Here is a 57,671-nt window from a genome sequence, read left to right as displayed (position 1 = left end):
TTCCGATGAGGAAGGGGGTCGTGGGCTGCGGCTGGTGGCGGCGCTCGCGGACAAGTGGGGGGTGGGGGAGCGGAGCCCCGGCAAGGTGGTGTGGTGCGAGTTCGGGGCGTCGGTGGGGTCTACCGGGGTGGGCGGTGCGTGGGCTATTCCTGGAGCGGCGGCCCTCGACGGGGTCGCTTCCGGTGATGTGGAAGGAGCCTTGCCGTGGATGGCTGGTACGTGGACGATCGCTGCACCAACTGCGACGTCGCCCGACAGTTCGCGCCCGAGCTGATCATCGAGGAGGAAGGGACCTCGCGGATTCTGCGGCAGCCGGGCGATGACGCGGAGAACCGGCGCTTACACGCCGCCGTCTTCGCCTGCCACACCCGGTCGATCCGGCCCGCGTCCGGACAGCCGGATCCCTCGCTCGACCCGTTCCCGATGGCGCTGGACGACGGGGTGCTGGTGTGCGGGCACAACTCCACGCACACCGCCGGTGCCAACTCCTATCTGCTGCGGAGGCCGTCCGGCACGGTCATGATGATCGACACCCCGCGCTGGAGCCCCGGACTCGCCGAGCGGTACGTGTCGGCCACGGGGCCCGTCACCGACGTACTGCTCACCCACCGCGACCACGTCGCGCACGGGCGCCGCTACGCCGACCACTTCGGCGCCAGGCTGTGGATCCACGAGGGCGACCTCGACGCGGTTCCGGACGCGGACCAGGTGATCCGGGGGCTCGATCCGGTGGAGATCGGCGAGGGCGTCACCGCCCATCCGCTGCCCGGCCACACCCGGGGCAGCGTGCTCTACCTCGCGGACGACCGGTACTGCTTCAGCGGCGACAGCTTCTACTGGTCACGTACGACCGAGGACCTCGAAGTCGTGGAGAGCGTGACCTGGTACTCGATCGAGGAGCTGGCCGCCTCCCTGGCGAGGACGGCGGGCAAGTTGCGGTTCGAGTGGGTGCTGCCCGGTCACGGTGACCGGCGCCGGCTGGACGCCGACGAGATGTCCCGGCGGCTGGTCGCACTCGCGGAACGCTCGGCGGAGCTGCGCCCCCAGCCGATCGACTTCACGGCCCTGCGCTGGTGAAAGGCGGTTCTTCGGAGGGCTCACCCGGCGTCCACAGGCGTAGCTTCTCCGGGTTGCGGACCACCCAGATCCGGGTGGCGCGGCCACCGGAGGAGTCGAACGCCGCCACGGTCGCCGTGATGCCCGCGTGCTGGGCGATCAGGCCGGGCGCACCGGCCACCGTACGCTCCAGGAGCCGCAGCCCCGGAGCCTTGTCGGCGATCGCGATCATGTACTGGGCGATGAGCGCGCCGCCCTCGACCGGGCGCAGCACGGTGCCGACCAGGCCGCCGCCGTCGGCGGTCATCACGGCGCCTGGGTCGAGGAGGCCGGCGAGAGCCGTGATGTCCTTGGCCTCCCACGCCTCCTTGACCTGCCGCACCACCTCGGCCTGCGCCGCCGCCGTGCCCGCCGGAGCGCGCTCGGCGCGCACCCGTCGCCGGGCCGAACTCGCCAGCTCCCGGCAGGCCCCCGGGGTGCGGCCGACGATCCCGGCGATCTCGGGAAAGGAGTAGCGGAACACGTCGTGCAGCACGAAGGCGACCCGTTCGGCGGGCGTCATCGATTCCAGGACGACGAGGAAGGCCATGGTCACCGACTCGTCCAGGGTGATCAGGTCGGCGGGGTCGGCGGCGTCGGTGCCGCGCCCGCCGGCCCACTCCCCGCGATCGGGCAGCGGCTCGGGCAGCCAGGCGCCGATGTAGCGCTCGCGCCGGGCCCGCGCGGAGCCGAGCACGTCCAGGCAGATACGCCCGGTCACCGTCGTCAGCCAGGCACCGGGCGACACGACGGCCTCCCGTTGGCTCCGCGGCCGCGCGTACCAGCGGGCGTACGCCTCCTGCACGGCGTCCTCGGCCTCGGCCAGCGAACCGAGCAAGCGGTAGGCGATGTTGATCAGTTGGCGTCGCTCACCGGCGACTTCCGCCGCGCTCCACTGCGGTGCAACCCCGGCCATGACCACTCCCCCCGAGCCCGTCGCCGTTCTCGCCTTGCATTTCGCGGACCTGTGTCGTCGGGCTGGTGAGACCTTATCGATCCACTGCTTCCGGGCGGACAAGGGGACGGCATCGTGACCACGCGGACGACGACAACGACGGCGACCGGGACAACAGCGACGACAACGACGGCCGGGGCAGGGCGCGCCGCCGCATTCCTGCGGATATCGGTCGCCCTGCAGACCCTGACCATCTTCCTCCAGGCGGTCAGCGCCGGTGTGCTGCTGTCCTCGTCGCACGGCGAGCTGCTGCACGGCATCGGGGCGCGCGTGATGTACGGGGCGTCGATGCTGTACGTGCTCGCCGCGGTGCTGGCGTGGCGGCCGGGCGGCGGCTCGCCCCGCCCCATCGGGTACGCGTCCGGCTTCCTCGTCCTCGCCTCGGCGCAGGTCGTGCTCGGCATCGCGCACGTCCCGTCGGTCCATGTCCCGCTGGGCGTCCTGATGTTCGGCCTGAGCGTTCTGGCGCTGGCCCACCACAGCGCGGGAGCGGCACGCGGCCGGGGCCTGTCCGGCGGATCGGGGCCGGACAGGAGCTAGTACCCGTTCCGCAGCGATCAGCCCTCCGGCATTGCGGTCCATGACGTGCGAGTCCGCCGGCCGTGGCGGGCGCGGTCACGCCGCAGAGGCCATGATCGTGGCGAGACATGAGGGGTGGCCGGAGCGAGCACATGGAGGAACGATCGTGGGCACGAACGAGCGGAGGGACACGGCAGGGTTGCACTGCCTGGTCACCGGAGCGTCCGGGTACATCGGTGGGCGTCTCGTACCGGAACTGCTGCGAGCGGGCCACCGGGTGCGCTGTCTGGCCCGCTCCCCCCACAAACTCCGTGACCACCCCTGGGCGGGTGACGTCGAGACGGTACAGGGCGACGTGACGGACGCGGGCTCGGTCGCCGCGGCCATGCGCGGGATCGACGTCGCGTACTACCTGGTGCACGCCCTCGGTACCGGCTCGGCGTTCGAGGACACCGACCGCCGTGCTGCCCGGGTCTTCGCCGAACAGGCGCACTCCGCCGGCGTGCGACGGATCGTCTACCTGGGCGGGCTCACTCCACCGAACGTGCCCGAAAAGTCGCTCTCCCCGCATCTGCGCTCCCGGGCCGAGGTCGGACGGATCTTCCTCGACGCACCGGTGCCCGCCACCGTGCTGCGAGCAGCGGTCGTCATCGGCTCGGGGTCGGCCTCCTTCGAGATGCTGCGCTATCTGACCGAGCGGCTGCCGGTCATGGTCACCCCCAGCTGGGTGCACACCCGGACCCAGCCCATCGGGGTACGCGATGTCCTGCGCTATCTCGTCGGCTCGGCCACCATGCCCGACGACGTCGACCGGGCGTTCGACATCGGCGGGCCCGATGTCCTCACGTACCGGGAGATGATGTGCCGTTACGCCGTCGTCGCCGGACTGCGCAGGCGGCTCATCGTGCCCGTTCCGGTGCTCACGCCGAGGCTGTCCAGCCACTGGGTCGGCCTCGTCACCCCGGTGCCCGCCTCCCTGGCCCGCCCGCTGACGGAATCGCTGCGTCACGAGGTCGTCTGCCAGGAGCACGACATCGCCCGGTACGTGCCCGACCCTCCGGGCCTGCCGCTGCCGTTCGACGAGGCATTGGCCCTGGCACTGCGGCGGGTGCGTGAGGCCCGGGTCGCCACCCGCTGGTCGTCCGCCGCCGTACCGGGGATGCCCAGCGATCCGTTGCCCACGGACCCGGACTGGGCCGGAGGCAGCCTCTACCAGGACGAACGGCAGCTGTCGGTCGACGCGTCCCGAACGGCCCTGTGGAAGGTGATCGAGGGGATCGGCGGCGACAACGGCTGGTACTCCTTTCCGCTGGCCTGGGCGGTCAGGGGGTGGCTGGATCGTTTCGTCGGCGGCGTCGGACTCCGCCGCGGACGGCGCGACGCCGAGCACCTGCGGGTCGGGGACTCACTGGACTTCTGGCGGGTCGAGGAGATCGAGCCCGGACGGCTGCTGCGGCTGCGCGCGGAGATGCGGCTGCCGGGCCTGGCATGGCTGGAAATGTACGCCGAGACGGACTCCGAGGGCCGTACCCGCTACCGGCAACGAGCGTTGTTCCACCCCCGCGGTCTGCTGGGCCACGCCTACTGGTGGTCCGTTTCCCCTTTCCATTTCGTGGTCTTCGGTGGCATGGCCCGCAACATCACCCAAGCCGCCGCCAAGGGCATGAGCGCGCACGGAGCCTCGTCGCACGGCGAGCGCGCCCGAAGCTCCCGGCGATGAGCCGGCCGACAGGGCCTGGCGGCACTGGCGGCGGCGGTGACGGCGGGCGCCGAGGCTGATCCCGCGTATCCGGCAGGCCACTCACCGTCCACTTGGACTTACGCAACGCGGTTGTTGGACTGGAGCGCTCCGAGTCGTCGCAGGTCGTTGACGGTGTCCGGTCACGGGGACTACTCAGAGCACATGTCGCGAAGATTCACTTCGGCGGGCGCTGTCGCCGCCGCCTCAGCCGCCGTCCTGGCGCTGGTGGGGACCGTGCTCCCCGCCACCGCCGCCGCTTCTCCCGCACCCGCCGCAGTCGGGCCGGCCGTACCCGCGGGCGCCACCGTCATCGGATCCGCCCAGCTCTCGGTCGCCGTCGCCGACGACTTCCCGCGCGTCCTTGCGTACACCGACAAGGCCACCGGCAGTCAGCTGTTCGGCAGTACCCAGCCGGTCACCGCCGTGACCCTGAACGGCACCGCGCACCCGGTGAAGCTCAAGGGCGCCCCCGTGGTCACCGCCTCGGCCGCCCGCTACAAGCTGGTCTTCACCGACCTGCCCGGCATCGAGATCGACGCCTCGCTCTCCGTCTCCGGACGCGCCACCACCTTCAAGGTGACGGCCGTCCGGGACACCGAGGCGTTCCGCGTCGGCACCATCGACATCCCCGGCCACGACCTGGTCTCCGTCGGCTCCACCGACACCGGCGGGGCCACCGCCTTCACCCGGCTGGACAACGACTCGACGAAGACCGCCGATGTCTTCGCGAAGGTCACCGCGGACACCGCCGCCGACAAGGCGCCGGTGGGCGCTTCGTACGCGATCGTCAACACCGGTTCGCTGGCCGCGGCCGTGGAGTCCAACTCCTCCTACGACAAGCCGTCCGGTGCCACCGGCGGCGACGACGCCCGGTTCTGGCACCAGGCCCGCAAGGCCGACGACGGCAGCGTCCGGGTCGGCGTCTGGTCCGGGCAGTGGACCTACCGCGGGGACGGGGCGCCGAAGCCGGAGAGCGGGGACAACCTGCCCTGGGCGAAGGTCGTCGTCACCCCCGACGCCAACGGTGACAAGGCGGTCGACTGGCAGGACGGCGCCGTCGCGTTCCGCTCCATCGGCGTCGTGGCGCCCGGCAGCAAGGACACCCCGGACCGGGTCGTCACCCACATCCCGTTCAACTTCGCCAGCCAGGCCACCCACCCCTTCCTGCGCACCCTCGACGACGTCAAGCGGGTCTCCCTCGCCACCGACGGCCTCGGGCAGCTCGCGATCCTCAAGGGCTTCGCCTCCGAGGGCCACGACTCCGCCCACCCCGACTACGGCGGCAACTACAACAAGCGCGCCGGCGGGCTGAAGGACCTCAACGAGCTCCTGAAGGACGGGAAGAAGTGGGGTGCCACCTTCGGCGTCCACATCAACGACACCGAGGCGTACCCGGAGGCCAACGCCTTCGACGAGAAGCTCGTCGACAAGACCAGGCCGGGCTGGAACTGGCTCGGCCAGAGCTACTACATCGACCAGCGCCGCGACGTGAACAGCGGCGACCTGGCCAGGCGGATACAGCAGCTGCGCGACGAGACGGACCAGAACCTCAGCCTGCTCTACTTCGACGTCTACTACACGCACGGCTGGATCCCCGACAAGACCCTCCAGGAAGTGCAGCAGCAGGGCTGGAACGTCGCCACCGAGTGGGCCGACAAGTTCGAGCGCGGCTCGCTCTGGTCGCACTGGGCCAATGACCTCGACTACGGCGGAGCCACCAACAAGGGCCTCAACTCGAAGATCATCCGGTTCATCCGCAACGGCGAGAAGGACGTCTGGAACAACGACCCGGTCCTCGGCCAGACCGCCATCGAGGAGTTCGAGGGCTGGACCGGCGAGACCGACTGGAACGCCTTCACCGACAACATCTGGCAGCGCAACCTGCCCGCCAAATACCTCCAGCAGCAGAAGATCACCCGCTGGGACGGCAACGACATCACCCTCACCGGCGGTGTCCGGGGCACGGTCGAGGACGGCAAGAGGACGTTCTACGACCACGGCCGCAAGGTCCTCAGCGGCACCGACTACCTGCTGCCGTGGGACGGCGGGAAGAAGCTGTACCACTACAGCAAGTCCGGCGGTACGAGCAGCTGGGCGGTGCCGTCGAACGGCACGTACACCGTCTACGAGCTCACCGACAACGGCCGGGTCAAGACCGGCACGGTCAAGCCGGTCGACGGGAGGATCACGCTGACCGCCGAGGCGGGGCAGCCGTACGTCCTCTACCCGCAACAGGCCCCGAAGGCCGCCGACCCCAAGTGGGGCGAGGGCACCCCGGTCGACGACCCGGGCTTCAACGACGCGGGGCTGACCGCCTGGTCGAAGACCGGCACCGTCGCCCGGGAGACCGACGGCAAGGGTCTCAACAGCGCCCGGCTCTCCGGCAGCGGTACGGCCGCGCTCTCGCAGAGCATCGACGGCCTCGCCCCCGGCAAGCGCTACACCGCCTCCGCGCTCATCGAGGTCCAGCCCGGGAAGACCCGGCACACCACGCTCTCGATCGGCGGGAAGTCCGTGGCGGCGGACCGCTCCACCGTCAAGGACCAGGTCGCCGCGTCCGAGCGGCACGGCACGTACTTCCAGCGGGCCAAGGTGAACTTCACCGCCCCCGCGAACGGCAGCACCACCCTGCGCATCGAGGCGGCCGAGGGCAGCACCGCGAACGTCCGGGCCGATGACGTACGCATCGTCGCCAATGCCCCGACGACGAAGAAGAACACCGTCTCCTACGAGGACTTCGAGGCCGTGGACCAGGGCTGGGGCCCCTTCCTCAAGGGCGACGCGGGCGGCTCCACCGATCCCCGCACCGTCATCTCCCAGCTGCACGCCCCGTACACCCGGGCCGGCTGGAACGGGAAGCTGATCGACGATGTGATCGGCGGCAAGGAGTCCCTCAAGTCCCACGAGGAGAACGCCGGACTCGTCTACCGCACCGCCCCGTGGACCGTGCCGATGACCGACGGGCACCGCTACGAGGTCGAGTACGACTACCAGTCCAGCCACGCCGGTGCCTACGAGTGGGTCGACGGCTACGACCGGATCACCGCCGACGGCAAGCCCGACTCGGTCGAGACCCGCACCACCGCCATCGGACAGCAGCGCACCACCGGCCACTTCGCCGAGACCGTCACCGCGGGCTGCGGCGACACCTGGACCGGGCTGCGCAAGCGCGGTGACGCCCCCGACGGCGCCGACTTCGTGCTCGACTCGTTCACCGTGACCGACCTCGGCCCGGCCCCCGAATCCGAGCAGGCCGCCTGCGGCACCCTCGGCGTCGAGCCGGCCGCCGAGACCCTGGAGCCGGGCACCGCCAACACCGTCAAGGTCTCGTTCACCAACTACGAGGCGACGGCGGCGACCGGTGTCGCACTGAGCCTGTCCGTACCCGAGGGCTGGCAGGCGGAGCCCACCGGCGCCGTCGCCTTCGACTCGGTCGCGGCGGGCGCCGGGGTCACCGGCAGCTGGCGGGTCACCCCGCCGGTCGACGCCGAGTACCAGGTGTACGGCCTGAGTTCCGAGGCGGAGTACACGGTCGGCGGAGCGCAGCGCACGCTCGGCGCGCAGACCTCCGTACGGACCCTGCCGCCGCCGCCCACCACCGACAGCTGGGCCAGCGACCTGGACTGGACGGCCTCCGAGAACGGCTGGGGCCCGTTGGAGAAGGACCTCTCCAACGGTGAGACCGGCACCGGTGACGGCTCCCCGCTGACCATCGGCTCCACCGTCTACACCAAGGGCCTCGGCAGCCACGCACCGGCGAAGATCCGCTACTACCTGGGCGGGAAGTGCACCTCGTTCACCGCCGAGGTCGGCGTGGACGACGTGCAGAAGGCCGCCGGCAGCGTGCAGTTCTCCGTCACGGCCGACGGCACCGAGAAGGTGAAGTCGCCCGTGCTGAAGGCGGCCGACAGCGCCTGGTCGCTGACGGCTGACGTCACCGGGGCCAAGTACGTCGAACTGGTCGTCGGTGACGGCGGCGACGGCAACGGCAACGACCACGCGGACTGGGGCGACGCCCGCTTCCACTGCGGCGGCTGACGCGCTCCGGTGCGGGACTGGTGCGCCTGGTGGGCGCACCCGTCCCGCATCACGCACGCGGTCGCGGTCTTCCCGCTCCGTGACATCCGGTGGACATCGAGTGACCGGAGTGTGTCCAAGGTCTGGGAGCGGCCCCCGCTACGCGCGTATTCTCTTGCGGCATGGGGGAGTTGAGGGCGGACTGGCGGATCCGATTACGGCAGGGCGACGCGAACGGACCGGTCTGCGGTGCCGGTGTGCTGCTGACCCAGGACCGGGCACTCACCTGCGCGCACGTCGTGGGCGAGCCGGACGCCCGGATCTGGGTGGAATTCGCCGAGAACCCCGCCATCGCCCCGGTCGGGGCCCGCGTCGCCGAGGGCGGCTGGCTGCCCGGTCTCGGCGCGACCCGCGAGGACATCGCCGTACTCGCCCTGGACAGCCCGCGCCCGCACGCCACCCCCGCGACGCTCGAACGGCGCCTGGAGCGCGGCGGCGAGGTGTGGATCGGCGGGTACGCGCGGTCCTTCGCCGACGGGATGTGGCTGACCGGGCGGATCAGCGGAGTGCACGGCGCCTGGATCCAGCTCGACGCCGGACGCAACGAACAAGTGGTGAAACCCGGATTCAGCGGCGCCGCCGTGCAGACGCGCGGCGGACCGGCCGGATCGCCCGAGCGGGTCGTCGGGATGGTCGTCAGCTGGCGCGGCGATCTCGATCTGGCGCTGCCCGCCGACAACGACCTGGCGTTCTCGTACATGATCCCGATCGACCGGATCGCCGAACTCGTACCCCTGATCGCCGAGTTGAGTGGCCCCGACGGCTGGGACCACGGCCTGGACCGGCGGCTGCGGAGATGGTTCGCCGGGGGCGACGAACCCGCGGTGCGCTTCAGCGTCGTACCGCACGGCGGCGGCCGCGACCGCACCCTCAGACACCATCTGCACCGCGCCCATCTCGTCTACCGGGGTGGCCGCACCGTCCCCGAGGACTTCGTCGACGAGCTGGTGACCAGGCTGCGGCCGCCCCGCCACCAGGCCCGGGCGTACCGCGACTGGCTGCTCGCGGGCGGCACCCCGCCCGAGCGGGCGGCGGACGGGGACCCGGGGAGCGCGGGACCCACCCTCGCCGTGGTCGGACTCGACGAGGACCGGCGGCCGCACCGGCTGGTGCCGCTGCTAGCCCGGGTGCGGACCCTCGGCTTCCGGCTGCTCGTCATCGTCCGGGACAGCGGCGGCGACGAAGTGGACGAGGTCGTACGGCAGTTGCTGTTACCGGCCCTCGGTGAGCGGGCCGCCGAACTGGTCCGCCGCGTCGAGGACATCGAGAAGGAATGGGCCGGGCTGTACGGCCTGGTGGAATCGGCCTCCCTGGGCCCCCTGCCGCGCACCGAGGCGGCCCGCCACCGACAGCGGCTGGCGCGGCTGCGCACCGTCGACGACCCGCGCGAACGGCTCACCGCCCTGCGCGCCCTGCTGCGTGAACTCCGGGCGGAGCTGGAGCGGCACGGCCGGGCCGGCCTGTCCGGACCGCGCGACGAGCACGGCCCGGCCGGCCGCCGATGAGGATTCCCTGCCCGCACCGCCGGTTCACCGGAGCCCCCTGCGACGGCACCGTGCGGTCCACCGGCTACTGCGACACCTGCGGCCGCTCCGAGGACGGCCCGGGACTCCCGCCGCTGCCCACCGCCCCCGACCGATGTGGCCCCCGGCAGCTGCTGGAACTGCCACCGCTCGACCCGAGCACCCCCGACCAGCGGCTGAGCGCCGCCGTGACCCGGGCACACGTCCGGATGAGCTGCTCGTCCAAGTCCTGCGCCACCTACTTCGTCGCCCCGTACACCGCCGCCCCGCCGCCCGACGAGGGCCACTGCCCCAGGTGCGGCGCCCCCTACTCCTACCGCCCCGAACTGGACCGGGACGGGCCGCTGCTCCAGGACCAGTACCGCATCCTCGGCCCCATCGCCCACGGCGGCCAGGGCTGGGTCTACCTCGCCCGCGACACCCACCTGGAAGACCTCGTCGCCGTGAAGGGGATGCTGAACCGGTACGCGGAACGCGGCGCCGCCCAGGCCGCCGAGGAGCGCCGCAGCCTCGTCGCCATCCGCCATGAACGCATCGTCCAGATCCGGGACTTCGTCAGCACCGCCGGCGCGGACGGCACCGTCTCCGGCGGCTACATCGTGATGCAGGACGTCGGCGACCGCACCCTCTCCGCCGTCGTCGAGGCGACCCGGCAGGGCAACTTCGTCCTCGACATCGAACACGTCATCACCTACGGCTGCCAGATCCTCGAAGCCCTCGCCCATCTGCACGGCATGGGATTCCTGTACGGGGACATGAAGCCGTCCAACGTCGTCCACCAGCACGACGGCGTGAAGGTCATCGACCTCGGCGGGGTCCGCAAGCAGGGGTCCACCGAGCCACCGCCCGTCATCACCCCCAGGTACGCCGCGCCCGAAATGGTCAGCGGCAGCCCGCTGACCGTCGCCCACGACATCCACACCGTCGGCGCGACACTGGCCGAACTGGCGGGCTGGGCGGTCGGCGACGACGTGCCCGGCCTCGGCATCAGCTCCTTCCGGCTGGTCGTGGAGCGGGCGACCGACCGGGACCCCGAACGCCGGTTCGCCGACGCCGAGGAGATGGCGGGCCAGTTGCGCGGAGTGCTGCGCGAGATCCGGGCGCTGCGCGGCAAACGGGACCGGACCGAACCCTCCGCCTACTTCACCCCCTCCGCCGAACTGCTCGGCGGGCGACTGGGCTCCGTACCCGACTACGCGCACTGGCTGGACCGCACCCCGCACCGCCGCGACCGGACGCCCGAGGCGCCCGCCCTGGACTCCGGGCTCCCCACCCCCACCGAGATCGCCCGCCGGCTGCCCGTGCCCAGGCCCTACCCGGGGGACCCGGAGGCCGCCCGGTTCCTGGTGAGCAGCTACGACCCCGGCCGGCTGCTGGCCCAGCCCGCCGAGGGCGAACGGTCGGTGGAGATCTGCCTGCACAACGCCCGGCTGCTGCTCGGCCGGGAGGGCGGCGAAGCACTGGCCCGGGCGCGCGAACAGGTGGCGGCGGCGAACGCCATCCCCGGCCCCGGCCCGGTGCGGCAGTGGCGGCTCAGCTGGCACTGGGGGCTCGTAGCGCTGCGCAGCGCGGAGGTCCTGGACGACCGGCGGCAGCTGCTGGAGGCCGCCGTGGAGCACTTCGCCGCTGTCCACCGCGCGCTGCCCGGCGAGTACGCCGCGAAGCTGGCCCTGGCCTACGTCGCCGAACAGCTGGGCCCGGACCACCCGGCCGGTCCGATCCCCTCGGCGTACGAACTCTTCCGGGCCGTGCACGCCCGCAACCCCTCCCACGTCGGCGCCGCGCTGGGCCTGGCCAGGCTGGCCCTGGGGCGCGGCGACCGGGACGCCGCGGCCGAGGTCCTGGACCTGGTGCCGGACGAGTCGCGGGACCACGCCGTCGCCCGGATCGCCGCGCTGCGCATCCGGGCGGCCCGGCTCGCGGCGGGCGGGCGGCCGCTGCCCGGGACGCGGCGGATCGACGCCGTGCTCGCCTCGGTCCCCCTGCGCGAAGGCGGCCCCGGGCCGCACCCGGCGTCCGTGGTGACGGGCGACGAATCGGCCCGGCTGCTGCGCACCGAACTGTACGAGTGGAAGCTCGACGCGGTCCGGGCCGCGGCCGGCACCCCGAGCCACGACGGCCGCTGGTGGCGGCGGGGACTGCCACCGCCACCGGTGCCCGGGGAACAGGCCGTACGGGAGGACCTGGCGCGCTGCTACCGCTGGATGGCCCGGCAGTGCCGGGACACCGCCGATCACGAGAAGCTCATCGACCTCTCGCACGCCGTCCGCCCGCAGACCCGCTTCTGGTTCCCGCCCCGACGCCGTACCCCTGGAGGCAGTTGAATGGGCCGTTCCGCCACGTCGCCCGGACTCGGGATCAGCCTCACCGTCCAGGTCGCGAAGAAGCAGCGACCGGACCAGGACGCCCGGATCGACGCCCATGTGCGGGTCCGGGCGGTCGCCGCCGGACCGCGCGACCGGGTACCCGCCGTCGACATCGCGCTGGTCATCGCGGTGGACGTGGCCGCAGGGCGCCGTGACGCGGCCGTCGCCGCGCTGACGGAGGCGGTGGGCGCGCTGCCCGACGGAATCTCGTACACCGTGCTGGGCGGCGGCGCCGAGCAGTGCTACCCGCTGCGCGGCCGGTGGGCGCTGGCCGGCCCCGACGACCGGCGCCGAGCCGCCTTCAGCGTCGGACGGATCACGGCATCCGCCGAGGGGCGGGAACCGGCCGGATACACCACCTGGCTGGCCAGGGCGCGCGAACTCTTCGCCGAACGCCCCCTTCCCGTACGGCACCTGGTGCTCGTCACCGACGGCGGCAGCCGGGGCGACGGGGACGACGCGGCCCGCCCGGACGGTGCCCTGAGCATCGAACTCGCCGACTGCGAGGGTGAGTTCACCGCCGATGTCATCGCACCGGGAGCGGGCTGGGACCCGGCCCCGCTGCTCGCCGTCGCGGAACGGCTGCACGGTACCGCGGCGTCATCGCCCGACGCCTTCGCCCCCGCCGTCGCCGCCGCCCTGGGCAGGCTGCGCCGGGTCCGCAGCCCCGAGCTCGCCATCGAGGTGACCGTGCGCCCGGCGGTGCGGGAAGTGACCCTGACCGAGACCGCGCCGCACCAGCAGCGGCTGGAGCCGGACCGGGCCCGGGACGATCCGCACCGGCTGGAGTTCCGCACCCACCAGTGGCAACCGGAGTCCCGCGACTACCTCCTCACCCTCGGGGCCGACGCGAGCAACGACCCGCTGGGCGTGCCGCTCCAGCTCGCCGCGGTCGCCGTCGGCGGTGTCACCGAGCCGGTCGTGGTCCGCTGGCTGCCCTCGGGCACCGCCGCGGCCACCGCACGCATCTCCGGTGCCGTGGGCCGCGACATCCACACCATGAACGTCTCCACGCAGATGCGGACCGCCCTCAACCACGGGTACGCCGCCCTCGACCTGGCGAGCCGCGACCGGGCCGAGGCGGAGCTCGGGCTCGCCGTCCGGCTCGCCACCGAGATCGCCGCCGACTGGGTCCTGGACGAGGTCCGCAAGGTCGCCCGCATCGTGGACGGCCCGCTGGGACGGGTCCGGATCGGCCCCACCGTGGACCCGGGCGCCGTCCGTCAGGGGATGCTGAGCATCACCTCCGGACACCCCGTGGAACTGCCCGGATCCCCGGCACCCGGGCCGGAGACCCGCTGCCCGTACTGCGACCACCCGGCCGGACCCGCGGCCGTGTTCTGCATCGACTGCGGGAGGCAGCTGTGAGCCCCGGACCGTTCCGCCCGCGCGCGAACGCCTACCGCTCGCGGACCCGGCGGCTGCTGGAGCGGCACCTGGCCGCGATGCTGGTGGCCGCCCTGGTCTCGATGAGCGCCCTGCTCGTCTCGTACCGCGAGGTCCAGATCTCGGCGGGCGAGATGCGCACCCGCGGCGCCCCGGCCGTGCAGGGCGTGGCCGCCACCCAGCTCGCCCTGCTGCGCGCCCACAAGGAGGCCGAGGCATCCGTGCGCAGCCACATCGCCGATGTGGTCGGCGCCGGTGCGCGGTACGAGAACCAGCTCGCCGCCGCCGACCAGGGCCTCTCCCGCCTCTCCGACGTGCAGATCGACGGGGACCGTGGCCGCGGGGTGCTGGAGACCGTGAACGGTCTGCTCACCTCGTACAGCAGCTCCATCACCCCCGGCGCGGTGAAGTACGTGCGGGACAAGCCGATGCAGCAGGAGAAGTTCGACGAGGCGGAGACCCTCCTCACCCGCGAGGGCACCGGTGTGGTGCCGCGTCTGGACGTCCTCCAGGAACACCAGATGGCCAGGGTCGGCACGCTCACCTCGATGAGCCCCCTGCGGTGGTCCGGCTGGGCGGTCGCCGAACTCGGTCTGCTGGCCATGGTCCTGATCACCCTCTCCGCGCTGTGGACACTGCGCACCCGCTGCGGGCACAGCCTCGATCTCTGCCTGCTGGGCTCGCTGCTGGCCGTCGTCTTCCTGGCGACGGGCCCGCTGATCGCGACGAGCATCACCCAGGACCGGCTGGCCGAGGCCCGCGACGGGCTGGTCCAGGTGGAACGACAGGCCCGGGACCGCTCCGACCTGGCCGGATCCCAGCAGGCCGTCACCGACACCGCGACCGAGGTGCGCGCCGGACTGGCCGCCCGGGGCTGGCAGAGCGGCATCTACTACGGGGCGCTCGCGGCCGGCGCCCTGGTCGTACTGCTGCCCGCCGTCGGCATCGGCCGGCAGCTGAACGCCGACTACTGGAGGGCCGGATGACGGCGCACGCCCGAGCCCTCCTGCTCCTGCTGATCCTGGCGCTGGCCGCGGCGGGCTGCGGACTCGCCGCACCCGGCGGCAGCGACGAACAGCCGAAGGTGACGATCCTCGGGCCGTGGACCGACAGCCAGGAGGCGCAGTTCAAGGCGGTCCTGGACACCCTGGGCACCCCGTACACCTACCAGGGCACCGCCGCCACCCGGGAGGTCCTGCTCGCCGCCGTGCAGGCGGGCAATCCGCCCGACATCGCGATCCTGCCGGGCGTCGGGGACCTCGTCGAGTACGCCGAGGAGGGACGGCTGCGCCCGCTGGGCGGCAAGGGCGCGGCAGCGAAGTACGGCAGACCCTGGCAGCCGGAGGCGAAGGGCATAGAGGCGGATCTCTGGGTGCCGCTCAAGGCCGACCTCAAGAGCATCGTCTGGTACCGCAAGGACGCCCCGTCGCCCGCCCGCCCGGCGCCGCTCGACTCCTGGTGCATCGGCATGGGCGACGACGGCGCGTCCGGCTGGCCGGGCAGCGACTGGATCGAGGACCTGATCCTGCAGACGGCGGGCCCGGTGCTCTACGAGCGCTGGGCGACCGGGGACCTGGAATGGACGGACGCCCGGGTGGTCCACGCCTGGAGCCTGTGGGCCGGACTGCTGGCCCAGGACGAGGAAGCCTCCCAGGGCGCCCTGCTCGACGACCACCGGGGCGAGCCCGGCGGGCACGGACTGCTCTTCGACGCCGACAAGGACTGCGACCTGGAGCATCAGGGCTCCTTCGCCCGGTTCTTCTACGGGGACCGCGCCGGGCGGACCGCCTTCACGGACTCCGCGCCGCTGCTGCCCTCGGGCCCGAGCCTCAAGGGCCGCGAGGTGTCCGCCGACTTCGCCGCGCTCTTCGGCGACTCCGCACAGGCCCGCGATCTGCTCACCCGGCTCACCTCGCGCGGGGCCCAGCAGGAGTGGGGCCGCCGGGCCGGGGTATTCTCGCCGAACTCCGAAGTGCCCGCCCCGGAGGGGACGGTCGAGAAGCGGATCAGCGGCCGCCTCACCGACCAGCGGGTGCCGCTCTGTCTGGATGCCTCCGATGTGATGCCCGCCGCCGTGCGGGACGCCTTCTACGAGGCGGTGCTGCTGACCATGGCCCACCCGGGCGCCCGGGTGCGGGAGCGGCTCGGGGACGTCCAACGGGTCCAGGAGGCCCAACCGGACCACACCTCGAGGCTGACGGGGGTGTGCAGCAGACCACAGTGAGCTTTTGTCGGACTCGCACAAAGACCGACCCGTACTGGCTGGTACTTCGCCTGCACGCCGTCCGGCTTCTGTCGGGCTCCACCAGGAAACGGCTCACGAGACTGTACAGAGTCGACGGCAGGATTTACTTGCCAGGCTTCGTAGGGTCGGTACATGACCGTTGTGGACGAAACCCCGGGCGAGCCGAGCGACACCCGTGGCCGTGTGGCCGAACTGCTGGCGCTGCGTGAGCAGGCCCGTCGCGGACCGAGTGACCGGGCGACCGAGGCGCAGCACGCCAAGGGCAAGCTGACGGCGCGTGAGCGCATCGCGCTGCTCCTGGACGAGGGTTCGTTCAAGGAGGTCGAGCAGCTGCGCCGGCACCGGGCGACGGGGTTCGGCCTGGAGGAGAAGAAGCCGTACACCGACGGTGTCATCACCGGCTGGGGCACGGTCGAGGGCCGCACGGTCTTCGTGTACGCGCACGACTTCCGGATCTTCGGCGGTGCGCTGGGCGAGGCCCACGCCACGAAGATCCACAAGATCATGGACATGGCCATCTCGGCCGGTGCCCCGCTGGTCTCGCTGAACGACGGCGCCGGCGCCCGTATCCAGGAGGGCGTCTCCGCGCTCGCCGGGTACGGCGGCATCTTCCAGCGCAACACCAGGGCCTCGGGTGTGATCCCGCAGATCAGTGTGATGCTCGGCCCGTGCGCGGGCGGCGCGGCCTACAGCCCCGCACTGACCGACTTCGTGTTCATGGTCCGCGAGACCTCGCAGATGTTCATCACCGGACCGGACGTCGTGAAGGCGGTCACCGGTGAGGAGATCACCCAGAACGGACTCGGCGGCGCCGATGTGCACGCCGAGACCTCGGGCGTCGCGCACTTCGCGTACGACGACGAGGAGACCTGCATCGCCGAGGTCCGCTACCTGATCGGGATGTTGCCCTCCAACAACCGCGAGAACCCGCCCACCGCCGCGAGCGACGACCCCGCCGACCGGCGCGGCGACGTCCTGCTCGACCTGGTCCCGGCGGACGGCAACCGCCCGTACGACATGCACAAGGTCATCGAGGAGCTCGTCGACGACGGCGACTACCTGGAGATCCACGAGCGCTGGGCCCGCAACATCGTCTGCGCCCTGGCCCGGATGGACGGCCAGGTTGTCGGCATCGTCGCCAACCAGCCGCAGTCGCTGGCCGGCGTCCTGGACATCGAAGCCTCCGAGAAGGCGGCTCGCTTCGTCCAGATGTGTGATGCATTCAACATCCCCATCATCACTCTTTTGGACGTACCCGGCTTTCTGCCCGGGGTCGATCAGGAGCACGGTGGAATCATTCGGCACGGTGCGAAGCTGCTCTACGCGTACTGCAACGCCACGGTGCCGAGGATCTCGCTGATCCTGCGCAAGGCCTACGGCGGTGCCTATATCGTGATGGACAGCCAGTCCATCGGTGCGGATCTCACGTACGCCTGGCCGACCAACGAGATCGCGGTGATGGGCGCCGAGGGCGCCGCCAACGTCATCTTCCGTCGGCAGATCGCCGACGCCGAGGACCCGGAAGCCATGCGCAAGCGCATGGTCAAGGAGTACAAGGCGGAACTGATGCATCCGTACTACGCAGCCGAGCGAGGCCTGGTCGACGACGTCATCGACCCCGCCGAGACCCGCGAGGTGCTGATCGCCTCGCTCGCCATGCTCCGTTCCAAGCACGCCGACCTGCCGTCCCGCAAGCACGGCAACCCGCCGCAGTAGTCCGCACTCCCCGCAGTACCCCTGCCGAGTCCGCGAAGACCTGCCGAGAAGACGGAGAAACAACCCATGAGCACTGCTGCCGAGTCCGTGTTGCGCGTCGAGAAGGGCCTTGCCGACCCCGAGGAACTGGCCGCGATAACCGCGGTCCTGCTCGCCCGCGCCGCGGCCCAGCCCGCCACGCCCCCCGCCCACCGGGGCCGCAACACCGCCGGGTGGCGCCGCCTGGAACGCACGCCGGGCTTCCGCGCCCCGCACTCCTGGCAGGGCTGACACACCACGCGCGAAAGGGCCCCGCACTCCTTCGGGAGTGCGGGGCCCTTCCGTGTGTCCGGACCGTGGGGCCGCTACCGCAGGCGCGCCATGAGGGCGTGCTCCACGAGCGTGATCAGCGCGCTCTTCGCGTCCGCGCGGTGCCGCGCGTCCGTCGTCAGGATCGGCGTGTCCGGGCCGATCTGGAGGGCTTCGCGGACCTCGTCGGGGGTGTAGGGCTGGTGTCCGTCGAAGCCGTTGAGGGCGATGACGAAGGGCAGGCCGCTGTTCTCGAAGTAGTCGACGGCGGGGAAGCAGTCGGCGAGGCGGCGGGTGTCGACGAGGACGACGGCGCCGATGGCGCCGCGGACCAGGTCGTCCCACATGAACCAGAAGCGGTCCTGACCGGGCGTACCGAAGAGGTACAGGATCAGGTCCTGGTCCAGGGTGATACGACCGAAGTCCATCGCCACCGTCGTGGTGGTCTTGTCCCCGGTGTGCGTCAGGTCGTCGATGCCCGCGGACGCGGACGTCATCACGGCTTCGGTGCGCAGCGGATTGATCTCCGAGACGGCACCGACGAACGTGGTCTTACCCACGCCGAAGCCCCCTGCCACCACGATCTTCGCCGAGGTAGTGGAGCGGGCTGCTCCGCCGCTAGAGCTTGCGAAGTCCACTGAGCACCCTTTCGAGCAGTGTCACATCTGGCTGGCCGCCGGCGGACTCGTCGCCGCCGGGCTGATGGATAGCGACGAGTCCGGCCTCAGCCAGGTCGGCTACGAGGATCCGGGCAACGCCGAGCGGGATCGAGAGCAGTGCCGAAATCTCGGCGACCGACTTGATCTCGAAGCACAGCCGGCAGATCCGCTGGTGCTCGGGCAACTGCCCTTGCAGCCGGGACGGATCGGCCGTGGTACTGACCAACGCCTCAATGGCGAGTTGGTAGCGCGGTCGGGTCCGGCCGCCGGTCATGGCGTACGGACGAACCAGCGGATTGTGCGCGGCGGGCGCGACAGGCTCGGGGGCCTGCCGCGGCTGAACCGGCTGGATACGGGGCGCCTGGGGCGAGTCGTAGCGGTGCGGACGCTGCGTGGACCACCCGGGACCTTGCCGGGCGTCGTGCGGCGGCCTCGGAGGCTGCTGCGGCTGCTGCTGATAGGGCCGGTAAGGCTGCTGGGCGCCCTGTCCGCTGGGTGCGGAGGGGAAGTTGAACCGGTTGTCGCCGTGCTCACCCGGTACCTGTCGTCCACCGTCGTACTGGTGTCCGCCTGTCGGTGTGTCCACGATTCCTCCTCCTGCCGGTCCCGGTCTCAGTGGGCCGCGCCAACGCACCTTATGGCCCGGTGGCGCGAAACGCACTGTCTGTCTATTAGTTAAGAAGACTTCCCTGCAGTTCAGCGCGGAGGTCCGGGGTGAGGACACTGCCCGCACGGTCGACGAGAAGGGCCATTTCGTACCCGACCAGACCGATATCGGCGTCCGGATGTGCGAGAACGGCAAGCGATGATCCGTCGGAAATGGACATGATGAAGAGGAATCCGCGCTCCATCTCCACAACTGTCTGATTCACCGCACCGCCCTCGAAGATCCGCGAGGCACCCGCGGTCAGCGAGGTCAGCCCGGAGGCGACGGCCGCCAGCTGGTCGGCACGGTCACGGGGGAATCCCTCGGACATGGCCAGCAGGAGTCCGTCGGCGGAGACCACCACCGTGTGCGACACCCCGGGGGTGTTGTCCACGAAGTTGGTGATCAACCAGTTCAGATTCTGCGCCGCCTGGCTCATCGGGCTCACACTAACGCTCCTGGTTGTAGGTATTACTGTCGTCCGATCCCGCGCTGCGTCCCCGCAGTACGCCCCGCCGCAGGTTGCTCAACCTGCCTCGGACGTCCTCGGGGGCACGGGAAACCTGAGGGCCGCCCTGCAAGGTCTGCTCGGCCGTGCCCTCGACCAGATTGGCCTTGGGTACCCGCCGGGGGAGTCCGGACGGAGTGATCCCGCCCGCCTTCGGCTCCCGGAGCTTCTCGGCCCGCTCCCAGCGCTCGTCGTTGGCCGAGCGCCAGTCGTCGGAGCCGTTCCCGTCCGCCTGCGCGGGCGACGGCTGCTGCGGCAGTTCCTCCTGCTGCGGCTGTTGCTGCGCGGCGGCGGGCCGGCTGTTCCCGCGGCCGGTGGGCTGCCAGTGCTGCTGACCGCCCCGGCGCGGCAGACCGGCTTCGGTCAGCTCGTGACCGGAGTCGGGCGTGGGCCCCGGATGGTCGAAGCCTACGCGCTCCTGCGGCTCCGCGGGGGTGCTCGGAGAGGATTCCGCTTCCGCAGGTGCCGAAGGCTCGTACGCGCCCTGGTAGGCGTTGCGATCCGACCAGTCGTCCTGGTGGGGCTGGGGAGCGAACTGCTCCTCGTAGGAGGGCTGCGGGGCCTCAGCGGCCGCGTACACGCCTTCCGCATAGCCGCTGGGCAGACCCTGGCCGGGCTGCTGGGCGACGCCGGTGCCGGCCGGGTAGGGCTCGTAGCCGCCCTGGTACGGAGCCTGCTCGTACTGCTCCTGTTGCGAGCCGTGCTGCGGCTCCTGGGCGTAGCCGTCCCCGTACTGGTTGTCCCCGTACTGGTTGTCTGCGTACGCCTCCTGCGCGAACTGCGGCTGCTCGCCCGCCGTCTGAGCCTCCAGGGCCGCCCGGCGCTCCTCACGCATCAGCGAACGGCCCACCGGGTCCAGCTGCGTGGCCTCCGCCGCGGGCTGCTCGTAGCGCGAGTCGTCGAAGCCGAGCTCCGCCGCCGTGCGCATGTGCGGCTGGGACGGCTGCTGTTCGAAGCTCTGCTGCTCCGGAATGATCGAGGAGACGGTGAAGTCGTCCGCGGCGGACGGTTCGCCACCGCCGCCGTGGGTGATCGCGTCCGGCAGCATGACCAGCGAGGTGGTTCCGGCCTGCTCGCCCGAGGGGCGCAGCTGGACCCGGATGCCGTGCCGGTCGGCGAGCCGGCCGACCACGAACAGACCCATCCGCTGCGAGACCGCGGCGTCCACGGTCGGCGGGTTGGCCAGCTTGTGGTTGATGTCGGCGAAGTCCTCGGCGGTGAGGCCGATGCCCTTGTCGTGGATCTCGATCATCACGCGGCTGTCGGGCAGCCGGGTCGCGGTGACCCGCACCTTGGTCTGCGGCGAGGAGAACGTGGTGGCGTTCTCCAGCAGCTCGGCCAGCAGGTGCACGAGGTCGGTGACCGACTGGCCGTGGATCTCGGTCTCGGGCACCCCGGCGAGCTCGATGCGCTCGTAGGACTCCACCTCGGAGGCGGCGGCCCGGAGCACGTCGACCAGCGGGACCGGCTGGTTCCAGCGGCGGCCGGGCTCCTCGCCGGCGAGGACCAGGAGGTTCTCGCCGTTGCGGCGCATGCGGGTGGCCAGGTGGTCCAGCCGGAAGAGGTTCTCCAGCTGGTCCGGGTCGGCCTCGTTGTTCTCCAGGTCGGTGATGAGGGTCAGCTGGCCCTCGATCAGCGACTGGTTGCGGCGCGAGAGATTGGTGAAGATCGCATTGACGTTGCCCCGGAGCATGGCCTGCTCGGCCGCCAGCCGGACCGCCTCGCGGTGCACCTGGTCGAAGGCGCGGGCGACCTCGCCGATCTCGTCGTGGCTGTGGATCGGGATCGGCTGGACGCGGGTGTCGACCCGGCCCGGTTCGGCCCGCGAGAGCTGGTCGACCAGCATCGGCAGCCGCTGCTCGGCGATCCCGAAGGCGGCGGTACGCAGCTGCCGCATCGAGCGGCTCATCTGCCGGGCCATGAGCCCGGCCAGGACGAAGGCGGCGAGCAGGGCGACGATCACGACGACGGCGTTGATGACGGCGTCGTTCTTGGCACTGGACGAGATGTCCGCGGCCTCCGTCACCGCCTTGTCGACGAGTTCGTCCTCGACCGTGGTGTAGCCGTCGAACTTGGCGGTGGCGGCCGCCATCCAGGTCTCCGGCGTGATGCCCTTCGCGGCCAGCTTCTCGGGCGACTTGCCCTGACCGATCTGCTGGGCCATGCCGTCGAAGACCGAGCCGTCGATGCTGGGCGGGGCGACGAACGGGGTCCCAGCGGCGTCCGCCTCCTCCTTGGCCTGCTTCAGGTCCTTCGCGCCCTCTTCGGCCTTGGCGGCCATGACCTGCTTCAGCCGGGCCGCGTCGGCCTCGGTGCCGCCGGAGATGAACTCGCCGAGCGCGATCTGCTCCAGGTAGTTGTACGAGCCGAAGGCCTTGACCTGGGCGTCGAACTTGGCGTTCTCCTGGCTCGGACGCACCAGCAGGTGCATGCCGATGGAGCGCTGAAGCGATTCTGCAGCCTTGGCGAGCTCGATCGCGTAGACCGTACGGCCGTAGCTGGTGATGTTGCCGGTGCCCAGGCCCAGCTCGTTGCTGAACTCCATCAGCGAGTGCTGGACCCTGACGTAGTCCTCCTCCGTCTTCACCGGGTCCATGGCCTCGGCGAAGGCGGCCTTGCGCAGCTCGGGGAGAGTGGGCTCCTCAAGCTGGAGCAGCTGGAGACGCCGCTCCAGGCCCTGCTTCTTCGGCATGTCCTTCACGGCCGCGTCGAACTTGTCCGCGGCGGCGTCGGTGGTGGCCCGGACCTCCCCGATGGCGGCGGCGTCCCGCTTGTTGGACAGCAGGGGCTGGGCGGTGAGGTCACGCTCGTTGAGCAGCGCCTGGCCGTACTCGGCGGCCGCGCGCACGATCAGCGCGGTCTTCTCGGCGTCCTGCGCCTCGCGCCAGGTGTCGATCGAGCCCTTCACCTGGAATCCGCCCATGACCAGGCCGACCAGGACGGGGATCAGGAGAATCGCGTTCAGCCGGGTGGGTACGCGCCAGTTGCGAGGCGACAGCCGACTGCTGCCGCCGGGCACCGCCGTATCGGACGCGTCCGCGGAGGACGCCGCGGCGCGCGCCGGCGGGGTGAAGTTGCCCCGCTCCTGCCGCGCCGTGGAGCCCGCGTTGCTTCGCCTCACTCGACCAACAACCTCTCGGCGTCGGCACCTACGTTGTGCCGTATTTCGTTCAGGGTCGTACTACTCGGGAGTTCGACGAATTCCAGCACGGCGACCGGCCGCGTTCCAAACAGTCGGAATCTGTCATTCCGAGTGGCGCAGACCTCAGATAAAACGGGCATAAAGAACGAGCCCCGTCAAAAGGCGGGGCTCATGTGAGCGCAGTGGCACCATTCGGATGCGTCGGGTGTCGAACGCGGGGCAATTCTCTTTCGAAACGTTATGAATACGGGGGTGGATCGTGTCAAAGGACACAGTCCACCCCCGTCCGACTACGGTAACTACCGTATGGCAATACCGACTTGTGCCTACTTGAGCCGGGCCATGAGGGCGTGCTCCACGAGCGTGATCAGACCGCTCTTCGCGTCCGCGCGGTGCCGCGCGTCCGTCGTGATGATCGGCGTGTCGGGGCCGATCTGGAGGGCTTCGCGGACCTCGTCGGGGGTGTAGGGCTGGTGTCCGTCGAAGCCGTTGAGGGCGATGACGAAGGGCAGGCCGCTGTTCTCGAAGTAGTCGACGGCGGGGAAGCAGTCGGCGAGGCGGCGGGTGTCGACGAGGACGACGGCGCCGATGGCGCCGCGGACCAGGTCGTCCCACATGAACCAGAAGCGGTCCTGACCGGGCGTACCGAAGAGGTACAGGATCAGGTCCTGGTCCAGGGTGATGCGACCGAAGTCCATCGCCACGGTCGTCGTCGTCTTGCCCCCGGTGTGCGTCAGGTCGTCGATGCCCGCGGACGCGGACGTCATCACGGCCTCCGTACGCAACGGGTTGATCTCCGAGACGGCACCGACGAACGTGGTCTTGCCCACGCCGAAGCCCCCTGCCACCACGATCTTCGCCGAGGTGGTGGCCCGGGCCGCACCGCCACTAGAGCTTGCGAAGTCCACTGAGCACCCTTTCGAGCAGTGTCACATCCGGCGCGCCGCCGGCCTCTCCATTGCCCGGCTGGTGGATGGCCACCATGCCGGCTTCCGCCAGGTCCGCGACGAGAATCCGGGCCACACCGAGCGGCATCGACAGCAGCGCCGAGACCTCCGCCACCGACTTGACCTCGCGGCAGAGGTGGCAGATGCGCTGGTGCTCGGGGAGCAGTGTCCCCAGATGCGCGGGGTCGGCCGTGGTGGACACCAGCGCCTCTATGGCGAGCTGGTAACGCGGCCGGGTCCGGCCACCGGTCATGGCGTACGGGCGGACCAGTGGCTGGTCGCCTTCACCGTCGTACGACGCGTGGTGCAGTGCGCCGTACGGATCGGGTGAGGCGGGTGGCGGGGTCATGAATCCTCCGGGCGTGACAGCAGTACGTCGGCTTGCCGTCTGAAGGGGCCGGTGGGGGGCTCTAAGCGGCCTGACGGGTGAGGGATGGGGGCATTACCTGGGGCAATCGAGTCTGTCATCGATCCATGGCCGCCTAGTGGAGCAGGCTGCCCTGGAGCTCGGCACGGAGGTCTGGGGTGAGGACGCTGCCCGCACGGTCGACCAGCAGGGCCATCTCGTACCCGACCAGACCGATGTCGGCGTCCGGGTGGGCGAGAACGGCCAGTGAGGAGCCGTCCGAGATGGACATCAGGAAGAGGAACCCGCGTTCCATCTCCACCACGGTCTGGCTGACGGCGCCGCCTTCGAAGATCCGGGAGGCACCCGCGGTCAGCGAGGTCAGCCCGGAGGCGACGGCCGCCAGCTGGTCGGCGCGGTCACGGGGGAATCCTTCGGACATGGCCAGCAGGAGTCCGTCGGCGGAGACCACCACCGTGTGCGACACCCCGGGGGTGTTGTCCACGAAGTTGGTGATCAACCAGTTCAGATTCTGCGCGGCCTGACTCATCGGGCTCAACTAACGCTCCTGCTGGTGAGTGGGGCCGAGTGGGAAACTGCCGGTCGACTGGCCGTTGTTGGCCTGCCGCCCTTGCTGGATGCCCCGGCGGAGATTGGTCAATCGCCCGCGTACATCGTCGGGGGCACGTGACACCTGAGGACCGGACTGATGGTTCTGCTGCTGTGCGGTGCCCGGTACCAGGTTGGCGCGAGGCACTCGGCGCGGTAGTCCGGAGGTGGTGACTCCGCCCGCCGCGGGCTTCTTGACCCGCTCCGCCTGCCGTACGAGTTCATCGTTCGGCGAGGGGCGCCAGGAACTTGTGGTGCTGCCCGTGTCGCCTCCGCCGCGGTTCGGCGCCACGGGAGCGGGAGACTCCGGGGCGGCCGGCCGCTGGGGGAGGGACGCGGGCGCCTGCGGCTCGGCGGGCGGCTGCTGGCCGCCCTGCTGCGGGCCGTGGAACCAGTTCGTCTCCAGGGTGTCGTACAGCGGCGTACGGCCGTCCCCGGGGCCGGCCGCCGGAGGCAGCGCCTCGGGCTGCGGCTGCGGCGGCAGCACCGGACGGTACTGCGCGTCACCGGTGGGCGCGACGGGCTGCCGCGGGGCACCGAAGTCCTCGTCGTCCCGGCCGCGCTGACGCGGGGCCGGCAGGCCCTGGTCCCGCGCCGGGGCCTGCTGCGGCTGTCCGAAGTCGGGGCGGGCGAACTGCGCGGTGCTCGCCGGGTCCTGGGCGAACGGGTCCTGCGAGCCATAGGACTGCGGGGCCGGGGCCGAGAAGTCCGGGCGGGCGAACTCGGCGGTGGAGCCGGGGCCCTGCCGGTCGTCCATGGGCGCCCGCGGCGTGAGCGGCGGGTTCATCGGCCGCTGGAACTGACCGGTGGACTCGGGGTCCTCGTGACCGCGCGGGGCGTCCAGCGGAGTGCGCCGCGGCGCGGACGGCTCCTCGGTGCCCCAGCTGGTGGTCTGCGGGCGCTGCGGCTGCGGATTGCCGCCGGGCAGCTCGGCACGGGGGCCGCCGACCGGGGGCAGCTGACGGCCGGGCTCGTCCTGACCGGCCGGGTTCTGCCGGGCCTGCTGCGGCTGCCACGGGGCGGGGCCGGTCGGGCGGCCCTGCGGGCCGTTCTGGTCCTGCCGGTCCGGGCCCTGGCGGTTCTGGTCCGGGCGCTGGCCGAACAGGTCGGGACGGCCGGAATCCGTACGGCCCGGTCCGTCGTCCTGGCCACGGGCGCCGAGGCGGGCACCGTTGCCGAAGGCGCCGGCGAGGCCGCCGCCCTGACGCTGCGGCGCCGGGCGGGAGGAGTCCTGCGGCCCGGTGCCGGACAGCCCGGCGGACTGGAACCCGGAGTTCTGCTGGCCCTGCTGGGCCGCCGGGTTGCGGGGACCGCCGTCGCGCGAGGGCAGCGCGGCACGCGGCGCGGAGCCCGCACCGACCTGGCCGCGCGAGGCGCCGGGGCCCGAGGGGAGACGGCCCGCCGGGCCCGACGCGGGGCCGCCGAGGCCGGGACGGGAGCCGTTGCCCGCGCCCGTCGCGCCGCCACCGGCGAGCAGACCGCCGGGGGCGCCGGACTGCTGTCCGGGTGCCGGCTTGGGAGCCGGCTGCTTGCCGCCGTGCGCGACATCGACGGGCAGCATGACGAGCGCGGTCGTACCGCCGGAGTCGGAGGGCCGCAGCTGGATCCGGATGCCGTGACGCAGGGACAGCCGGCCGACCACGAACAGACCCATGCGGCGGGAGACCGAGACGTCCACGGTGGGCGGCGAGGCGAGTCGCTCGTTGATCGCGGCGAGGTCCTCGGGGGAGAGGCCGATGCCGGTGTCGTGGATCTCGACCAGCACCCGCCCGTCGGGCAGCGCGTGACCGGTGACCCGGACCTTCGTCTGCGGCGAGGAGAACGACGTGGCGTTCTCCAGCAGCTCGGCGAGCAGGTGCACGAGGTCGTTGACCACGCGGCCGGCGACCTCGGTGGCGGGCACCGCGGCCAGTTCGATGCGCTCGTACTGCTCCACCTCGGAGGCGGCGGCACGGAGCACGTCGACCAGCGGGACGGGGCGGGTCCACCGGCGGCCCGGCTCCTCGCCCGCGAGGACGAGGAGGTTCTCGCCGTTACGGCGCATACGGGTCGCGAGGTGGTCGAGCTTGAAGAGCGAGGAGAGCTGGTCCGGGTCGGCCTCGCGCGACTCCAGTTCGGAGATGAGCGAGAGCTGACGCTGGATGAGGCCCTGGCTGCGGCGCGAGAGGTTGGTGAACATCGCGTTGACGTTGCCCCGGAGCAGGGCCTGCTCGGCGGCGAGACGGACGGCCTCGCGGTGCACGTCGTCGAAGGCCGCGGCCACCTTGCCGATCTCGTCCCGGGAGTGCACACCGACGGACTCGACCGAGGTGTCCACGTCCTGCGGGTCGGCCTCGGAGAGCTGCTTGACGAGCTCGGGCAGCCGGTCCTGGGCGACGCGGGTGGCCGTGTCCTGGAGCCGCCGCAGCGAACGGATCATCGACCGGGCGACGACGAAGGCACCGACCAGCGAGACGCCGAGGACCAGCAGGATGAGCGCACCGCTGATGATCGCTTCGCGCTTCGACTCGTCGCGGAGCTCGCGGGCCTTGCCCTCCATGTCGCTGAGGAGGGTCTCCTCGATGGTCTTCATCGCCCCGATCTTGGTGGAGCTCTGGTCGTACCAGTCCAAGTAGGAACGGCGAGCGGTGCCTTCCAGGCCCGTGGGGGTGTCCAGCACCTTCCTGGCGTAGGCGTCGGCGGCCTTGATCTCGGGGTTGCCCTCGTCCAGCGTGGCGGTCAGCTCATCGGCGTTGTTGCCGGTCGCCGTGTACACGGCCTTGAACGAGGTGAGCGCCGACCGCTCCTTGCGCAGCGCGGCGTTGCCGAACTGCTTGTCGTTCTCGTCGAGGTGCGGCTGCTTGTCGTTCCCGCCGGGCAGGGCCGCGGCGATGATCGCGCGCTGGACCGAGGCGTACTCCTTGGCGGAGGAGAAGGCCGCCAGCGCCCGGGTCCGCTTGATCATCTCCGAGTTGCTGGTCGCCTGCGCCATGTCCTGCGAGAGGCTCAGCAGCGAGGTGATCAGCTGGCTGTACCGGTCGACGGTCTGGAGACTCGGGCTGCCCTTGACGTACGCCGTCTTGCGGATGCTCCGGATGTCGGCGAGCTGGCTCGCGATCTGGTTGACGCTGGAGAAGATGCCTTCGAGGGCCTCGTCGCCGGAGGGGTCGCCGATCGAGGTCGTCGCGTCGAGGAAGGCCGTCTTCGCCCGGTCGGTCTTCTTGCGGGGCTCGGTGACCTTGAAGTCGTCGGCCTTCACACCATTGGCCAGCGGACCGGCCGAACGGTCGCGCTCCTCCTGGAGCGCCTGGGCGAGCGCCGTCGCCTGCTTCGTCATGTTCGTCAGCAGCTGCATGTGATCCAGCTGCTGGATGTCGTTCATGGACTCGTTGATCCGCAGACCGCCGAGCGTGGTCGCGGCGACCACGGGAAGGGCGAGCAGGGAGACCAGACGGGTGCTGATGCGCCAGTTGCGAAGAGCGACTCGCGAGCCGGAGCCGGACGCCCCCCGGGACCTGAGCGGCGTGATCGGATCGACGTCGCCGCTCGCCGTGGCACCGGGGCGCTGAGCACGGTCGCCGCTGTCGCCCGCCGCGGCAGGCCCGGGGTTCTGGGCGTGCTGGGCCGAGGAGCCGCGGTCGGTCCCGCCGTGCGGCTCCTGCTCCGCCGCAGCGCTGCCATCCCTCTTGAAACGTCCCTGCACTAGCGTCGCAACCTCTGGACCAGGCGTCCCCCCGCTGTGGGCGGTCGGACGGTGTCGGCGTCGTGGGGGCGTTGTACCCGCCCCCATGGTGGTCGTGAGTGACCGGCGTTCTTCCCCTTCCCGCCGCCACTCGGCGCTCCGTTGCGCCCCTGCGCGCCGGCTTGAAACCCGCGGCGGTGCGTGGAATTCCAGCACAGTGCCGGATCTCCAACAAGGGCCCCGTGCCGGGCCGTGACCGGGGTGACGCGTTGTGATGACTGAGTAACAAGCCGTGGAGCGTGATCACGGATAAAGCGGATGATTACTGGCGAATCGGCGAAGCCCGGAGGGTGTCCCAGTCGACATGATCAGGAGCGGAATGGCTGATTCAGTTACGTAATGTCCGTTTCTGTCGACATGATTGGCCGCCTGGAATGGGGGAATTGTCTGTCGCTTCGTGAGCAAACTCACATGATGATCGTCGTCTCTTCCGGGCTTCCTGAGGGAATCGGATGTTTAGCCTGACGCTTTACAGGGATGGCAAATCCGACAACCGGCGCCCCTCCGGGCGGCGCCCGTACCGACAGGGTCCGAACGGCAGATGAAGACGACGATGATGTTCCGCAACATTGCCAACCCCCGGCGCACCACGCTGGCGCACCTGAGCGACGCCGACGAGCTGCGGACGGCGGAGCGGCCGGAGCACGCCGTGGTCCTGCCCACCCAGACGGCCAACCCCCGGCGCACCATCCTCATGGTCGCCCCGGTCCCCGCCGCCGCGGCGGAGTAGCGCGGACGCCGTCCCCCTCACCCGCGCCGCCCGGTGATCGGAGCAGTTCCCGACGGGCGACGCGTTAGCCTGGAGCGTCAGTCTTCAGCCAGCAAGTGAGGGGCGACAGCATCCCGTGCGCATCGCCAGGTTCTCCATCGACGGCAATGTCGCCTTCGGCGCCGTCGAGGGCGAGGGGCCCGATGGTCTCGTCCTCGACATCATCAAGGGCATCCCGTACGCCGAGTTCGAGCTCTCCGGCACCAAGGTCCCGCTGAGCAAGGTCCGCCTCCTGCCCCCCGTGCTCCCCAACAAGGTCGTGGCCATCGGCCGCAACTACGCGGAGCACGCCAAGGAACTGGGCAACGAGGTACCGGACGTCCCTGTCGCCTTCTTCAAGCCCACCACCTCGGTGATCGGCTCCGGCGACGCCATCGAGTACCCCTCCTTCTCGAACGAACTCCACCACGAGGCCGAACTGGCCGTGGTCATCGGCCGCATGTGCCGGGAGGTTCCGCGCGAGCGCGTGAAGGACGTCATCTTCGGCTACACCTGCGCCAATGACGTCACCGCCCGCGACGCCCAGAAGCGCGAGAAGCAGTGGGCCCGGGCCAAGGGCTTCGACACGTCCTGCCCGCTCGGCCCCTGGGTGGAGACCGACCTCGACCCCCATGACCTCACCATTCAGGCGACGGTCAACGGAGAGCAACGGCAACTCGGCCGTACGAGCGACATGATCCGCTCGATCGAGGATCTGGTCGTCCACATCACGGAAGCCATGACGCTGCTCCCGGGCGATGTGATCCTCACCGGCACTCCCGCAGGGGTCGGACCCCTCCATGTCGGCGACGAGGTCGCCGTCACCATCGAAGGCATCGGCACTCTCACCAACAAGGTGATCAAGCGTGGTTAACGCACCAGTCCGTGTACGTTTCTGTCCCTCCCCGACCGGCAACCCCCACGTGGGCCTGGTCCGCACCGCCCTGTTCAACTGGGCCTTCGCCCGGCACCACGGCGGCACCCTGGTCTTCCGCATCGAGGACACGGACGCGGCCCGCGACTCCGAGGACTCCTACAACCAGCTCCTGGAGTCGATGCGCTGGCTCGGCTTCGACTGGGACGAGGGCCCCGAGGTCGGCGGCCCGCACGCCCCGTACCGCCAGTCGCAGCGCATGGACATCTACAAGGACGTCGCCGACAAGCTCCTCGCGGGCGGGTACGCGTACCACTGCTACTGCACCACCGAGGAGCTCGACGCCCGCCGTGACGCCGCCCGCGCGGCCGGCAAGCCGTCCGGCTACGACGGTCACTGCCGCGAGCTCACGGCCGAGCAGATCGCCGTGTACGAGGCCGAGGGCCGCACCTCCATCGTCCGCTTCCGGATGCCCGACGAGGCGCTCACCTTCAACGACCTGGTCCGCGGCGAGCTGACCTTCCAGCCGGAGAACGTGCCGGACTACGGCATCGTCCGCGCCAACGGCGCCCCGCTCTACACGCTGGTCAACCCGGTCGACGACGCGCTGATGGAGATCACCCACGTCCTGCGCGGCGAGGACCTGCTCTCCTCCACCCCGCGTCAGCTTGCCCTCTACAAGGCGCTCATCGAGCTGGGCATCGCCAAGGACGCCCCTGCCTTCGGCCACCTGCCGTACGTCATGGGCGAGGGCAACAAGAAGCTCTCCAAGCGCGACCCGCAGGCCTCGCTCAACCTCTACCGCGAGCGCGGCTTCCTGCCGGAGGGTCTGCTCAACTACCTCTCCCTGCTGGGCTGGTCCATCGCCGAGGACCGCGACATCTTCTCCATCGACGAGATGGTGGCCGCGTTCGACATCGGGGACGTCAACGCCAACCCGGCGCGCTTCGACCTGAAGAAGTGCGAGCACATCAACGCCGAGCACATCCGCAAGATGGACGTGAAGGCGTTCACCGAGGCCTGCGGCCCCTGGCTGAAGGCCCCGTTCGCCCCGTGGGCCCCGGAGTCCTTCGACGCCGCCGCCTTCGCGGAGATCGCCCCGCACGCCCAGACCCGCGTCACGGTCCTCTCCGACATCACGGCCAACGTCGACTTCCTCTTCCTCGACGAGCCGGCGACGGACGAGGCGTCCTGGAACAAGGCGATGAAGGAGGGCTCCGACGCCCTCCTCGCCACGGCCCGCGCCAAGCTGGCCGACGCCGAGTGGAACGCCGAGGCCCTGAAGAACGCCATCCTCTCCGCGGGCGAGGAGCATGGCCTGAAGCTCGGCAAGGCCCAGGCCCCGGTCCGCGTCGCGGTCACCGGCCGCACCATCGGCCTGCCGCTCTTCGAGTCCCTGGAGATCCTGGGCCGCGAGAAGACCCTGGCCCGGGTGGAGGCCGCCCTGGCCAAGCTGGCCGCGTAACACCCGCATCACGCCCGAGGGGGCGGCCGCCGGTTCGTCCCGGCGGCCGCCCCCTTCTCCGTTCCCGGGCCAGGACAGACGTTTCAGCCAGGGCGAGGTGTGAGATTCGGTCGATCGCCGCCGTTCGCTCGCGGGACGTCGACATCGCGGCCGCGCCCGACGGCACGCTCCGTCTCCGGGAGAGCGACGAACCGGATGTCGTCCTGACGGCCACCCGGGCCGGTCTCGCCGGGCTGTCGGCCACGATCAAGGCCACGACCGCACAGGGCCGCGAGTGAAGTGATGCCGGCTGCCGGGACCCGGCGGTACCGCGCGACGCCCTCCCGCGCCCGGCATGTGACCGCTAGCCTGACCGCATGGTCATCCGAGCCGTGCTTTGGGACATCGACGACACGATCTTCGACCACACCACCGCCGACCGCATCGGCACGCGAAAGCACCTCGAACAGCATGGCCTGCCCGACGGATACGAGAACGTCGAGCAGGCCCTCGTCGCATGGCGGGAGCTCAGCGACGCGCACTGGGTGAGGTTCGCCGCCGGGGAGACGGACTTCCGGGGGCAGCGCCGGGAACGGGTCAGGGAGTTCCTCTCACGGGCGCTGGACGACGCCGAGGCCGACGACTGGTTCGCCCGCCACGCGGCCCACTACGAGGCCGCCTGGTCGCTCTTCCCGGATGTGCTGCCGGTGCTGGATCTGCTGGCGGAAGGGTTCCGGCACGCCGTGCTGTCGAACGCCAGCATCCAGAACCAGGACCCGAAGCTGCGCAGGCTCGGAGTGCGGGACCGGTTCGAGGCCGTGGTGTGTGCCGTGGAACTGGGCGTCTCCAAGCCCGATGCCGGCGCCTTCCACGCCGCCTGCGAGGTGCTGGCGCTGGAGCCGGGCGAAGTCGCGTACGTGGGGAACGAGCCGGACATCGACGCCGGCGGGGCGGTCGCCGCCGGGCTGATGGGGATCTGGCTGGACCGGGCCGGACTCGGCGGACGGCCCGACCTCGTCCGCATCAGCGGGCTCGATCAGTTACCCGGACTGCTGGGGCCTGTCCGACCCTGATCCGCCGGGCAGGCGCTGCGGGCAATACCCGTTTTGGAGCGCCGGACACCTTCGGGTAATGTTCTTCCTGCGCCGCCCGAGCGGAACGAAAGATCCGAACGGGAAGCGCAAGCCGAACAAAACCCCTCACAGGGGTTGAGTTTTGGTGGGCTATGGTGTAATTGGCAACACTACGGTTTCTGGTACCGTCATTCTAGGTTCGAGTCCTGGTAGCCCAGCGCAGAGATGCAAAAGTAGTAACAAGCCCCCGTTGTGTAGCGGCCTAGCACGCTGCCCTCTCACGGCAGTAGCGCCGGTTCGAATCCGGTCGGGGGTACAGATCCTTCCCGCGAGATCATCTGGGTCGCACCCACGCTCTCGATGCAGGATCGCTAGGGCCCCCGTTGTGTAGCGGCCTAGCACGCTGCCCTCTCACGGCAGTAGCGCCGGTTCGAATCCGGTCGGGGGTACTTGTAACACCATGGGCTATGGTGTAATTGGCAACACTACGGTTTCTGGTACCGTCATTCTAGGTTCGAGTCCTGGTAGCCCAGCGCAGAGATGCAAAAGTAGTAACAAGCCCCCGTTGTGTAGCGGCCTAGCACGCTGCCCTCTCACGGCAGTAGCGCCGGTTCGAATCCGGTCGGGGGTACAACAGCAGGACAGGCAAAGGCCCTTCACCTCGGTGGAGGGTCTTCGCCGTTGCCCGCGAGGCCCGTTCGGGCCGCGGGCCCGTTCAGAGCCCGTAGCGCCGGGCCGACTCCTCCTCCTGGGCCATCCGTCGCAGGGACATCAGCAGCGGCTCGTAGAGCACGGCCGACGCGACCGCCATCTCCACCTGCTCCGACTCCGTGGGATGTGTCTCCATCATGTCCAGGTCCTGGACGGCGACTTGGTGCATCAGGCGGGCCTGCTCGGCGAGGTAATCGACGTCACAGGGGTAGCCGAGGCGGATCAGCGTCGCCACCGACGACACCAGTGAGCGATGCGCGGGGGAGAGGGAGCCGATCTCCTGCGACGTCGCCCAGCCGATCCGGTCGAGGAGTCGCTCGACGGCCTCGCGGGCGACCGCCGTCTCCGGCGCCTCCTCGTCGAGGTCCGGGCCGTGCGGGAGCGACCACAGTGCGGCGCCCAGCCGGATCGTCCGGCCCAGGGACTCGTCGTCGATGTGGGAGAGGACCTCGCGCGCCGTGGCCACGGGAAGGCGGCCCACCTGGATCAGGGCCCGCACCAGACGCAGCCGCCGCACATGGCTCGCGTCGTACTCGGCCTGTGTCGCGGTGACCCGGTGGCCGGGGTGCAGCAGCCCCTCGCGCAGGTAGTACTTGATCGTCGCGGTCTTCACACCGCTCTGCTCGCTCAGTTCCGAGAGTCGCATGCTTTGTGCCTTCCCTTGCGCCACCTCTTGGGCAGTGCCACTATCCAATCATTGGATAGTGGCACTCTCCAAGAAGGGAAGGGGCAGGCATGTTCGCGAAGCCGATACCGGGACGGACCACCGCAGCGGCCGAGGGGGAGGTGGTCGTACTGCTCATCGGGATGCGCATCAACCACTTCCGGGGCGTGCGCCATTGGCTGCCCGTGCTGCTGGCGATGCCTCGCATGCTGCGGGAGTTGAGCAAGGACAAGGGGCGCGGCCTGCTGGGGTACACGCTGTTGACCGGCTCGCCGCGGACGTACTACGTCGTCCAGTACTGGGAGTCGAGGGAGAAGCTCTACGCGTACGCGAGCGCTCCCGACATGTTCCACCGCAAGGCCTGGGCGATCATGAACCGCAAGGAGAAGAAGTCCCGGCGGCACGTGGGGCTGTGGCACGAGGCGTACATGGTGCCCGAGGGCGGCTACGAATCGATCTACGCCGATATGCCGGCCTACGGACTGGCCGGGGCGACCGGGGTGCTGCCCCTGGAGGCGCGCGGCCGTCGGGGGGCGGACCGGCTCGCACACCGCTCGTCCGCGAAGTGAGGCGCTGGGAAGGGGGCCGCCACGACGCTGGGGCGGCCGGGGTATGTGCCGGATACGTCAGCCGGTGCGGCGCAGGGCCTCGCTGAGCCGTGCCGCCGAGTCGATGACCGCCTGGGCGTGCATCCGGCCCGGGTGCCTGGTCAGCCGCTCGATCGGTCCGGAGACCGAGACGGCGGCGACCACCCGGTTCGACGGGCCGCGCACCGGTGCCGAGACCGAGGCCACCCCCGGCTCGCGCTCGCCGATCGACTGGGCCCAGCCCCTGCGCCGTACGCCGGAGAGGGCCGTCGCCGTGAAGCGGGCGCCCTGGAGGCCGCGGTGCAGGCGCTCCGGCTCCTCCCAGGCCATCAGGATCTGGGCCGACGAGCCGGCCTTCATGGTGAGCGTGGAGCCGACCGGCACGGTGTCCCGCAGACCGGAGAGCCGCTCCGCCGCCGCCACACAGATCCGCATGTCGCCCTGCCTGCGGTAGAGCTGCGCGCTCTCGCCGGTGATGTCGCGGAGGTGGGTGAGCACCGGTCCCGCGGTGGCCAGCAGGCGGTCCTCTCCCGCCGCCGCGGCGAGCTCCGCCAGCCGGGGGCCGAGAATAAAACGGCCCTGCATGTCCCTCGCCACCATGCGGTGGTGTTCCAGTGCCACGGCCAGTCGATGGGCCGTGGGTCGTGCGAGCCCGGTCGCCGCGACCAGCCCGGCGAGGGTGGCCGGACCGGACTCCAGGGCGCTCAATACCAGAGCCGCCTTGTCGAGAACGCCGACGCCGCTAGAGTTGTCCATACGACGATACTCCCGTCTCACTCTGTGAAACGCAAGTTCAATATTCGGCGGAAGTTGCGAACCTGTACGGGCGGCCACACAACGGCCCGTGGCCACCGCCCCGCACGGGGGTCCGGACGGCGGCGCACCGAATCTCTAGTTGGGCCGGCGAAGACGCCGGCCGGAGGGAAAGCGATGGGTAGGACACTCGCGGAGAAGGTCTGGGACGACCACGTCGTCCGGCGCGCCGAAGGTGAGCCCGACCTCCTCTTCATCGATCTGCACCTGCTGCACGAGGTGACCAGCCCCCAGGCCTTCGACGGCCTCCGGCAGGCCGGACGCCGGGTGCGGCGCCTCGATCTCACCATCGCCACCGAGGATCACAACACCCCGACCCTCGACATCGACAAGCCGATCGCCGACCCGGTCTCCCGCGCCCAGTTGGAGACGCTGCGCAAGAACTGCGCGGAGTTCGGCGTGCGGCTGCACCCCCTGGGCGACGTCGAGCAGGGCGTCGTGCACGTGGTCGGCCCGCAGCTGGGGCTGACCCAGCCGGGCACCACGGTCGTCTGCGGCGACTCCCACACCTCCACGCACGGCGCCTTCGGCGCCCTGGCGTTCGGCATCGGCACCAGCCAGGTCGAGCACGTCCTGGCCACCCAGACGCTGCCGCTGGCCCGCCCGAAGACCATGGCCATCACCATCGACGGCGAACTGCCCGACGGCGTCACGGCCAAGGACCTGATCCTCGCGATCATCGCCCGGATCGGCACCGGCGGCGGCCAGGGCTACATCCTGGAGTACCGCGGCTCCGCCATCGAGAAGCTCTCGATGGAAGCCCGGATGACCATCTGCAACATGTCGATCGAGGCCGGCGCCAGGGCGGGCATGATCGCCCCGGACGAGACCACCTTCGGCTACCTGAAGGGCCGCGACCACGCCCCGCAGGGCGAGGACTGGGACGCCGCCGTCGCGTACTGGAAGACGCTGCGCACCGACGACGACGCGGTATTCGACGCCGAGGTCGTCATCGACGCGGCCGAACTGGCCCCGTTCGTCACCTGGGGCACCAACCCCGGCCAGGGCGCGCCCTTGTCGGCCAACGTCCCCGACCCTGCTTCGTACGAGGACGCCTCGGAGCGCAACGCCGCCGAAAAGGCCCTGGAGTACATGGGGTTGACCGCCGGCCAGCCGCTGCGCGAGATCAATGTGGACACCGTCTTCGTAGGCTCCTGCACCAACGGCCGGATCGAGGACCTGCGCAACGCGGCCGCGATCCTGGAAGGCCGCAAAGTCGCCGACGGCGTACGGATGCTGGTCGTCCCGGGCTCCGTCCGGGTCGCCCTGCAGGCCGTCGACGAGGGCCTGGACAAGGTCTTCACCGCCGCCGGTGCCGAATGGCGGCACGCCGGCTGCTCGATGTGCCTCGGCATGAACCCCGACCAGCTGGCCCCCGGCGAGCGCTCCGCCTCCACCTCGAACCGCAACTTCGAGGGCCGGCAGGGCAAGGGCGGCCGTACGCACCTGGTCTCCCCGCAGGTCGCCGCCGCCACCGCCGTGCTGGGCCATCTGGCCTCGCCGGCCGACCTGTCCGACGTCCGTACGCCCGCCGGAGTCTGAGAATCATGGAAGCTTTCACCGCACACACCGGCCGGGCCGTCCCGCTGCGCCGCAGCAACGTCGACACCGACCAGATCATTCCCGCCCACTGGCTGAAGAAGGTCACCCGGGACGGCTTCGAGGACGGCCTCTTCGAGGCCTGGCGCAAGGACGAGAACTTCGTCCTCAACCGCCCGGAGCGCAACGGCGCCACGGTCCTGGTGGCCGGCCCCGACTTCGGCACCGGATCGTCCCGCGAACACGCCGTGTGGGCGCTCCAGAACTACGGCTTCAAGGCCGTCATCTCCTCCCGGTTCGCCGACATCTTCCGCGGCAACTCGCTGAAGAACGGGCTGTTGACCGTCGTGCTCGACCAGCAGACCGTCGACACCCTCTGGGAGCTGACCGAGGCCGACCCCACGGCCGAGATCACCGTCGACCTGGAGGCGCGCCAGGTCCGGGCGGAGGGCATCACGGCCGACTTCGAGCTCGACGAGAACGCCCGTTGGCGACTGCTCAATGGGCTGGACGACATCAGCCTCACCCTTCAGAACGAAGCGGACATCGCGACTTATGAGGCGGCAAGGCCGGCCTTCAAGCCGCGTACAATTAACGCCTGAGCAGCGCGTTTCCAGGACTGCGCCCCTTGCCATCTGGTAGGGGGCGCAGTCGCTTGTTGAGACCCCGTCGGGCGACAACTCGCCCCAGATGGCACAATCGGTGCATGGAACGCGACAGCCAACTCAAGCTTTACGGCCAAGTCGCCGACCGATTGAAGGAAGCGCACACAAGAGTGCGCGCACTGCAAGTCCCGGAGGGCGTAAGGATGGCGCTGTCCCGGAAGCTGCTGGTCATCACGGCCGCGGCTAAGCACGATCTCCCGGATGCGGCAAGGCGTCTGGACCGGTTGATGAAGGACCTCGATGAGGGCCGATTCCCCGAAGGTGACTGACTCTGCGGAACTGCGCAGCGGTCGACTTCGTTGCGGCACTAGGGTGATTAGCCCGTTTCGTGTTTGATTTGCGGTATATATCTGCCTAACGTGCGAAAACGCTTGAACACTTTCGTTCTGGCAATGTCTCCGAAGGGGAAGACGTGAACAAGGCGCAGCTCGTAGAAGCGATTGCCGACAAGGTCGGAGGCCGTCAGCAGGCCGCCGACGCCGTCGACGCGGTACTCGACGCGATCGTCCGTGCGGTTGTCGCGGGGGACCGTGTCTCGGTCACCGGCTTCGGCTCGTTCGAGAAGGTCGACCGCCCCGCCCGCTACGCCCGCAACCCGCAGACGGGTGAGCGCGTGCGCGTCAAGAAGACCTCGGTTCCCCGCTTCCGTGCGGGCCAGGGCTTCAAGGACCTGGTGAGCGGCTCGAAGAAGCTCCCCAAGGGCGGCGAAGTGGCCGTGAAGAAGGCGCCCAAGGGCAGCCTCTCGGGCGGTCCTTCCACCCGTGCGACGACCAAGGCCGCAGCCAAGAAGGCCGCCGCCAAGAAGGCCACGGCGAAGAAGGCCACCGCCAAGAAGACCACTGCGGCGAAGACCGCGGCAGCCAAGAAGACCATCGCGAAGAAGACCACCGCGGCGGCCAAGAAGACCACGGCGGCCGCGAAGAAGACCACCACCGCCGCGGCGGCGAAGAAGACGACGGCGGCGGCCAAGAAGGCCACCGCCAGCAAGACCGCGCCCGCGAAGAAGGCCACGGCGAAGAAGGCGCCCGCGAAGAAGACCACGGCGCGCAAGACCACGGCGAAAAAGGCCACTGCACGGAAGAAGTGAGACCGGGCAGCGCTCGCTACTCACACGCGCCGGGCCGGGCTCCCCTCGGGGAGCCCGGCCCGCGGGCTGTCCTGGGAGCTGTGCGCCCGGCGGCTCAGAAGGTCTGGAGGGTCACCAGGGTGATCCGCAGCCGCGCACCCTCGCCGCTGCCCTCGATCCGCACCCGCTGCCCCGGACGCAGCAGCCGCAGACCGCCCGCGTCGAAGGCCTGCGCGTCGAATTCCACCGGGGTGCCGTCGTCGAGCAGCACACTGCCGGTGCGGGTCTCGGGGTCGTAGGTGTACGAGGTCGCCTGCATGGACGGCAGCCTATCGGTCCGGCGAGGAGGCCGTCGCGGGCTCGGTGCGGGGGATACGGAGGCCCGGTGTCCCGCCGTGTGCGCGCCGACGCCCAGAGCCAGCGCCACCCGCAGATCGTCGCCGGTGTCCACGTCCTGGCGTACCGAATCGATGCCGGACAGATCGATTTCCACCGCACCGGACTCCAGGTGCCGAGCCCGGGAAGGCCCGCCGAACGCCGGGCGCAATTCCACTCCCGGTGAAGCCGACAGAAATGTTGTACCGATTCCTGTCGCATCGGTCACAAATGCTCGGGGGAATTCAGCGGAATAATCGAGTACCCGGGCCAATTCTCCGGGGCGCAGCGCGGGCAGATCCGCGTTGAGCGCGGCGACCGCGGCCCGGGGCCGCCCGGCCCGTACCGCCCGCTCGCCGTGTGCCAGCGCGGCGTTCAGCCCGCGGTCGGGTGCGTCCGGGACGACCCGGGCCCCGATCGCCGTGAGAGCCGCCCCGGCCTCCGGGTCGTCCGTGACTACCACCACATCCAGTACCGCCGGGCAGGACAGGGCGGCGGCCACGGTGTCCAGGGCGAAGGCGAGGGCGAGCCGGGGACGCAGTTCGGGCCCCGTCGCGGCCGTCAGCCTGCTCTTGGCCCGCGCCAGGGGCTTCAACGGGACGACCAGGGACCAAGGACCGGTCGGATCGGTGTTCGTGGCGATCTCCCCCTCGATGCGCATCGCCGCCTATTCTCGCCTGCCGGTGCGAGAACCCGGACGGTCGGTCCCGAAAGCGGGGCGTACGGTGTTCTCGACAGAGCAGGGGCCTGGGGCGAGACTTGACCGTCGGTAGCCAGGCAGAGTTCAGGTCCTTAGAGGAAGGTGTCCGAGTGTCCCGCCGCAGAATCGGCTTCTGGTACCGCCTGGCGGCGGTCATCGCAAAACCGCCGTTGGTGGTTCTGTTCAAGCGTGACTGGCGGGGGATGGAACACATTCCGGCCGACGGTGGATTTATCACCGCGGTCAATCACAACTCCTATCTGGACCCGCTTTCCTACGGCCACTTCCAGTACAACACCGGACGGGTGCCCCGGCTTCTCGCCAAGGCGGGCCTGTTCAAGACCCCCTTTGTCGGAATGATGCTGCGCGGTACCGGACAGATCCCGGTCTACCGCGAGACGACCAATGCGCTGGACGCCTTCAGGGCGGCAGTCGAAGCCATCGAGCGCGGCGAGTGCGTCGCCTTCTACCCGGAGGGCACGCTCACCCGCGACCCCGACATGTGGCCGATGGCCGGCAAGACGGGCGCCGCCCGTGTCGCGTTGATGACCAAGGCCCCGGTCATCCCCGTCGCCCAGTGGGGCGCCAACTTCGCGATGCCTCCGTACGCCAAGGAGAACAAGCTCCGGCTGTTCCCACGCAAGACCCTTCAGGTGCAGGCCGGACCGCCGGTGGACCTCTCCGGGTTCTACGACCGGGAGCCGACGCCCGACGTCCTGCGCGAGGCGACCGAGGTCATCATGGCCGCGGTGACCGTGCAGCTGGAGATCGTGCGGGGCGAGCAGGCCCCCGCACAACCCTACGATCACCGCAAGGCGCGTGCGGAGCAGCGGCGCAAGGCAGAAGGAAAGGGACCCAAGTGACGCACCCCGCAAAGGCGGCCGTCTTCGGAACCGGCTCATGGGGTACGGCCTTCGGCATGGTCCTCGCCGACGCCGGCTGCGAGGTCACCCTCTGGGGCCGTCGCGCCGAGGTCGCCGAGGCCGTGAACACGACCCGTACCAACCCGGACTACCTGCCGGGAATTGAGCTCCCCGCCTCGGTCCGGGCCACCACCGACGCCGTCGAGGCGCTGGACGGCGCCGACTTCGCCGTACTCGTGGTGCCTTCGCAGACCCTGCGCGCCAACCTCGCCGATTGGACCCCGCACCTCGGTTCCGACACCGTCCTCGTCTCGATGATGAAGGGCGTCGAACTCGGCACCGCGAAGCGGATGAGCGAGGTCATCGAGGACGTCAGCAAGGTCTCCGCGGACCGGGTCGCCGTCATCACCGGCCCCAACCTGGCCAAGGAGATCGCCGAACGCCGCCCCGCGGCGGCCGTCGTCGCCTGCCAGGACGAGTCCGTGGCCCAGCGCCTCCAGACGGCCTGCCACACCTCGTACTTCCGCCCGTACACCAACACCGACGTGGTCGGCTGCGAGCTCGGCGGCGCGGTGAAGAACGTCATCGGCCTGGCGGTCGGCATCGCCGACGGCATGGGCCTCGGCGACAACGCCAAGGGTTCGCTCATCACCCGGGGCCTCGCCGAGACGACCCGCCTCGGGCTGGCCATGGGCGCCGACCCGCTGACCTTCTCCGGACTCGCGGGCCTGGGCGACCTGGTGGCGACCTGCTCCTCGCCGCTCTCGCGCAACCACACCTTCGGCACCAACCTCGGCCGCGGCATGACGCTCCAGGAGACCATCGCGGTCACCAAGCAGACCGCCGAGGGCGTCAAGTCCTGTGAATCGGTGCTCGATCTGGCACGCCGGCACGGCGTCGACATGCCCATCACCGAGACGGTCGTCGGAATCGTCCACGAGGGCAAGCCGCCGATGGTCGCGCTGGGCGAGCTGATGTCACGCAGCGCGAAGCCCGAGCGGCGCTGAGACCGGCCGGGGCGGGGCGGACCGGTGAACCCTCCCGGTCACCGCTCCGACGGCCCCGGCCGCGCTGACGCGAGTGGTACCAGCAGGTACGCTCAACGCGATATGAGCAGCGAGAACCTCCCCCAGAGCCCGGAGCAGCAGCTCCGCAAGCCGCGTGTGGCCGTCGTGTTCGGCGGCCGCAGCTCCGAACACGGCATCTCGGTCGTCACGGCCGGCGCCGTCCTGAACGCCATCGACCGGACCAAGTACGACGTCCTGCCGATCGGCATCACGACGGACGGCCGCTGGGCGCTCACCGCCGACGAACCCGAACGCATGGCCATCACGGACCGGAAGATGCCGGAAGTGGCTCAGCTGGCCGAGTCCGCCGAAGGCGCCGTGGTGCTCTCCGTCGACCCCGGCAGCCGCGAAGTGGTGTACAGCGAGCCCGGCTCGGTCCCCAAGGCGCTCGGCGAGGTCGACGTCGTCTTCCCGGTGCTGCACGGCCCGTACGGCGAGGACGGCACCCTCCAGGGGCTCCTGGAGCTCTCCGGGGTGCCCTACGTCGGCGCCGGGGTGCTCGCCTCGGCGGTCGGCCAGGACAAGGAGTACATGAAGCGGGTCTTCATCTCCTTCGGGCTGCCGGTCGGCCCGTACCTCGTGGTCCGTCCCCGCGAGTGGGACAACGACCCCTCCGGCGCCCGCAAGCGCATCGTGGACTTCGCCGGCGAGCACGGCTGGCCGCTCTTCATCAAGCCCGCCCGGGCCGGCTCGTCCATCGGCATCACCAAGGTCGACGATCTCTCCGGCCTCGACGAGGCGATCGAGGAGGCCCGCCGCCACGACCCCAAGTTCCTGGTCGAGTCGCTGCTGCGGGGCCGCGAGATCGAGTGCGGGGTGCTGGAGTTCGAGGACGGCCCGCGCGCCAGCGTGCCCGCCGAGATCCCGCAGGTGACGTCGCACGACTTCTACGACTTCGAGGCCAAGTACATCGACTCGGCCTCCGGGATCGTGCCCGCCCCGCTCACCGAGGAGCAGACGGCCGAGGTGCAGCGGCTCGCGGTCGAGGCCTTCGAGGCCACGTCCTGCGAGGGGCTGGTCCGCGCCGACTTCTTCCTCACCGAGGACGGCACCTTCGTGATCAACGAGATCAACACCCTGCCGGGCTTCACCCCGATCTCCATGTACCCGCGGATGTGGCAGGAGAGCGGTGTCAGCTACCCGGAGCTGGTGGACCGGCTGATCCAGGCCGCGTTGCGCCGCCCGACCGGCCTGCGCTGAGCCGGTTCCCGCGCCGCACGGTGTGCGCTCCCGTCCGGGGGCGTACGCCCTACAGCCCGGGAACCGTCTTGAGGACGGGCGCGCCGAACGCGGCCAACGGGCTCGCGTCATGGGCGTACGCCTCCGAGAGCGTCACCTCGACGTACGCCTTGCGGTAGGTCGTCGTGAACCGCGGACCGGCGTCATCGGGCTGCTCCAGCAGCCAGTTGACGCCGTTCGCCTCGGTCCCCTTCGCCATCGGGTCGTCCATCTTCGCGGGCCGGGGGACACCGCAGCGCAGTACGATCTCCCCGTCCCCCCACTCGGCGGTCAGTTCCGACTTCGGCCCGGCGTCACCGCGGTCGAGTCCGGCAACGGTCCTCGGCAGCTCCTTGTGCAGCGCACGGCAGTAGGCCGCGGCTTCCGGGGGCGGCGTGGGAATCGTGATCGACACCGCGGCGTCCGTTGAGGAGCAGCCCGCCGCGACCAGCAGCAGTGCGGCGACGGACGGACCGAGGAACACGGGGTGGCAGAGCCGGCGCAATGATGTCACCGGCCCAGCGTAGACGGGGGCTACAGATGCACGACCGGGCAGGTCAGGGTTCGGGTGATGCCTTCCACTTGCTGGACCTTGGCGACCACCATGCGGCCGAGTTCATCGACCGTGTCGGCCTGTGCGCGCACGATCACGTCGTAGGGGCCGGTGACGTCCTCTGCCTGGATCACTCCCGGAACTCTGGCGATGGTCTCGGCGACGGTCGACGCCTTGCCCACCTCGGTCTGAATAAGGATGTACGCCTGTACCACGGAACCTCCAGGGCGGCCACGAGGATCATGTGGGGAAGAAAGGGACGCCACGGTATCGCGTTGCCGCGTGCCGCGGGGAGACCTGCGGGCCGTTGACACCCACAGCGTGGCGTACACAAGACACAAGTTGACGTATCTCTTGACAGTACCGACAGCAGTGAAGGCCCGCGACCGCAAGCGCAGCGGTCCGGAGGGGGGACGGGCATGGCGGTGACCAGCAGTGCAGACCGCTCCCCGTGGCGGCGGCCGGTCCACGGCGCGGACCCCCGGCCGCCGAAGCAGCCCGGACGGACGTCCGGCGCGATAGATGAGAGGTGAGACTCGGTGAAGGGAACCGTGGGCGAGTTGGGGGAGTTCGGGCTCATCAGGGAGCTCACTTCCCGGCTCACCACCACCCCGGCGGTACGGCTCGGCCCCGGCGACGACGCCGCGGTCGTGTCCGCTCCCGACCGCAGGGTCGTGGCCAGTACGGACATCCTGTTGGAGGGGCGGCACTTCCGCCGGGACTGGTCGACGGCGTACGACGTCGGCCGCAAGGCCGCCGCCCAGAACCTCGCCGACATCGCCGCCATGGGCGCGGTGCCCACCGCGCTGCTGCTCGGCCTGGTCGTCCCCGCCGAGCTCCCGGTCACCTGGGCCGGCGAGCTGATGGACGGCATCCGTGACGAGTGCCAGGTCGCGGGCGCGGCCGTGGTCGGCGGAGACGTGGTGCGCGGCGAGACGATCACCGTCTCGATCACCGCGCTCGGCGATCTGCGCAACCACGAGCCGGTCACCCGCTCCGGCGCCCAGCCCGGCGACGTCGTCGCCGTCACCGGCTGGCTCGGCTGGTCCGCCGCCGGGTACGCGGTGCTCTCCCGCGGCTTCCGTTCGCCGCGCGCCTTCGTGGAGGCCCACCGGCGCCCCGAACCGCCGTACCACGCGGGTCCCGCGGCCGCCGGGCTGGGTGCCACCGCCATGACGGACGTGAGCGACGGGCTCGTCGCCGACCTCGGGCACATCGCCGAGGCCAGCAAGGTGCGGATCGATCTGCGCTCCGGGCTCATCGACATCCCCTCGCAGATGTCCGACATCGGGCAGGCCGTCGGTGTCGACCCGCTCCAGTGGGTGCTGACCGGCGGCGAGGACCACGCGATCGTCGCCACCTTCCCGCCGGACGTGAAGCTGCCCGCCCGCTGGAAGGTGATCGGCGAGGTCCTCAACCCCTCCGCGCTGCCGCAGGTGACGGTCGACGGGGCACCCTGGACCAGCAAGAGCGGCTGGGACCACTTCGGGGACATCGAGGACGCCCAGTAGATTTCGGCGTATGCCCATATCTGCCGCTGTACCCGCCCGTGTGCTCACCGTCGCCGGATCCGACTCCGGCGGCGGTGCCGGCATCCAGGCCGACCTGAAGACGATGCTGGCGCATGGCGTGCACGGGATGAGCGTGCTGACCGCCGTCACCGCCCAGAACTCGCTGGGGGTGCAGGGCGCCTGGGAACTGCCCGCCGATGCGGTGCGGGCCCAGTACCGCAGCGTGGTGGACGACATCGGGGTGCAGGCGGTCAAGACCGGAATGCTGTCGTCGGCCGTCCTCGTGGAGACCGTGGCCGAACTCCTCGCCGGTACCGGCGCCCCGGCCGTCGTCGACCCGGTCGGCGTCTCCAAGCACGGCGATCCGTTGCTGGCCGCCGAGGCGCTCGATTCCGTACGGACGAAGCTGCTGCCGGCCGCCACGGTCGCCACCCCGAACCTGGACGAGGTGGCACAGCTCACCGGCATTCACGTCCGGGACGAGGCCGGGATGCGACGGGCCGCCGCCGCGGTGCTGGAGTTCGGCCCGCGCTGGGTCGTCGTCAAGGGCGGTCATCTGCCGGGCGATCCCGTGGACCTGCTGACGGACGGCGCCGAGGAGTACTGGCTGCGCGCCCCCCGGCACGACAACCGCCACACCCACGGCACCGGCTGCACCCTCGCCTCGGCCATCGCCTGCGGGCTGGCCCTGGGGCAGGACGTGCCCGTGGCGGTACGGCACGCGAAGGCGTACGTCACCGGGGCGATCATGGCGGGCTTCCCGCTCGGCTCAGGGATCGGCCCGGTCGACCACGGCTGGCGGACGCGCACCGGCTGAGGGCGCCCCGGCGCGCGGCGGAAGTGCCGGGAGCCCTCGCAGCGGAAAGCGCCGGGAGCACAGCAAAAAGCCGGTCCACCGAGGTGGACCGGCTTTTTGGGCAACCGGAAGGCTGCGCTACGACGGGAACGTCAGCGCGCGACCTTGCCGGCCTTGATGCACGAGGTGCAGACGTTGAGCCGCTTCGGCGTCCGACCGACCACGGCACGCACGCGCTGGATGTTGGGATTCCAGCGACGGGACGTACGGCGGTGCGAGTGCGAAATGTTGTTGCCGAAGCCCGGCCCCTTGCCGCAGACGTCGCAGTTGGCAGCCACGGGTCACTCCAAAGACTTCAGATGCACTTACAGTGAAATCCGGCGCGCCGGAATCATTTGACTGAAGTGGCGGTGCCGGAGGGATGGCCCGACTCTCATCGGGCAACCGAAGCAGCATACAACGGCTGCGTCGGTAGAACGAAACTACCATGGGTTTCACCGACCCCGTCCCGCCCCCTGTCCCCGCCGGACCCGGTGCGCGGGGTACTACTCTGCGATGCAGCCGGCCGCCCACGGCCGAATCCGAGGAGGACCGACAGGTGCCGCAGACCGCCGACGACATGGACGCCGTCGCGGTGCGTACCTGGTGCTCACTGGCCCTGGAGGCGCTGGGCCGGGAGCGCGAGGCGATCGACGCGATCAACGTGTACCCCGTCGCCGACGGGGACACCGGGACGAACCTCTATCTCACCGTGGAATCCGCGACCCAGGCCGTCGAAGCGGTCTTCGCCGCCCACGAGACCGCTGGGACCGCGCCCGCCACGGCCGACGCGGTACGGGCCATGGCGCACGGTGCCCTGATCGGCGCCCGCGGCAACTCCGGCACGATCCTGGCCCAACTGCTGCGCGGGATGGCCGGAGTGCTGGCCGCCGGCCACGACGCGGACCGGCTGCGCCGGGCGCTCGCCGTCGCCGCCGCCGCGGCCCGGCGGGCCGTGGCACACCCCGTCGAGGGCACCGTGCTCACGGTGGCCACCGCCGCCGCCGAGGCCGCCGGCCGCACCGAGGACGGCGCCGGGACCACGGAGGTCGCACGGGCGGCGTACGAAGGGGCGCGCACGGCTCTGGAGGCGACCCCCGGACAACTCGCCGTCCTCCGCCGGGCGGGCGTCGTGGACGCCGGCGGACGGGGTCTGGTGACCGTGCTCGGGGCGCTCGTCGAAGCGGTCTGCGGGCGGGCGCCCGAGCACCGTCGCACGGCGGTGCCCATCCTTCCCATGCCGGACGACTGTACGGAGGCCGACCCGGAGGGCGGACCGGCCTTCGAGGTCATCTACCTGCTGGAAGCCGCGGACGACGCGGTGGACCGGCTGCGCACCCGGCTCGACGGGCTCGGCGACTCGCTCGTGGTGGTGGGCGGCGACGGGCTGTGGAACGTCCATGTGCACGTCGACGACGCGGGCGCGGCCGTGGAGGCCGGGGTCGAGGCGGGGCGGCCGTACCGGATCCGGATCACCCACTTCGGCGCGGACCGGGTGCACCCCCGCACCGAGCCCGTGCAGCGCGCGGTCGTCGTGCTGGTCCCCGGCGACGGGCTCCGCGACCTGTGCAAGGAGGCGGGTGCCACGACGGTGCTGGCCCGCCCCGGGGAGCCGCCCGCCAGCGGCGAACTGGTCGACGCGATCCGCCGGGCGCACGCCCGCGAGGTGGTCCTGCTGCCCAACGACGCGGAGCTGCGCCACACCGCCGCGGCCGCCGCCGAGCAGGCCCGCGCACAGGGCGTGCGGGTCGCCCTGATCCCGACCAGGGCCGCCGTCCAGGGCATCGCGGCCCTCGCCGTCCACGAACCCGACCGCAGCTTCGACGAGGACGTGGTGGCGATGACCGCCGCCGCCGGCGCCACCCGCTACGCCGAACTCGCCGTCGCCGAACGGCAGTCCTGGACCATGGCGGGCATCTGTCAGGCCGGCGACATCCTGGGCCTGATCGACGGCGACGTCGCGGTCATCGGCGGGGACGTGCCGCGGACCGCCCGCGACGTGCTGGACCGGATGCTGGCGGCGGGCGGCGAACTGGTCACCCTGGTCCTGGGCGAGGACGTCCCCGACAGCCTCGCGGACGCGCTTCAGGAGCACGTGCGCGAGGGCTATCTGGCGGTGGACACGGTGGTGTACCGGGGCGGCCACCAGCGCGCTCCGCTGCTCATCGGGGTGGAGTAGCGGAGCACGCCGTACCTGGTGCCGGGCGGGCCGGTCCTGCTGTTCGTGTGTTTCAGCGTGGAGTTCGCCGTGCTTCGGGTGCCGGGCGGGCCGGCCTTGCTGTCCGTGTGCTTCGGCGTGGAGTTCGCCGCACCTCAAGCGCCGTACCTCAGGCGCCGGACCGGCCTGTCCTCCTGTCCACGTACTCCAGCAGTGCCTCGGCCTCCGCGCGGCGCTCCTCGCCCGTCCCGTCCGGCTCCCCGGCCCCGTGGATCTCCAGGACCCTGCGGGCCCGCTCCCGGGCGGCGTCCGGACGGCCGAGGTCGGCCTCCAGCCAGACGGCCATCAGCTCGGCGGCCGTGCGCAGACCGACGTAGCCGGTCCCGGCCGCGGTGAAGCCCGCCACCGCCCGGTCCACGTACCCGAGGGCCTCCTCGTACTCCGGGTCCTCGCCCGGCTCGCCCTGGCAGGCATGGGCGATCAGCTCGCCGGTCTGGCGGTGGGTGTCCGCGAGCTCCGCGAGCAGCCGGGGCGCCCCGTCCGCCGGACCGGAGGCCAGCGCGCCCTCGCACTCCCGCGCGGCCGCCGCCATGAACGCCCGCGCCGTCCCCGGGCCCGGCCGCCCCTCCCTGATCGCGATCCAGGCCCGCACCCGCAGTGTCCGCACCAGCGCGGGGACATCGCCCAGCTCGCGCCACGGCTCCCCGGCCCGCGCGTACGCCAGCTCCGCCTGCGGGTCGAGACCGGCCCGGTACAGCGCCTGCGCGGCCAGATTCGCCAGCATCGCGTGGTCGTGCTGCTCGGGCCGGCCGCGTGCGATGTCCGCCGCCCTCAGCCAGTGCCCGGCCGCCTCCCGCGGTTCGTGCAGCGCCGTGAGCGCTTCGCCGAGCCACCACAGCGTCTGCACGACCGTGCCGTCACCGTGCTCCTCGGCTGTGATGTCGGGCAGTACGGCCTCCAGCACCGCGGCGGCCTCCGCCGCCCGGTCCAGCCGGAGCAGCCAGCCGCCGAGCTGATGACGGGCACGGCCCCGAGCGTCCCGCCCTCGCCCGACTCGTCCGCCCAGTGCGCGGCGTCCAGCACCTGCTCGACGGCCTCGGCGAACTGCCCGTCACCGGCGAGGACTTCGGCGAGCCGCAGATGCAGCCGGGCCCGTCCGCGCGCCGGGACGAACGCCGCCCCGTGCTCCAGCGCGGCCCGTGCCGCGTTCTGCGCCCGCTCGTACTCCTCCAGTTGGGCGGCGAGCCCGGACGCCTTTGCCTCGTACTCGACCGCGTACCAGGACAGCCCGGCGGCATTGGTCTCGGCGGCGGCCCGCTCGTACCGCTCCAGCGCGACGTGCGGGTCGCCGCGGTACGCCGCGACGTCGCCGAGCAGATCGAGCGCCTCCGCGGTCCGGATGGCCACCCCGGGCTCCCCGCGCAGCGGCTCGGTGAACGCCAGCAGCTCCCGCGCCCCCTGTTCGAGACCGGCGACGGCCGACTCGGCGGCCTCCTCGTCCGGAGCGTCCTGCACCAGCCGGGCGAGGCTCCGGGCCCGGCACACCAGCACGGCGCCCGCCTGACGGGCGGTGGCCGCGCCGTCGGCCGGTGAGCCAGTCCCCGCTGCCGGGGCGTGCGGTCAGGTGCACGGTGGTGCCCGGCTCGGTCCGCGCGTCGTCGGGCAGCGTACGGACGGTGTACGAACCGTCGTCGCGGGCGCACCACTCCACGGGCGGCGCCGCGGGCGTACGCGCCGAACGGCTCACCACCCGGATCTCGGCCGCGACGACGAAGCACGCCAGCAGCCCGATGCCGAACCGGCCGAGGAACCCGGCGCGCGCCGAGGCCAGCCCTTCCGCCCCGTCGCGCTTGGAACTGCGGCCGATCGTCGCGAGCAGGCTGTGCACATCGGTCTCGGTCAGACCGATCCCGCTGTCCTCGCCCCGGAGCCGCCCGTCGTCCGCGTACAGCCGGACCAGGGCGGGCGCGTCCGGCTGTTCGGCGCGGCGGGCCGTGATGGCGTCCACGGCGTTCTGCAGCAGCTCGCGGAGGTAGACCCGCGGGGATGAGTAGAGGTGGTGGGAGAGGAGGTCGACCAGACCGCGCAGATCCACCTGGAAGGTGTGCGGCGAGCAGCCGGGGGAATCGATGTGTTCGGGGGACGCGCAATTCGCTGAGGTCTCAGATGTCATCGTCGCAGCGCCGGTGGGGGGCCTGTGCCTCGCCCGGCGAGGCACGTGCGACAGCGCGGGTCGGGCGATCCCTCGGGAGGTGATCGCGAGCCGGAAACGGGGGAGCCGACCCTAGCGGCGCGGCGACGGTTCCGACCAGGGGATTCCCGGGTTCCGGGTGGTGCCCGCCTAACATCTGTCAGTGGTGTGGTGTGCAATGGATCGCGTGTCTGCGTTCGATGAACCCCTCAAGAAGCTGCTCGGCGGAGCCACCGCGAAGGTGATGGCCGAACACCTCGACCTGCACACGGTCGGTGATCTGCTCCACCACTACCCGCGGCGGTACGAGGAGCGCGGCCGGCTCACGGCGCTGGCCGACCTCCCGCTGGACGAGCACGTGACGGTGGTCGCGCAGGTCGCCGACGCCCGCATCCTGATGTTCAACAACGGCCGCGGCAAGCGCCTGGAGGTGACCCTCACCGACGGCAACGGCCGCCTCCAGCTGGTCTTCTTCGGCCACGGCGTCCACAAGCCGCACAAGGAGCTGCTGCCGGGCCGGCGGGCGATGTTCGCGGGCAAGGTCTCCGTCTTCAACCGGAAGATGCAGCTGGCCCACCCCACGTACCAGCTGCTGGACGCCGAGTCCGTCGACGGGGCCGGGGCCACGGAGGCGGTGGACGCCTTCGCCGGGCGGCTGCTGCCGATCTACCCGGCCTGCAAGCAGCTGGACTCCTGGCGGATCGCCAAGGCCGTCGACACGGTGCTGCCCAGCGCGCAGGAGGCCGTCGACCCGCTGCCGCCGAGCCTGCGCGAGGGCCGCGGCTTCACCGCGCTACCCGAGGCGCTGCTCAAGGTCCACCGCCCGCAGACCAAGGCGGACATCGCCGAGGCCAGGGACCGGCTGAAGTGGGACGAGGCCTTCGTACTCCAGGTCGCGCTGGCCCGCCGCAGGTACGCCGACACCCAGCTCCCGGCCGTGGCCCGCAGACCCGACCCCGGCGGGCTGCTCGACGCCTTCGACGCCAAGCTGCCCTTCACCCTCACCGACGGACAGCAGAAGGTCTCCAAGGAGATCTTCGACGACCTCGCGACCGAGCACCCGATGCACCGGCTCCTCCAGGGCGAAGTCGGTTCCGGCAAGACCATGGTCGCGCTGCGGGCCATGCTCGGGGTCGTCGACGCGGGCGGGCAGGCCGCCATGCTCGCGCCCACCGAGGTGCTCGCCCAGCAGCACCACCGCTCGATCACGGAGATGATGGGGGAGCTGGCCGAGGGCGGCATGCTGGGCGGCTCCGAGCAGGGGACGAAGGTGGTGCTGCTCACCGGTTCGATGGGCGTCGCGGCCCGCCGCCAGGCGCTCCTCGACCTGGTCACCGGCGAGGCCGGGATCGTGATCGGCACCCACGCCCTGATCGAGGACAAGGTGCGGTTCCACGACCTGGGCCTGGTCGTCGTCGACGAGCAGCACCGCTTCGGGGTGGAGCAGCGCGACGCCCTGCGCTCTAAAGGGAAGCAGCCGCCGCATCTGCTGGTCATGACGGCCACTCCCATTCCCCGTACGGTCGCCATGACCGTCTTCGGCGACCTGGAGACCTCCGTACTGGACCAGCTTCCGGCCGGCCGCTCGCCGATCGCCAGCCATGTCGTCCCCGCCAAGGACAAGCCGCACTTCCTCAGCCGCGCCTGGGAGCGGGTGCGGGAAGAAGTGGAGAACGGACACCAGGCGTACGTGGTCTGCCCCCGCATCGGCGACGACGCCGACGACGAGGCGGCGGGGAAGAAGGCCAAGAAGAAGGTCCCCGAGGAAGACGGCGACAAGCGCCCGCCGCTCGCCGTGCTGGAGATCTCCGAACAGCTCACCAAGGGCCACCTGGCCGGTCTGCGCATCGAGGTGCTGCACGGCAGGATGAACCCCGACGACAAGGACGACGTGATGCGCCGCTTCGCCGCGGGCGATGTCGACGTCCTGGTCGCCACCACTGTCATCGAGGTCGGCGTCAACGTCCCCAACGCCACCGCCATGGTGATCATGGACGCCGACCGCTTCGGCGTCTCCCAGCTGCACCAGCTGCGCGGCCGGGTCGGCCGGGGCTCCGCCCCCGGACTCTGCCTGCTGGTCAGCGAGGCCCACGAGGCCAGTCCCGCCCGCGCCCGCCTCTCCGCCGTCGCCGCCACCCTGGACGGCTTCGAGCTCTCCCGGATCGACCTGGAACAGCGCCGCGAGGGCGATGTCCTCGGCCAGGCCCAGTCCGGGGTCCGCTCCTCGCTGCGGATGCTCACCGTCATCGACGACGAGGAGGTGATCGCCGCCGCACGCGAGGAGGCCGTCGCGATCGTCGCCGCGGACCCGGAGCTGGAACACCTGCCGGAGCTGCGGACCGCGCTGGACGCGCTGCTCGACAAGGAGCGCGAGCAGTACCTCGACAAGGGCTGACCGGGAGCGTCGGCGGACGCCGCCGGGTGCGCGGGCCCGATCGACGGCGACGCCATATCGTGGGTGGCACGTCGCCGCGGCATCCCGCGGGCCACCCACGAACCGAGGACCAGACACCCATGACCCGCGTGATCGCCGGCTCGGCCGGCGGACGCCGCCTGGCCGTTCCGCCCGGCACCGGCACCCGCCCCACCTCCGACCGTGCGCGCGAGGGCCTCTTCTCCACCTGGGAAGCGCTCCTCGGCAGCCTGGAGGGCATCCGCATCGCCGATCTGTACGCGGGGTCGGGGGCCGTCGGCCTGGAGGCGCTCTCCCGGGGCGCGGTGCACGCCCTGCTCGTCGAGGCCGACCCCAAGGCCGTGCGCACCGTCCGGGACAACGTCCGCACCCTCGGCCTGCCCGGCGCCGAGGTCCGCGCCGGCAAAGCCGAACAGATCGTGACGGGACCGGCACCGGGGGACCCCTACGACGTGGTGTTCCTGGACCCGCCGTACGCCGTCACCGACGACGATCTTGGCGAGATACTGCTCACACTCCGTGCTCAGGGCTGGCTTACGGCCGATGCCCTCGTCACCGTGGAACGCAGCACCAGAGGCGGAGAATTCGGCTGGCCGGAGGGATTCGAACCATTGCGGGCCCGTCGCTACGGCGAAGGAACGCTTTGGTACGGTCGCGCCGCCTTTACGTGCGAAGACGCACGATGACCGGACCGGAGAGCGAGGGAATCAAGTTGCGCCGCGCCGTCTGTCCGGGGTCATTCGACCCCATCACCAATGGACACCTCGACATCATTGGCCGTGCCTCGAAGCTGTACGACGTCGTACACGTCGCGGTGATGATCAACCAGTCCAAGAAGGGCCTGTTCACGGTCGACGAGCGGATCGACCTGATCCGTCAGGTCACCACGGAATTCGGCAACGTCCAGGTCGAGTCCTTCCACGGTCTCCTGGTCGACTTCTGCAAGCAGCGCGACATCCCGGCGATCGTGAAGGGCCTGCGGGCCGTCAGCGACTTCGACTACGAGCTTCAGATGGCCCAGATGAACAACGGCCTCTCCGGCGTCGAGACGCTCTTCGTGCCGACCAATCCCACCTACAGCTTCCTGTCGTCCTCCCTGGTCAAGGAGGTCGCGACCTGGGGCGGGGACGTCTCCCACCTGCTTCCCCCGCTGGTCCACCGGGCCCTCACCGAGCGTCTCGCTCAGCAGTGAACCGCTGACGGTCCGTCACCAGGTGTCGGACGGGCGCCGACTGGCCTTACAGTCGTCCCGTCCGTCTCCAATCGGCTGTAGAGAGTGGCGAGCACACGGTGGACGTGCAGAAGAAGCTCGACGAGATCGTCGAAGCGGTCGGGAACGCCCGGTCGATGCCCATGTCGGCTTCGTGCGTGGTCAACCGCGCCGACCTGCTCGCGATGCTCGAAGAGGTGCGCGAGGCCCTGCCCGGCTCGCTCGCCCACGCCCAGCAGCTCATCGGCGGCCAGGAGCAGCTGGCCGAGCAGGCCCGCCAGGAGGCCGAGCGGATCATCGGCGCCGCCCGCGCCGAACGCACCTCGCTGATCTCCGACACCGAGATCGCCAGGCAGTCCCGCAGCGAGGCCGACCGCATCCTCGGCGAGGCCCGCCAGGAGGCCGCCGAGGTCCGCGCCGAGGCCGACGAGTACGTCGACAGCAAGCTCGCCAACTTCGAGGTCGTCCTCACCAAGACGATCGGCTCCGTCGACCGCGGCCGTGAGAAGCTCCTCGGCCGCGGCCAGGCCTTCGACGAGCAGGGCTACGAGGACCCGGACTTCGCCGAGGCGCCCGAGCGCAGCACCGACCCGGCCACGCTCCAGCGCCGGGCGGACGAGTACGTGGACACCAAGCTGGGCGCCTTCGAGGCCGTGCTCGCCAAGACCCTGGAGGCGGTCGGCCGGGGCCGGCAGAAACTGCACGGCAGGATCCCCACCGACGACCTCGGCGCGCACGTGGCCGCCCAGGACGCGGCGGGCGACCAGGGGCGCATCAGCGACGAGGACCACTGGGCCGGCCTCGCCGAGATCGCCACCCCGGAGCCGCAGCCGGTGCACCAGCAGCCCCAGCCGCACTTCCCCGCCCAGGCCCAGCCCGGCTACGCGGAGACCTACGCGTACCAGGGGCAGCCGCAGCAGGACGTCTACGGGTACCAGCAGCAGCCGGATCCGTACGCCGCGGCCTATCAGCAGCAGGGCTACGACCAGGGCCAGGGGCAGGTCCAGAACCAGGTCCCCGCCCAGGGGTACGACGACTGGCCGCAGCAGCCCGCGCAGCCCCATCAGACGGTCCAGCAGGGCGAGAGCGCCCTCGACGAGACCAGCCTGTTCGACACCAGCATGATCGACCTGGACCAGCTCCGCCGGTACGAACAGGAACGCTGACCGGACGGGGCCGGGGCCCGGGTCCGGGCGGCCCCGAACGCCGGATTGGGAGCTGGGCGGCGCGTCCAGTATCCTGGATCCTCGGTCGCGCGTATGTCCGCGATCCCGGCTGCCCGTTTCGACTCAGAATCCGGTCGGCCCTCCCCACGATGTGCGTTGCACGTGATTTCGAAAGCAGGAAAAGCCCTGAACGGCCACCTCGACCACCGAAACCCCCTCGTGTTCGATACGCACGAGCTGGGCCGGCGTCCCGGTGCCCTCCAGCGGCTCTCCCGCACGGTGGACGCACCCGGTCCGCCGTCGGTCCTCGGCATCGAAGGGGTCATCGGTGTGCCGGAAGGCGCACCCGTGGAGTTGGACCTCCGCCTCGAATCGGTCATGGAAGGGGTGCTTGTCACAGGCACCGCCCGTGCGTCGGCCGAGGGGGAGTGCGTAAGGTGTCTGGAGCCGCTGCGCCTAGAGGTTGCGGCGGACTTCCAGGAGATGTTCTCGTACCCTGACGCCGATGACCGGGGCCGCAGCAGCAAGGCGGAGCCGGCCGACGACGTTGAGGACGACGAGGACAGGCTCTTCATCGAGGACGGCCTGTTCGACCTCGAACCAGTGCTGCGTGATGCGGTGGTGCTCGCACTGCCGATGCAGCCGGTGTGCCGGGAGTCCTGTGCCGGTCTGTGTTCCGAATGCGGAATCAGGCTGGACGAGAACCCCGGGCATCACCATGATGCCGTCGACATCCGTTGGGCGGCATTGCAAGGACTCGCCGACACCGTTCAGGACGGCGAGAAGGACAACATGGGCGGCGCCGAAGCGGGCGTCGACGAGAAGCAGGAGAAGTAGCCGTGGCTGTTCCGAAGCGGAAGATGTCGCGCAGCAACACGCGCCACCGCCGGTCGCAGTGGAAGGCTGCGGTCCCCACCCTGGTTTCGTGTGAGCGTTGCCAGGAGCCGAAGCTGCAGCACATCGCGTGCCCCAGCTGCGGCACGTACAACAAGCGCCAGGTCCTCGAGGTCTGAGCGGCTGGTGAGAGGCCCGATGTCTGAGTTGTCCAACGCCAAGAAGAAGGCAGACAACGTCAACACAGCCTCGTCCCACACGCTTCTGGAAGGGCGGCTCGGGTATCAACTCGAGACCGCCCTTCTGGTGCGTGCGCTGACCCACCGTTCGTACGCATACGAGAACGGCGGTCTGCCCACCAACGAGCGGCTCGAATTCCTCGGGGATTCGGTGCTCGGCCTGGTGGTCACGGACACGCTGTACCGCACCCACCCCGACCTGCCCGAAGGCCAGCTGGCCAAGTTGCGGGCCGCGGTGGTCAACTCGCGTGCGCTTGCGGAAGTGGGCCGCGGCCTCGAACTCGGCTCCTTCATCCGGCTCGGCCGGGGTGAAGAGGGCACGGGAGGCCGGGACAAGGCGTCCATCCTCGCCGACACCCTTGAAGCGGTGATCGGCGCGGTCTATCTCGACCAGGGCCTCGGCGCGGCCTCGGAGCTGGTTCACCGGCTCTTCGACCCGCTGATCGACAGGTCCTCGAACCTCGGTGCCGGCCTGGACTGGAAGACCAGCCTCCAGGAGCTCACCGCCGGCGAGAGCCTCGGAGTCCCCGAGTACATCGTCACGGAGACCGGCCCGGATCACGAGAAGACCTTTACTGCTGCTGCTCGCGTCGGTGGTGTCTCGTACGGCACCGGCACCGGCCGTAGCAAGAAGGAAGCGGAGCAGCAGGCGGCGGAGTCCGCCTGGCGCGAGATCAGCGCCGCCGCGGAGGAACGGGCGGCTGCGGCGAAGGCCGCTGCCGACGGAGGGGCCACCGAAGCCCCGTCCGGCCCGTCGCCGTCCACGGACGCCGCTCCGGCCTGACCCCGAGAACCCCTCGGTGCCCTGTGCGCCGGGGGGTTCTTCCTGCCCGGAAACGTATTCTTCACTCAGAGCATCCCTTCAGGAGCGACACCGTGCCCGAGCTGCCCGAGGTCGAAGTCGTACGGCGTGGTCTCGAACGCTGGGTCACCGGCCGCACCGTCGACGACGTCGAGGTGCTGCACCCGCGTGCGGTCCGCCGCCATCTCGCCGGTGGCGTGGACTTCGCGGCCCGGCTCGGCGGCGCCCGCTTCGGAACGGCGATGCGCCGCGGCAAATACCTCTGGGTGCCGCTGGACGACGCGTCCAGTTCGCTCCTCGGTCACCTCGGGATGAGCGGCCAGCTGCTGGTGCAGCCGCAGGACGCCCCGGACGAGAAACATCTGCGTATCCGGATCCGCTTCGACGACTCCCTCGGCACCGAGCTCCGCTTCGTCGACCAGCGGACCTTCGGCGGGCTCTCGCTCCACGAGAACACTCCCGACGGGCTGCCCGACACCATCGCGCACATCGCCCGCGACCCGCTGGACCCGGCGTTCGACGACGCCGCCTTCCACGCGGCCCTGCGACTGCGCCGTACGACCGTCAAGCGCGCCCTGCTCGACCAGTCGCTGATCAGCGGCGTCGGCAACATCTACGCCGACGAGGCGCTCTGGCGCAGCAGACTGCACTACGACCGGCCGACCGCGACCCTCACCCGGCCCAAGTCCGCCGAACTGCTCGGCCACGTCCGCGACGTGATGAGCGCGGCGCTCGACCAGGGCGGCACCAGCTTCGACAGCCTCTACGTCAATGTGAACGGTGAGTCCGGCTACTTCGACCGCTCGCTCGACGCCTACGGACGCGAGGACGAGCCCTGCCGCCGCTGCGGCACCCCGATGCGC

General features: G+C 70.9%; 50 protein-coding genes, 5 tRNA genes and 3 pseudogenes (2 of these 58 cut by a window edge). 40 read left to right on the top strand and 18 right to left on the bottom strand.

What is annotated here, in order from left to right; translation table 11 throughout:
- A pseudogene (locus OHA19_RS12035) lies at positions 1 to 106 on the top strand (ATP-binding protein) (its annotated part extends 299 nt beyond the left edge of the window); the annotation flags it as partial.
- Between the two features lie 98 nt (positions 107 to 204).
- Positions 205 to 1,077: an MBL fold metallo-hydrolase gene (locus OHA19_RS12030; protein WP_405750194.1), complete on the top strand. Its 873-nt coding sequence runs from the start codon at positions 205 to 207 to the stop codon at positions 1,075 to 1,077.
- On the opposite strand, the gene sigJ is transcribed toward OHA19_RS12030, so the two are convergent.
- Positions 1,058 to 2,011, bottom strand: coding sequence for an RNA polymerase sigma factor SigJ (gene sigJ / locus OHA19_RS12025; protein WP_405750192.1), 954 nt, complete (start codon positions 2,009 to 2,011; stop codon positions 1,058 to 1,060). The genes OHA19_RS12030 and sigJ overlap by 20 nt on opposite strands.
- 114 nt (positions 2,012 to 2,125) lie before the next feature.
- Here sigJ and OHA19_RS12020 point away from each other — a divergent pair, with 114 nt between their 5' ends.
- The 10 genes from OHA19_RS12020 (at position 2,126) to OHA19_RS11975 (ending at position 17,893) form a co-directional block, all read left to right on the top strand.
- The gene (locus tag OHA19_RS12020) at positions 2,126 to 2,590 is read left to right on the top strand and encodes a hypothetical protein (RefSeq protein ID WP_405716807.1); all 465 of its coding nucleotides are present in this window, start codon (positions 2,126 to 2,128) and stop codon (positions 2,588 to 2,590) included.
- A 145-nt stretch (positions 2,591 to 2,735) separates the two neighbouring features.
- Complete coding sequence (locus tag OHA19_RS12015) at positions 2,736 to 4,289, top strand: SDR family oxidoreductase (protein WP_405716808.1); 1,554 nt, start codon at positions 2,736 to 2,738, stop codon at positions 4,287 to 4,289.
- Between the two features lie 183 nt (positions 4,290 to 4,472).
- On the top strand, positions 4,473 to 8,348 hold the full coding sequence (locus OHA19_RS12010; protein WP_405750190.1) for an endo-alpha-N-acetylgalactosaminidase family protein: 3,876 nt from the start codon (positions 4,473 to 4,475) through the stop codon (positions 8,346 to 8,348).
- 161 nt (positions 8,349 to 8,509) lie between these two features.
- Positions 8,510 to 9,892, top strand: a complete 1,383-nt coding sequence (locus tag OHA19_RS12005) for a trypsin-like peptidase domain-containing protein (RefSeq protein ID WP_405716810.1) — start codon at positions 8,510 to 8,512, stop codon at positions 9,890 to 9,892.
- Positions 9,889 to 12,234 carry a tetratricopeptide repeat protein gene (locus tag OHA19_RS12000; RefSeq protein WP_405750187.1) on the top strand — a complete coding sequence of 782 codons (2,346 nt, stop codon included), beginning with the start codon at positions 9,889 to 9,891 and terminating at the stop codon, positions 12,232 to 12,234. The genes OHA19_RS12005 and OHA19_RS12000 overlap by 4 nt, the downstream gene beginning before the upstream one ends.
- Positions 12,235 to 13,644 carry a hypothetical protein gene (locus OHA19_RS11995; protein WP_405750184.1) on the top strand — a complete coding sequence of 470 codons (1,410 nt, stop codon included), beginning with the start codon at positions 12,235 to 12,237 and terminating at the stop codon, positions 13,642 to 13,644.
- A complete protein-coding gene (locus OHA19_RS11990; RefSeq protein ID WP_405716813.1) occupies positions 13,641 to 14,648 on the top strand; it encodes a hypothetical protein in 1,008 nt (335 codons plus the stop codon). Before OHA19_RS11995 ends, OHA19_RS11990 begins: the two co-directional genes overlap by 4 nt.
- Positions 14,645 to 15,886, top strand: a complete 1,242-nt coding sequence (locus OHA19_RS11985; RefSeq protein WP_405716814.1) for an extracellular solute-binding protein — start codon at positions 14,645 to 14,647, stop codon at positions 15,884 to 15,886. Before OHA19_RS11990 ends, OHA19_RS11985 begins: the two co-directional genes overlap by 4 nt.
- Before the next feature lie 153 nt (positions 15,887 to 16,039).
- On the top strand, positions 16,040 to 17,623 hold the full coding sequence (locus OHA19_RS11980) for an acyl-CoA carboxylase subunit beta (RefSeq protein WP_405716815.1): 1,584 nt from the start codon (positions 16,040 to 16,042) through the stop codon (positions 17,621 to 17,623).
- A 66-nt stretch (positions 17,624 to 17,689) separates the two neighbouring features.
- Positions 17,690 to 17,893, top strand: a complete 204-nt coding sequence (locus OHA19_RS11975) for an acyl-CoA carboxylase subunit epsilon (RefSeq protein WP_266729473.1) — start codon at positions 17,690 to 17,692, stop codon at positions 17,891 to 17,893.
- A 74-nt stretch (positions 17,894 to 17,967) separates the two neighbouring features.
- Here the strand turns inward: OHA19_RS11975 and OHA19_RS11970 are convergent, their stop codons facing one another.
- From OHA19_RS11970 to OHA19_RS11935, 8 genes are all read right to left on the bottom strand, one after another.
- On the bottom strand, positions 17,968 to 18,549 hold the full coding sequence (locus OHA19_RS11970; protein WP_014048542.1) for an ATP/GTP-binding protein: 582 nt from the start codon (positions 18,547 to 18,549) through the stop codon (positions 17,968 to 17,970).
- Positions 18,530 to 19,156, bottom strand: a complete 627-nt coding sequence (locus OHA19_RS11965; RefSeq protein WP_405750181.1) for a DUF742 domain-containing protein — start codon at positions 19,154 to 19,156, stop codon at positions 18,530 to 18,532. The genes OHA19_RS11970 and OHA19_RS11965 overlap by 20 nt, the downstream gene beginning before the upstream one ends.
- A gap of 85 nt (positions 19,157 to 19,241) precedes the next feature.
- Positions 19,242 to 19,655: a roadblock/LC7 domain-containing protein gene (locus tag OHA19_RS11960; RefSeq protein ID WP_006127847.1), complete on the bottom strand. Its 414-nt coding sequence runs from the start codon at positions 19,653 to 19,655 to the stop codon at positions 19,242 to 19,244.
- Between the two features lie 10 nt (positions 19,656 to 19,665).
- Positions 19,666 to 22,845 (bottom strand): nitrate- and nitrite sensing domain-containing protein, encoded by a 3,180-nt coding sequence (locus OHA19_RS11955; protein WP_405750179.1) that lies wholly within the window; start codon positions 22,843 to 22,845, stop codon positions 19,666 to 19,668.
- A 347-nt stretch (positions 22,846 to 23,192) separates the two neighbouring features.
- On the bottom strand, positions 23,193 to 23,774 hold the full coding sequence (locus tag OHA19_RS11950; RefSeq protein WP_072487286.1) for an ATP/GTP-binding protein: 582 nt from the start codon (positions 23,772 to 23,774) through the stop codon (positions 23,193 to 23,195).
- Positions 23,755 to 24,162 (bottom strand): DUF742 domain-containing protein, encoded by a 408-nt coding sequence (locus OHA19_RS11945; RefSeq protein ID WP_003966010.1) that lies wholly within the window; start codon positions 24,160 to 24,162, stop codon positions 23,755 to 23,757. Before OHA19_RS11945 ends, OHA19_RS11950 begins: the two co-directional genes overlap by 20 nt.
- A 133-nt stretch (positions 24,163 to 24,295) precedes the next feature.
- Positions 24,296 to 24,709, bottom strand: coding sequence for a roadblock/LC7 domain-containing protein (locus tag OHA19_RS11940; RefSeq protein ID WP_259934900.1), 414 nt, complete (start codon positions 24,707 to 24,709; stop codon positions 24,296 to 24,298).
- A gap of 9 nt (positions 24,710 to 24,718) precedes the next feature.
- On the bottom strand, positions 24,719 to 28,450 hold the full coding sequence (locus OHA19_RS11935) for a nitrate- and nitrite sensing domain-containing protein (protein WP_405716818.1): 3,732 nt from the start codon (positions 28,448 to 28,450) through the stop codon (positions 24,719 to 24,721).
- Between the two features lie 580 nt (positions 28,451 to 29,030).
- Between OHA19_RS11935 and OHA19_RS11930 the strand changes: the two genes are divergently transcribed.
- The 9 genes from OHA19_RS11930 to OHA19_RS11890 all read left to right on the top strand — a co-directional run bounded on the left by OHA19_RS11930 (position 29,031) and on the right by OHA19_RS11890 (position 33,259).
- The gene (locus tag OHA19_RS11930; protein WP_405716819.1) at positions 29,031 to 29,219 is read left to right on the top strand and encodes a hypothetical protein; all 189 of its coding nucleotides are present in this window, start codon (positions 29,031 to 29,033) and stop codon (positions 29,217 to 29,219) included.
- Between the two features lie 115 nt (positions 29,220 to 29,334).
- On the top strand, positions 29,335 to 30,111 hold the full coding sequence (locus OHA19_RS11925) for a fumarylacetoacetate hydrolase family protein (RefSeq protein ID WP_124716171.1): 777 nt from the start codon (positions 29,335 to 29,337) through the stop codon (positions 30,109 to 30,111).
- Complete coding sequence (gene gltX, locus OHA19_RS11920; protein ID WP_405716820.1) at positions 30,104 to 31,576, top strand: glutamate--tRNA ligase; 1,473 nt, start codon at positions 30,104 to 30,106, stop codon at positions 31,574 to 31,576. Before OHA19_RS11925 ends, gltX begins: the two co-directional genes overlap by 8 nt.
- A 356-nt stretch (positions 31,577 to 31,932) precedes the next feature.
- Entirely contained in the window at positions 31,933 to 32,628 is a 696-nt protein-coding gene (locus OHA19_RS11915; protein WP_405716821.1) for an HAD family hydrolase, read from the top strand.
- A gap of 146 nt (positions 32,629 to 32,774) precedes the next feature.
- Positions 32,775 to 32,846, top strand: a tRNA-Gln gene (locus OHA19_RS11910).
- Positions 32,847 to 32,871: 25 nt separating this feature from the next.
- Positions 32,872 to 32,944 (top strand) — tRNA-Glu (locus OHA19_RS11905).
- A gap of 60 nt (positions 32,945 to 33,004) precedes the next feature.
- Positions 33,005 to 33,077: transfer RNA gene (locus OHA19_RS11900), tRNA-Glu, on the top strand.
- A 12-nt stretch (positions 33,078 to 33,089) separates the two neighbouring features.
- Positions 33,090 to 33,161: transfer RNA gene (locus OHA19_RS11895), tRNA-Gln, on the top strand.
- Positions 33,162 to 33,186: 25 nt separating this feature from the next.
- Positions 33,187 to 33,259, top strand: a tRNA-Glu gene (locus OHA19_RS11890).
- Positions 33,260 to 33,343: 84 nt separating this feature from the next.
- On the opposite strand, the gene OHA19_RS11885 is transcribed toward OHA19_RS11890, so the two are convergent.
- On the bottom strand, positions 33,344 to 33,985 hold the full coding sequence (locus tag OHA19_RS11885; RefSeq protein WP_405716822.1) for a MerR family transcriptional regulator: 642 nt from the start codon (positions 33,983 to 33,985) through the stop codon (positions 33,344 to 33,346).
- 89 nt (positions 33,986 to 34,074) lie between these two features.
- Between OHA19_RS11885 and OHA19_RS11880 the strand changes: the two genes are divergently transcribed.
- Positions 34,075 to 34,572: a DUF4188 domain-containing protein gene (locus OHA19_RS11880; RefSeq protein WP_405716823.1), complete on the top strand. Its 498-nt coding sequence runs from the start codon at positions 34,075 to 34,077 to the stop codon at positions 34,570 to 34,572.
- Between the two features lie 57 nt (positions 34,573 to 34,629).
- Here OHA19_RS11880 and ndgR read toward each other — a convergent pair whose 3' ends face one another.
- Positions 34,630 to 35,346, bottom strand: coding sequence for an IclR family transcriptional regulator NdgR (gene ndgR / locus OHA19_RS11875; protein WP_014048551.1), 717 nt, complete (start codon positions 35,344 to 35,346; stop codon positions 34,630 to 34,632).
- Positions 35,347 to 35,520: 174 nt separating this feature from the next.
- Here ndgR and leuC point away from each other — a divergent pair, with 174 nt between their 5' ends.
- The 4 genes from leuC (at position 35,521) to OHA19_RS11855 (ending at position 38,694) form a co-directional block, all read left to right on the top strand.
- Complete coding sequence (gene leuC, locus OHA19_RS11870) at positions 35,521 to 36,945, top strand: 3-isopropylmalate dehydratase large subunit (RefSeq protein WP_405716824.1); 1,425 nt, start codon at positions 35,521 to 35,523, stop codon at positions 36,943 to 36,945.
- 5 nt (positions 36,946 to 36,950) lie between these two features.
- Positions 36,951 to 37,544, top strand: a complete 594-nt coding sequence (gene leuD, locus OHA19_RS11865) for a 3-isopropylmalate dehydratase small subunit (RefSeq protein WP_405716825.1) — start codon at positions 36,951 to 36,953, stop codon at positions 37,542 to 37,544.
- A gap of 104 nt (positions 37,545 to 37,648) precedes the next feature.
- Complete coding sequence (locus OHA19_RS11860; protein ID WP_072487271.1) at positions 37,649 to 37,876, top strand: hypothetical protein; 228 nt, start codon at positions 37,649 to 37,651, stop codon at positions 37,874 to 37,876.
- Positions 37,877 to 38,019: 143 nt separating this feature from the next.
- Positions 38,020 to 38,694 carry an HU family DNA-binding protein gene (locus OHA19_RS11855; protein WP_405716826.1) on the top strand — a complete coding sequence of 225 codons (675 nt, stop codon included), beginning with the start codon at positions 38,020 to 38,022 and terminating at the stop codon, positions 38,692 to 38,694.
- Between the two features lie 343 nt (positions 38,695 to 39,037).
- On the opposite strand, the pseudogene cofC reads toward OHA19_RS11855, so the two are convergent.
- Positions 39,038 to 39,709, bottom strand: a pseudogene (cofC, locus tag OHA19_RS11850) (2-phospho-L-lactate guanylyltransferase); the annotation flags it as partial.
- Positions 39,710 to 39,858: 149 nt separating this feature from the next.
- Here cofC and OHA19_RS11845 point away from each other — a divergent pair.
- From OHA19_RS11845 to OHA19_RS11835, 3 genes are all read left to right on the top strand, one after another.
- Positions 39,859 to 40,611, top strand: coding sequence for a lysophospholipid acyltransferase family protein (locus OHA19_RS11845; RefSeq protein WP_405716827.1), 753 nt, complete (start codon positions 39,859 to 39,861; stop codon positions 40,609 to 40,611).
- Entirely contained in the window at positions 40,608 to 41,618 is a 1,011-nt protein-coding gene (locus tag OHA19_RS11840) for an NAD(P)H-dependent glycerol-3-phosphate dehydrogenase (RefSeq protein ID WP_405716828.1), read from the top strand. The genes OHA19_RS11845 and OHA19_RS11840 overlap by 4 nt, the downstream gene beginning before the upstream one ends.
- Positions 41,619 to 41,720: 102 nt before the next feature.
- The gene (locus OHA19_RS11835; protein WP_405716829.1) at positions 41,721 to 42,878 is read left to right on the top strand and encodes a D-alanine--D-alanine ligase family protein; all 1,158 of its coding nucleotides are present in this window, start codon (positions 41,721 to 41,723) and stop codon (positions 42,876 to 42,878) included.
- Between the two features lie 49 nt (positions 42,879 to 42,927).
- Here the strand turns inward: OHA19_RS11835 and OHA19_RS11830 are convergent, their stop codons facing one another.
- Both OHA19_RS11830 and OHA19_RS11825 read right to left on the bottom strand, forming a co-directional pair.
- Positions 42,928 to 43,410, bottom strand: a complete 483-nt coding sequence (locus OHA19_RS11830; RefSeq protein WP_405716830.1) for a DUF3515 domain-containing protein — start codon at positions 43,408 to 43,410, stop codon at positions 42,928 to 42,930.
- Positions 43,411 to 43,430: 20 nt separating this feature from the next.
- Complete coding sequence (locus OHA19_RS11825) at positions 43,431 to 43,664, bottom strand: Lrp/AsnC family transcriptional regulator (RefSeq protein ID WP_072487263.1); 234 nt, start codon at positions 43,662 to 43,664, stop codon at positions 43,431 to 43,433.
- 324 nt (positions 43,665 to 43,988) lie between these two features.
- On the opposite strand from OHA19_RS11825, the gene OHA19_RS11820 reads away from it, so the two are divergent.
- Both OHA19_RS11820 and thiD read left to right on the top strand, forming a co-directional pair.
- Positions 43,989 to 44,960: a thiamine-phosphate kinase gene (locus OHA19_RS11820; RefSeq protein WP_093545137.1), complete on the top strand. Its 972-nt coding sequence runs from the start codon at positions 43,989 to 43,991 to the stop codon at positions 44,958 to 44,960.
- A 10-nt stretch (positions 44,961 to 44,970) separates the two neighbouring features.
- Positions 44,971 to 45,777: a bifunctional hydroxymethylpyrimidine kinase/phosphomethylpyrimidine kinase gene (thiD, locus tag OHA19_RS11815; RefSeq protein ID WP_405716831.1), complete on the top strand. Its 807-nt coding sequence runs from the start codon at positions 44,971 to 44,973 to the stop codon at positions 45,775 to 45,777.
- 131 nt (positions 45,778 to 45,908) lie between these two features.
- Here the strand turns inward: thiD and rpmB are convergent, their stop codons facing one another.
- Positions 45,909 to 46,094 (bottom strand): 50S ribosomal protein L28, encoded by a 186-nt coding sequence (gene rpmB, locus OHA19_RS11810; protein WP_030928661.1) that lies wholly within the window; start codon positions 46,092 to 46,094, stop codon positions 45,909 to 45,911.
- Between the two features lie 260 nt (positions 46,095 to 46,354).
- Between rpmB and OHA19_RS11805 the strand changes: the two genes are divergently transcribed.
- Complete coding sequence (locus tag OHA19_RS11805; protein ID WP_405716832.1) at positions 46,355 to 47,974, top strand: DAK2 domain-containing protein; 1,620 nt, start codon at positions 46,355 to 46,357, stop codon at positions 47,972 to 47,974.
- Positions 47,975 to 48,122: 148 nt separating this feature from the next.
- Here OHA19_RS11805 and OHA19_RS11800 read toward each other — a convergent pair whose 3' ends face one another.
- The 3 genes and pseudogenes from OHA19_RS11800 to OHA19_RS11790 form a co-directional block, all read right to left on the bottom strand.
- Positions 48,123 to 48,860: a hypothetical protein gene (locus OHA19_RS11800; RefSeq protein WP_405716833.1), complete on the bottom strand. Its 738-nt coding sequence runs from the start codon at positions 48,858 to 48,860 to the stop codon at positions 48,123 to 48,125.
- On the bottom strand, positions 48,785 to 49,504 hold the full coding sequence (locus OHA19_RS11795; protein WP_405722197.1) for a hypothetical protein: 720 nt from the start codon (positions 49,502 to 49,504) through the stop codon (positions 48,785 to 48,787). The genes OHA19_RS11800 and OHA19_RS11795 overlap by 76 nt, the downstream gene beginning before the upstream one ends.
- A 2-nt stretch (positions 49,505 to 49,506) precedes the next feature.
- A pseudogene (locus tag OHA19_RS11790) lies at positions 49,507 to 50,126 on the bottom strand (ATP-binding protein); the annotation flags it as partial.
- Positions 50,127 to 50,322: 196 nt separating this feature from the next.
- Between OHA19_RS11790 and recG the strand changes: the two are divergent.
- The 8 genes from recG to mutM all read left to right on the top strand — a co-directional run.
- The gene (gene recG / locus OHA19_RS11785; protein WP_405716834.1) at positions 50,323 to 52,539 is read left to right on the top strand and encodes an ATP-dependent DNA helicase RecG; all 2,217 of its coding nucleotides are present in this window, start codon (positions 50,323 to 50,325) and stop codon (positions 52,537 to 52,539) included.
- A gap of 119 nt (positions 52,540 to 52,658) precedes the next feature.
- Complete coding sequence (gene rsmD, locus OHA19_RS11780) at positions 52,659 to 53,243, top strand: 16S rRNA (guanine(966)-N(2))-methyltransferase RsmD (protein WP_405716835.1); 585 nt, start codon at positions 52,659 to 52,661, stop codon at positions 53,241 to 53,243.
- Positions 53,244 to 53,269: 26 nt separating this feature from the next.
- Complete coding sequence (coaD, locus tag OHA19_RS11775) at positions 53,270 to 53,749, top strand: pantetheine-phosphate adenylyltransferase (protein ID WP_405721904.1); 480 nt, start codon at positions 53,270 to 53,272, stop codon at positions 53,747 to 53,749.
- A 98-nt stretch (positions 53,750 to 53,847) separates the two neighbouring features.
- Positions 53,848 to 54,933, top strand: coding sequence for a cell division initiation protein (locus OHA19_RS11770; protein WP_405716836.1), 1,086 nt, complete (start codon positions 53,848 to 53,850; stop codon positions 54,931 to 54,933).
- A 162-nt stretch (positions 54,934 to 55,095) separates the two neighbouring features.
- A complete protein-coding gene (locus OHA19_RS11765; RefSeq protein ID WP_405716837.1) occupies positions 55,096 to 55,770 on the top strand; it encodes a YceD family protein in 675 nt (224 codons plus the stop codon).
- A gap of 2 nt (positions 55,771 to 55,772) precedes the next feature.
- Positions 55,773 to 55,946, top strand: a complete 174-nt coding sequence (gene rpmF, locus OHA19_RS11760) for a 50S ribosomal protein L32 (protein WP_003965982.1) — start codon at positions 55,773 to 55,775, stop codon at positions 55,944 to 55,946.
- Positions 55,947 to 55,965: 19 nt separating this feature from the next.
- Positions 55,966 to 56,790: a ribonuclease III gene (gene rnc / locus OHA19_RS11755; protein WP_405716838.1), complete on the top strand. Its 825-nt coding sequence runs from the start codon at positions 55,966 to 55,968 to the stop codon at positions 56,788 to 56,790.
- 92 nt (positions 56,791 to 56,882) lie between these two features.
- On the top strand, positions 56,883 to 57,671 hold the 5' portion of the coding sequence (mutM, locus tag OHA19_RS11750; RefSeq protein ID WP_405716839.1) for a bifunctional DNA-formamidopyrimidine glycosylase/DNA-(apurinic or apyrimidinic site) lyase. The gene runs 72 nt beyond the window's last position; 789 of the gene's 861 nt are visible here — the first part of the coding sequence; the start codon lies at positions 56,883 to 56,885; the stop codon falls past the right edge of the window.

This window comes from Streptomyces sp. NBC_00012 (assembly GCF_045040875.1).
GTDB lineage: Bacteria > Actinomycetota > Actinomycetes > Streptomycetales > Streptomycetaceae > Streptomyces.
This window is presented reverse-complemented; position numbering and strand designations above follow the sequence as displayed.

Excerpts from the sequence above, each read along its gene's own strand:
- rnc (WP_405716838.1), top strand. The coding sequence starts at position 55,966 with ATGTCTGAGTTGTCCAACGCCAAGAAGAAGGCAGACAACGTCAACACA.
- ndgR (WP_014048551.1), bottom strand. The coding sequence starts at position 35,346 with ATGGACAACTCTAGCGGCGTCGGCGTTCTCGACAAGGCGGCTCTGGTA.
- recG (WP_405716834.1), top strand. The coding sequence starts at position 50,323 with ATGGATCGCGTGTCTGCGTTCGATGAACCCCTCAAGAAGCTGCTCGGC.
- leuC (WP_405716824.1), top strand. The coding sequence starts at position 35,521 with ATGGGTAGGACACTCGCGGAGAAGGTCTGGGACGACCACGTCGTCCGG.
- OHA19_RS11980 (WP_405716815.1), top strand. The coding sequence starts at position 16,040 with ATGACCGTTGTGGACGAAACCCCGGGCGAGCCGAGCGACACCCGTGGC.
- OHA19_RS11880 (WP_405716823.1), top strand. The coding sequence starts at position 34,075 with ATGTTCGCGAAGCCGATACCGGGACGGACCACCGCAGCGGCCGAGGGG.
- OHA19_RS12010 (WP_405750190.1), top strand. The coding sequence starts at position 4,473 with ATGTCGCGAAGATTCACTTCGGCGGGCGCTGTCGCCGCCGCCTCAGCC.
- OHA19_RS11860 (WP_072487271.1), top strand. The coding sequence starts at position 37,649 with ATGGAACGCGACAGCCAACTCAAGCTTTACGGCCAAGTCGCCGACCGA.
- OHA19_RS12000 (WP_405750187.1), top strand. The coding sequence starts at position 9,889 with ATGAGGATTCCCTGCCCGCACCGCCGGTTCACCGGAGCCCCCTGCGAC.
- OHA19_RS11915 (WP_405716821.1), top strand. The coding sequence starts at position 31,933 with ATGGTCATCCGAGCCGTGCTTTGGGACATCGACGACACGATCTTCGAC.
- rsmD (WP_405716835.1), top strand. The coding sequence starts at position 52,659 with ATGACCCGCGTGATCGCCGGCTCGGCCGGCGGACGCCGCCTGGCCGTT.
- OHA19_RS11975 (WP_266729473.1), top strand. The coding sequence starts at position 17,690 with ATGAGCACTGCTGCCGAGTCCGTGTTGCGCGTCGAGAAGGGCCTTGCC.
- leuD (WP_405716825.1), top strand. The coding sequence starts at position 36,951 with ATGGAAGCTTTCACCGCACACACCGGCCGGGCCGTCCCGCTGCGCCGC.
- OHA19_RS11960 (WP_006127847.1), bottom strand. The coding sequence starts at position 19,655 with ATGAGCCAGGCGGCGCAGAATCTGAACTGGTTGATCACCAACTTCGTG.
- OHA19_RS11885 (WP_405716822.1), bottom strand. The coding sequence starts at position 33,985 with ATGCGACTCTCGGAACTGAGCGAGCAGAGCGGTGTGAAGACCGCGACG.
- OHA19_RS11940 (WP_259934900.1), bottom strand. The coding sequence starts at position 24,709 with ATGAGTCAGGCCGCGCAGAATCTGAACTGGTTGATCACCAACTTCGTG.
- OHA19_RS11985 (WP_405716814.1), top strand. The coding sequence starts at position 14,645 with ATGACGGCGCACGCCCGAGCCCTCCTGCTCCTGCTGATCCTGGCGCTG.
- OHA19_RS12005 (WP_405716810.1), top strand. The coding sequence starts at position 8,510 with ATGGGGGAGTTGAGGGCGGACTGGCGGATCCGATTACGGCAGGGCGAC.
- thiD (WP_405716831.1), top strand. The coding sequence starts at position 44,971 with ATGCCCATATCTGCCGCTGTACCCGCCCGTGTGCTCACCGTCGCCGGA.
- sigJ (WP_405750192.1), bottom strand. The coding sequence starts at position 2,011 with ATGGCCGGGGTTGCACCGCAGTGGAGCGCGGCGGAAGTCGCCGGTGAG.
- OHA19_RS11930 (WP_405716819.1), top strand. The coding sequence starts at position 29,031 with ATGAAGACGACGATGATGTTCCGCAACATTGCCAACCCCCGGCGCACC.
- OHA19_RS11995 (WP_405750184.1), top strand. The coding sequence starts at position 12,235 with ATGGGCCGTTCCGCCACGTCGCCCGGACTCGGGATCAGCCTCACCGTC.
- OHA19_RS11835 (WP_405716829.1), top strand. The coding sequence starts at position 41,721 with ATGAGCAGCGAGAACCTCCCCCAGAGCCCGGAGCAGCAGCTCCGCAAG.
- OHA19_RS11945 (WP_003966010.1), bottom strand. The coding sequence starts at position 24,162 with ATGACCCCGCCACCCGCCTCACCCGATCCGTACGGCGCACTGCACCAC.